This is a genomic window from Promicromonospora sp. NPDC060204, assembly GCF_042728455.1.
Classification (GTDB): domain Bacteria; phylum Actinomycetota; class Actinomycetes; order Actinomycetales; family Cellulomonadaceae; genus Promicromonospora.
In genome coordinates this window covers 1-53,053 of sequence record NZ_JBHWZO010000007.1, presented here as the reverse complement: position 1 = coordinate 53,053, position 53,053 = coordinate 1, and the positions used below count along the sequence as shown (strand labels likewise).

Genomic DNA, 53,053 nt, shown 5'->3' with positions numbered 1-53,053 from the left:
CATTGACCTGGCCCGGCGCGAACGGCTCGTTCACGCGCCAGCCCCAACCCGGCTCCTCGACCGCGACTCGCGCAGCAGGTTCCAATTCCAGGACACGACGGATCACGGCCGTCGCGTCGAACAGCTCGGTGCGCACGAACCGGTACCCGCCCGGAGCCTCCACATCGAGGCGGACCGTCATTGCACCGTTCGAGCACACGACGTACCCATCGGTCAGGCCCAGACGATCTGCGACTGGCAGCACGCCCGCGAGAGACCTTCCGGTCGCGAGAACGATCTGAGGCCCCGCCGCGCGTGCCAACGCGATCGAACGATGAACAGTGGCGGCGATGGTGCCGTCGGACGACATGATCGTCCCATCGACATCAAGCGCCACGAGCATCCCGCGCACGACGCCGCTCATGACCGGCTCCCGAGGCCAGCCAGGACGTGGCCGTGGCGGGTGGTCGGGTGCGGGTCGCCCAGCAGGACGCACCGCATCCCGTCCTGCTCCAGCTCGTACGCCAACCGGGTGTACGCCTCAGCCAGCCGCGCCTCCGCTGGGACCACCACGACGTCGGCCCCGTGGGTGCGGGCGGCGTCGGTGACCTGGCTGATCGTGAGGCCGTCACGCGTGTCGTCCAGGATCTCCACCAAGGCCAGCCCTTCCGCCGACACGTAGGCAGTCACCTCGCGGCGCTGACGTTCGACCTCTGCCGTGTCCCGTGCGGCGACGTAGCCCAGCGCGACCGGACGCGGCCCGGTCATCGGACTGCCCCCGCCAGCGAGCGGACATGGCACTCCAGCCCGGCAACCGTCCCGGACCAGTCCGCCACAGTCGGGGTCGCCAAGTGCTGGACGAGGCCCTCGGTCAGGCCGAGCTCACGAGCGATCAGCGCACCGTCGGACAACCGGGATGGTTCGATCCGCACCGATCCTTGCAGGATCGTCAGGCCGGCGACGCGCTCTTCGCCGAGCGCGTCCAGGGTCTCGATGAGGGCGACGAACATGCCGTGCAACTCGCCTGCTGGGGGTCTGCTCTGGGCCTGCATGGCTCACGCTCCGGGTCTGGTCCGAGCCCGCTGGAACACGGACTCTCCTACCTTTCCCATCGAACCCAACGCACTAACCCGTCAGTAGCGCACTAGGGACGCGGTCACGACGCACCCTTGCCGCACCAGTAGGCGCTGCGAGTTGGTGCGCGCATCTGACCTGCACTGATATGTGCGCACACCTTGGTGTGCGCACGACTTGGTGTGCGCAGAGTGCGCGCTCGTTCGTCATCCTCGACGTATGGATGTGGATCCGCGCGCAGACGGCACGCTGGAGGCCGGCGACTGGAGTCCGCTGGCCAAGCTGCGGGGCCATGCCCACGAGTTGGGGGACATGCGTTCACCCTGTTCGCCACCATGTCCCCCACGTGGAACGTGCCTGCGGGAGCTGCGTGGGGGACGTCGACGAGTACCTCGACAGGTACAGGTGACGTGCACAATCGCGAGCATGGGGCAGGTAGGTGCAGGTGTATGCGGGCTAACTCGGACATGCGCGGTGGTGGCAAATTGCCACCACCGCGCCACCTGCCCGTTCGCAACGACGTGCCGCGCGGTCAGAGCTGGGCTGCCGCCAGCCTCGGGGCTAATCCGGACATCCGCGGTGGTGCCAATTTGGCACCACCGCGTGACCTGGGGCTCTACCGAACCACCGACGCGCCACTGGGCCGTTCCGGGCCTGGAGAACGAACCGGACAACAATGGTTCTGCCAAATTGGCAGAACCATACGACCTGGGCAGACGCTCCGAGCCCCTTCGCCCTCGACTGACCCGCGAGAGACAAACCGGAAAAGTACGGTCCCGCCAAATTGGCGGGACCGTACGAACTGCGCAAACGCTCCGGCGTCAATCGCGCGTCACGCAGACGGGTCCTACACCGCCCTTGGCGCGAGCGACTCCAGGATCTCGGCTGTCGCCTCGTTCACGGCATCAGCCCGGGCGATGTAGTGCTTCTTGGTGATCACGGTCGAGGTGTGACCGAGCATCTCGGCCGCAAGCTCCGCGCCTGCTTCCTTTTCGAGCGTGGTGGCGACGGTCCGGCGGAACGCGTGAGGCGTCACCCGGTCGAGCCCTGCCTCTTTGAGCGCGGCTCGCAATGTGCGCCGCACATTGTTCGGCGACAGTGGGGTGCCGTTGCGAGAGAAAAAGATCAACTGCTCGGGGTCAGCGGGTATCTCGGCGAGCCGCTTGCGAATGACGTCCGCCGTGAAGCCCGGCACCGTCACCTTCCGGCTCGACTCCGAAGTCTTCGGATGGTCCTGCCGGAACTGCGGCCGGTTCATCGGCGTGATGATCGTCCCGTCCAGATGAACGGTCATTCGCTTGCCCGTGTCGTCGATGTCGCGCCGACGGATCGCGAGTGCTTCGCCGATGCGGCCGGACGTGCCGATCATGACCTCGATGACGGCCTCGACCTGGCCGTCAGGCTTGGGCCCCGGACGCTCGGCAGCTGACCATGCCCGGACGGCTGCTCGTACCGCCTCGAGCTCCTCGATCGTCAGTGCATCGACCGTCTTCTTGGGCTTCCGAAGCCGCTGCACACTGCGAACCGGGTTGCGCTCGATCGCCTCGTACCGGACTGCGAGTCCCAGGGCGAGGTTGAGCACGACCTTGGCGTGCTGAGCCTTGGACAGGCTCTCCTTCGCCAGCTTCTTGAGGAAGCGGTCGACCATCATGATCGAGATCTCACGCAGCGTGTAGTCCTTGAAGGCAGGCAGGACCAACGTGCGCATGTCGCGGGCGTACAGCTCACGGGTGCTGAAGGCCAGCTCCTGGAGGTCCAGGTCTTCGAGCCAGATCTCGACCAGGCGCTTGAACGTGCTGTCGCCGCTCAGATCTGTCGAGCCGGATGCGATGCGGCTGCGTCGGGCCAGTACCGCCTTGAGGTTGTGCTCGGCCTGCTTGCGGGTGCTGCCGGTGGCCTGGACCGGGCGCAACCGGCCGTCGTAGTCGCGGAACCGCGTGTGGGCGGTCACCGTCGTGGTCGTCTCGGAAGCGAAGCTGATCTGACCGAACGTGCCGATCGGGGTGCGAGGGCGGGCCATCACCGCTCACCGCCTTCGGCGGCGCCCCGGCCGGGCGCGATCTCCCGGCGTCCGGCGAGCCATGCCTGGACGTCCGAGGCGTAGAACTTCACGTGCTTGCCCAGGAGCACACCGCGAGGGCCCCTGCCCGCGGTGCGCCAGGCGTAGATCGTGCGTACCGGCAGACCGAGATAGTCCGCGAGCTCGTCGATACTCAGGAGCGGGTCCAGCCCCCGCTCGGGCGTCTGCTGTGTCTCCATGACTCTCAGGTGCGCGCGGAGCACCTGGAGAACGGGCAAGGACCGGAGGCGACCGTCACGCTCTGCGAACCGTGTCGCAGGACGGGTCTCCAGGACACCAAAGTGTCGGGTTTTTGTCGGGGAGTTCAAATCTCGGGTCCGTTCTGTCCTGGCGAACCAGAGGCTCACCAGGACAGATGTGTCGGGGTGACAGGATTTGAACCTGCGACCCTCTGCTCCCAAAGCAGATGCGCTACCAAGCTGCGCTACACCCCGTGGGTCCGCGTCGGCCCGAGGTCTCCGGGCCGGACCGGGAGACTCCCGGTAGGACGCCCCGAGTGTATCCGATCGGCACGTCCGGCGGCCTGGTGTTTCCGGGCCGCGAGCAGCGAAGTAATCCTTTGAACTTCCCTCGGCACCCCTGCCATGGTCGATACGACACCACACGTATCGGGAGGGACCGAGCATGCTCCGGCAGCGGACGGCGACGCTCACCCTCCCGCGGGTCCTCGGGCTCACGCTCGCGATCGCGGCCGCGCTCACGGTGGGCCTCGGGGCCTGCGCCGGGAACGGCGCCGTCCCGCCGCCGGAGGGCACGCCGCGCTCGATCGTCGTCGAGAGCTTTCCCGCCGAGTCGGCCGACGAGTCGCCGCCGGGGCCGCCCGTCGAGGGCATGACCAACGCGATCGTCGACGCCACGGTCCGGCCCGCGCGCCTCACCGTGACGATGTGGGGCACCCCCGGCTGCATGCCCTATCCCGTGGCGGTCGTCTGGTACGACCCCTGGACGGTGCACGTCACGACCGAGCCCAGCGACGAGACCCGGTGCACCGCCGAGCACCTGGCGGTGAGCCAGGTCGTGGTCCTGCCGGTGGACCACCCCGCCGACGAGGTGCGGGCCGTCCGGGTCGACGACGCCTCGGTCGCCTTCGCGTTCCGGCAGTAGCCGCTCCCACCAGCCGTGCCGGCACTAGCCCGCGCGCAGCGCGGGGCGCCCGTCCGTCCAGACGATCTCGACGCCCGCCAGCAGGTTGGTGCGCCCGCTGGTGTCGTTGCCCTGGAAGAACAGGTAGGTGCGGCCGTCGTCGTCGGTCAGGACCCCGGGGTGCCCGCTCTCCGACGAGTTCCAGGTGCCCGGCGCGCCGTTCGGGAGGAACGGCTCGGTGACGCCGCGCGTCCACGTGACGCCGTCCTCGCTGGTGGCCCAGCCGATCTGCTGCGGCTTGTTGTTGTACGCGCCCGCGTAGAACATGACCAGCGGGCCGCTCGGGTCGCCGCCCGCCCGGACGAAGGCCGGCGCCTCGATGCACTCGCCCTCCCAGTCGAGCTCGGGCCGCAGCGCCGGGGCGTCCAGGCTCAGGTCGCGCCAGGCGTCCTTGCCGAATCCGCTGTCGAGCGACGCCTCCGCCACCCCCACGATCTGCTCCCGCATCTCCGGGTCACGGGTGGCGTAGGCCAGCAGCAGCCGGTCGCCGTCGACGATCACGTCGGCATCGATCGCGCGGCCGCAGTTCCATTCGCCCTGCGGCCGGAACACCGGGTTGGTCGCATTGCGCTCGAACGTCACGCCGTCGGTCGACGTGGCGTGGCAGATCGAGTCCCGCGGCCCGGTGCCGTAGCTCTGGTAGAAGAGGTGCAGCACGTTCCCGATGACGACGGCGCCGGGCGCGGCCAGACCCTGGGCGTCGTAGTCGCCGCCCGGGCCCAGCCGTCCCACCAGCTCCCACGAGCGCAGGTCGTGGCTCTCGGCGATGCCGACGCACAGGTCCCGCTCCGTGCCGGGCTCCGTGGGCGGCAACGTGAAGTACATGAGGTAGCAGCCCTGGAACCGCACGACCGACGGGTCCTTGGCCCACAGGCTGCCGTCCGCGCGGGCCACGGCCCACGGTTCTCCGAGCAGTGGGGCTGACCCCACGACCGGCCCGCCCCTGGCCGCACCGGGTGAGGTCGAGGTCGACGACTGCGTCATGGCGATAGCTCTCCTGAGGCTCGGCATCCCGGACCGTCCCGGGTCCGGGCGGAATTTACAGCGCTGGAATTCTCGAGACAAGGTCGTCGAGGCGCGGCCCGCCGAGCTCAGCACTGGGGCACCTCCCGGCACCTCCCCTTTGAGGCCCGGGTTTCTTGTCTTTGCGGGTTCCGAAAAACGAGAAACCCGGGCCTCAAAGAGGAGGGGGCCGACGACGCCGCCGCCCGCCCCTACCCGTCCCCGAGCGTCGACGCGCGCGCCACCAGCCGCGGCGCCAGCCGCTCCACGCCGCGCGCCGGCTCCCCCTCGATCGCCGCGATCAGCAGTTCCGCCGCGCGCTGACCGAGCCGTTCGAGCTGCATGTCCACCGTGGTCAGGGGCGGGCGGCTGGCCAGCGACATGACCTCCCAGTCGTCGTATCCGGTCACCGCGACGTCGTCGGGCACGCGCACCCCGAGCTCCCGCAGCCGGTCGCACCCGCCCCGCGCGAGCTGGTCGGACGCGAACACGATCGCGTCCACGGGCAACCCGTCGTCCGACCCACCACGGCCCGACCCGCCGGAGCCGACCGAACGCCCCGCCCCGCCCAGGACCAGGTCGACGGCGCGCCGGCCCCACTGCTCCGACCAGTCGCCGTACAACGGCGAGCCCACCAGCTCCAGGCCGCGCGCCGTCAGCTCCGTCGCCAGCGTCTCGTACCGCACCAGCGACGCCGCCTGCTCGGCGCGCCCGCCCACGTACGCGATCCGACGCCGCCCGAGCCCGGCCAGGTGCTCGACGAGCAGCCGCATGCCGAGCGCGTCGTCGGGCACCACGGAGGCGTCCTCGGGGTCGGACGACGGCGCGAACGCGTAGACCACCGGCATCGGCACCCGGATTGGCTCGCGCGGCTCGGTGGTGCGGCCGGTCACGATGATCCCGTCGACCCGCCGGGCCACGAGCGCGCGCACGTGGTGCTGCTCGCGCACCGGGTCGTGGCGGGCCGTCGCCAGCAGCGCCGACAGCTCCCCGCCCACCAGCGCGTTCTCCGCGCCGAGCACCACCGGCAGCGAGAACCGGCCGGCCGAGTCGGTGCTCAGCAGGCCCACCGTGAAGCTGCGCCGCGCCGACAGCGAGCGCGCGGTCGCGTCGGGCACGAAGCCGAGCCGCTCGGCCGCCTCCCGCACCCGCGCGCGGGTGCTCTCCCGCAGCGAGCCGGTGTCGTTGAGCGCCTTGGACACCGTGCTCGGCGAGACGCCCGCGAGCGCCGCGACGTCCGTGATCCGTACGACCGCTCCCCGGTCCATCCGCACCGCCCCTTCTCCGAACGATTTTCCTTCCGCATTTTCCGCCGAACCCGGCGGACATCAGCGGAACGCAGCGTCATCGTACCTCCCCTCCCAGATCAGAGCCCAGTTTTCGGCGAGTTTCGCCCAGACCTTTGACGCCGCCAACGCCGGTCCCTACGATCAGGAAATCGGATTCCTAATTTCCGTCCCGGAGGAGAGCATCGATGACGACCCCGACGCCCAGCCGTACGACGAGCGGACCGGCCGCCCCCACGAGCGATGCCCGGGTGCTGCTGCGGCCCCTCGCTCCCGGACATGTCACCGTGGACGGCGGGCTGTGGCGCCGCACCGCCGACGTCAACCGTGCGGCCGCCATCCCGGGCGGGCTGGAGCAGCTCGCCAAGGCCGGCAACCTGCGCAACCTGGAGATCGCCGCGGGTGTGGCGGACGGCGAGGCGATCGGCCCGATCTTCGCCGACTCGGACGTGCACAAGTGGCTGGAGGCCGCCGCCTGGGAGTACGCCCGTGAGCCCGACGAGCAGCTCCTGGCCGACCAGCTCCACGTCACGAGCCTGCTCGCCGCGGCCCAGGCCGACGACGGCTATCTCGACTCCGTGCCGGCCCTGCGGAACGTGCCGCGCTACAGCGACCTGCCGTGGAGCCACGAGCTGTACTGCGCCGGGCACCTGTTCCAGGCCGCCGTCGCGCAGGTGCGCGGCACCGGCCACCGCGAGCTGCTCGACGTCGCGATCAAGCTCGCCGACCACCTCGTGGCCACGTTCGGCGACGGCCCGGACCAGCTCCGCGAGGTCGACGGCCACCCGGTGATCGAGATGGCCCTGGTCGAGCTCTACCGCGAGACCGGCATGCGCGCCTACCTAGACCTGGCGAGCTGGTTCGTCGAGGCCCGCGGCACCGGCATCATCGAGGCGCACGGCAAGCAGCCCACTTACTTCTCCGACCGGGTCAAGGTCCGCGAGGCCACCACGGTGGAGGGCCACGCCGTCCGCGCCGTCTACCTGGGCGCCGGCGCGGCCGACGTCGCCATCGAGACCGGCGACGCCGAGCTGCTCGCCGCCCTCGACACCCAGTACCGCGCCATGGAGCGCGGCAAGCAGTACCTGACCGGCGGCCTCGGCGCGCGCTGGGAGGGCGAGGCGTTCGGCGACCCGTACGAGCTGCCGACCGACCGCGGGTACGCCGAGACCTGCGCGGCGATCGGCGGCGTGCAGTGGGCGTGGCGCATGCTGCTCGCGACGGGCGAGGCCCGCTACGCCGACCAGATCGAGCGCATGCTGCTCAACGGTTTCCTCGCGGGCGTCTCCCTGAGCGGCACCGAGTACTTCTACGTGAACCCGCTGCAGCTCCGCAGCGACGCGCACGCCGAGGAGGACCGCAGCCCCGCGCACGGCCGCCGCGGCTGGTTCGACTGCGCGTGCTGCCCGCCCAACATCATGCGCACCGTCTCCAGCTTCACCGGTTACGTGGCGACGGCGGACGGCCCGGGCCTCCAGCTCCACCAGTACGCGCCGGGCACCGTCACCGTCCCGCTCGACGGCGGCACGCTGCGCCTGCGCGTCGAGACCCGCTACCCGGACGAGGGCAGCATCGCGCTGCACGTCGAGGAGGCGCCCGACGGCGAGGTGTCCCTCGCCCTGCGCGTCCCCGCCTGGGCCGACGGCGCCACGCTCGACGGCGCCCCCGTGACCGCCGGCACCTACGCCCGCGTGACCCGCCGGTTCGCCGCGGGCGACACGGTGCTGCTCGACCTGCCGATGACGCCCCGGCTCACCACGGCCGACCCCCGGGTGGACGCCGTGCGCGGCGCCGTCGCCATCGAGCGCGGGCCCCTGGTCTACGCCCTGGAGCAGCCCGACCAGGAGGCCGGCACCGTGGTCGACGACCTGCGGATCGACGTCGCCGGCGCGCTGTCCGACGAGTTCCGCCCGGAGCTCCTGGGCGGCGTGACGGTGGTCCGCGCGAGCGGCGCCGTCGTCCCTGGGCCGGACGTCGACGCGACGTCGCCGTACGGACCGGCTCCGGCGGCGTCGGCGACGTCGTCCGACCCCGTGCGCGACGTGACCCTGACCGCGATCCCCTACTACGCGTGGGCCAACCGCGGCCCGCAGCCGATGCGGGTCTGGGTCCCGACCCGCTGACCCCACGTCCCAGGGGGCCGGGCCGGTCCCGGCCCCCTGGGCAGACACGACCCGAGTACGTCTCACCCTGCGTAACGATGCGTAAGGAAGGAGAGCGATGGAGCTCACCAGACGCCAGCTGCTCACGCTGGCCGGTTCGGCGACGGTCGCCGCCGCGCTGGCCGGCTGCGGCGGCACGCTGCGGCCGCCGGACGTCGAGGCCGCGGGCTTCGGCGAGAACGCCACGGGCACGCTCAACCTGTGGTGCCGGTCCGACACCGTCAACGGCACCCAGGCCGTCGTCGACGCGTTCCACAAGGCCCAGAACCGGATCCGCGTGCGGGTCACGCCCATCCAGAACGGGCAGTACGTGACCAAGCTCGCCACGGCGATCCGTGGCGGACGGGTGCCCGACGTCATCGACATCGACGACATCTACTCGACCCTGTTCGCCTACCGCGGCGCGTTCACCGATCTGACGCCGCTCATCGAGGACCTGGGCATCGGCGACGCGCTGAGCCCGGGACACCTCGCCCTCAGCACCAAGGACGGGCGGAACTACGGCCTGCCGTTCATCGGCGACTTCTCGGTGCTGTTCTGCAACACCGAGCTGTTCGAGCGCGCGGGCCTGTCCGTGGAGGAGCACACCCGCGACTTCGACGGCATCCTGGAGGCCGCCCGCGCGATCACCGCGCTCGACGACGACCTCTACGGCTGGTCGTTCCCCGGCAACTCCTCGGGCGCGCTCGGCTTCACCGTCCAGCCGCACGTCTGGGCGACCGACCGCGACCTCATCACGGGCGACGTCGGCGACCAGCGCGGCGACGTCGTCGGCAACGACGCGCTGCGCCGCACGCTGGAGCTCGAACACACGCTGTGGGCGGAGCAGCTCGTGCCGCCAGGCAGCTTCTCCGACGACGCGTCGCGCTGGTCCGCCGACTACGTCGCCGGCCGGCTCGGCATGTTCCCCGCGGGGTTCGGCGTCGTGGTGCCCAACGCCGACCAGGCGCTGCTGGACCGCACCCAGGTGGTGCTGCTGCCCGGGCCCGACGGCGGCCGCGCCTTCTTCGACGGCGGGGACAACCTCTGCATGCTCAACGGCGCGAAGAACCCCTCGGCGGCCTGGGAGTTCATGAAGTTCGCCGTGGCCGTGGAGCAGCAGACCCGGATGCCGGAGGGCTTCTACTCCCCCGTGCGGTCCGACGTCGTCACGCCGGAGTTCGCGCGGGAGAACCCGTTCGTGCTGCCGCCGCTGGAGTCCCTCGACCGGGGCTACGCCCCGACCACGCTCGCCTACAACCTGATCTACAACCAGCAGGACGGACCGTGGCTGCGCATGTTCCGTTCCGCCGTCTTCGACGGGGAGGTCGATGCCGCCATGCAGGAGGCCCAGACCACGTACGACCGCATCCTGCGGCAGGCGCAGGCATGAGCGCGCGCAGGTACGGGACCCTCACGCACCCGAGCCGCACCGGGCTCGCGCTCGTCACGCCGGCGGTCGCGCTGGTGGTGGTGTTCGTGTTCGTGCCGCTGGTCGTGGCGGTCTACATCTCGCTGACCAACTTCCCGCTGATCGGGCCGTACCGGTTCACCGGGCTCGACAACTACGCCCTGGTGCTCACCGACCCGACGTTCTGGAGTGCGCTGGGCTACACGCTGATCTACACGGCGATCGTCACGCTGCCCATCTTGCTGCTCGGGTACGGACTGGCGGTGCTGGTGCGGTCCAACCGGCGGGGCGCCACGCTGCTGCGCACCATCTTCTTCGTCCCGTTCGTGATCGGGCTGACGACGCTCAGCTTCCTCATGCTGCTGGAGGCGCAGCCGAACAGCGGCCTGGTCAACGTAGTGCTCAAGGCGCTCGGGATCACGGACGGGACGACGGCGTGGCTCGTCGACGGGCCGCTCGCGACCGGGCTGCTGTGCGTCATGGTGGTCTGGGGCGTGTCCGGGCTGACGATGGTGCTGCTCATGTCCGGCATGCAGGGCATCCCGCGCGAGGTCTACGAGTCGGCGGAGATCGACGGCGCCTCGTGGTGGCAGCGGGAGCTGCAGATCACGGTGCCGATGCTGCGCCGGACCATCGCGATGACCGTGATCCTGTCGGTCATCGGCTCGTTCCTCGCGTTCACGCAGTTCTACATCCTGACCCAGGGCGGGCCGGGATCCGAGACCACGACGATCGTCATGGCCATCTACCGCCGCGCGTTCGTCCAGCTCCAGCTCGGCGCGGCGACCGCCATGTCGCTCGTGCTGGTCGTCATCACCGGTCTGGTCACCGCGGCCCAGTTCTGGCTGCTGCGGGAGAGGAGCTGACATGGCTACCGTCACTTCTGCTGCGCCCGTGGGCGCGCGTGCTGCGCGGCGTCCTTCTGGTGCTGCACCTGTCGCGCGCCCGCCCGGGCCCGAGCGGGACACCCGGGTCAAACGGACGCTCTACCTGGTGGGCGGCACGCTGGCCGCGCTGGTCTTCCTGGTGCCGCTCGTCGTCGCGTTCGTGCGGGCCGGACAGCCGGGCGACGTGATCGTGGCCGCTCCCGACGGCCGGTTCTTCGACCTGTCCTGGGTCAACTTCCAGGCCGTGATCGACCAGCCGGAGGTCTGGCGCGGCATCCTCAACTCGGCGATCGTCTCCGTGTCGACGGCGGTGCTGACCGCGGTGCTGGCGACACTCGCCGGGTACGGCTTCGCGCGGTTCCCGTTCCGGGGCCGGACGGTGCTGTTCGGGCTGGTGCTCGTCACGCTGATGATCCCGTTCCAGGCCATCCTCACCCCGCTCTACCTGCAGATGAACGTCATGGGGCTCACGGACAGCCTGTTGGGCCTGGTGCTGTTCTACACGACGGTGAACCTGCCGTTCGGCATCTTCGTCATGCGCAACACGTTCGCGGCCGTGCCGACGGAGCTGGAGGACTCGGCGCACGTCGACGGCGCTGGGACCCTGCGGATCCTCGTGTCGGTGCTGCGGCCGCTCGTGGTCCCGGGGACCGCGACCGCCGCCTTGTACGCGTTCCTCGCGTCGTGGACGGAGTTCCTCGGGGCGCTGACGTTCCTGACCGACTCCAGCCTGTACACGCTGCCCGTGTCGCTCGTGAACCTGCAGCAGGGAGCGTACGGGCAGGTCAACTTCGGTGTGCTGGCGGCGGGGTCGGTCATCGCGATGATCCCCTGCGTGATCCTGTACGTGGCGCTGCAGCGGTACTACGTGGCGGGGCTGGCGTCGGGGTCGGTCAAGGGGTGAGGACGGCGGCGCGGTGCTCAGCGGGCCTGGGTACCGCGCCGCGCGCCCGCCGCGCGTTCTTGCGCCGCGCGCCCCACAGCACGCCGGCGATCACGAGCGCCGCGCCCACCGCCGTCCACATCCCGATCTGCTCGCCGAGCAGCACCGCGGACGCGCTCAGCCCCACCACGGGCACCAGCATCGAGAACGGCGCGACGACGCCGGCGGGGTGCCGCGCCATGAGCCACGTCCAGATGCCGGAGCCGGCCAGCGTGCCGATCAGCACGGTGTAGGCGAGCCCCAGGAGCGCGGGGACCAGTGCTGGTCCGGGGACGAAGGACTGCGCGATGGCGTCGGGACCCTCGATGACCAGCGACAACGCCAGCATGGGCACGGGCGGCACCACGGACATCCACAGAGTCAGGTGCAGCGGGTTGGGCGCCTTGGCCCGCGCGCTGGACACGTTGCCGATCGCCCAGCCGAAGCCGCCGGCCAGCACCAGCAGGAACGGCGCGAACGCCGCGGCCTGCGCCTGGGACCAGCCGACGACGGCGAGCCCGAGGGTCGCGACCGAGAGCCCCACGACCTGCCGGGCGGACACGCGGTCGCGGAACACGACAGCGCCGAGCAGCACCGTGAACGGCGCCGACGACTGCAGCACCAGCGACGCGAGCCCCGTCGGCATGCCGACCGCCATGCCCCAGTAGAGGAACAGGAACTGCAGGGTGCCGAACCCGATGCCGTAGCCCAGCAGCCACCGCAGCGGCACCTTCGGGCGCGGCACCAGCAGGATGGTGGGGATGGCGATGACCGCGAACCGCAGCGCCGCGAGCAGGAACGGCGGGAACTGCTCCAGGGACGCGTGGATCGCGATGAAGTTGAGTCCCCACATGACCGCGACGGACACGGCGAGCAGGCGGTGGGAGATCGGCATGCCCCGAGCCTCGCGCCCGCGGCTCTGAAGGACAAGCGAAATGTTCTACGCGTCCTTGTAGGCTGGCTACATGAATGACCTCTCCCGCGTCGACCCGCGTCACCTCGACCTGCTGCGCGAGCTCGCCGACCGCGGGACCGTCACGGCCGTGGCCAGGGCGACCCACCGGACGCCGTCCGCGGTGTCGCAGCAGCTGCGCACAGCCCAGCGCGAGCTGCGCGGCGTCCCGCTCGTCGAGCCGCACGGTCGCGGCCTGCGCCTCACAGAGGCGGGCCGCCTCCTGGCCGACGGCGGTCGTGAGCTCTCCCGGACCGTCGCCCAGGTGCAGGCGCGGTGGGACGAGTTCGTGGGCTCGCCGTCGGGCACGGTGCGGGTGGCGACGCTGCCGAGCGCGGCGACGGTGCTGCTCCCGGGTGTGCTGGACCGGCTTGCTTCGACGGACGTCTCGCTCGAGTGCAGCGACATGGACATCGCGGAGTCGGAGTACTCGGGGATGGTCGCGGACCACGACATCGTCATCGGGCACAGCTTCACCGGCCCCGTGCCGGCGGGTGCCGAGCATCTGGTGACGGCGGCGCTGCTGCGCGAGCCTCTGGACATCGCGCTGCGTGCGGGCCACCCGCTTGCCGCGAAGTCGCGGGTGACGGCGCAGGACTTGGTGGAGTACGAGTGGTACGGCGTGCCGCTCGGGTACCCGTTCGACGGGCTGCGCATCGCCGTCGAGACGGCGGCGGGCCGGCCCGTCCGTGTGGCGCAGCGGCTGCGGGACAACCGGCTGATCGAGGCGCTGGTCGCGGCGAGCGACCGGGTGGGGGTGCTGCCTCGGTACTCGACGGCGCCCGGGGCTGGGCTGGTGCTGCGGCCGGTGCACGGGATGGACGCGGCGCGGTGGATCGTGGCGATCCTGCGGGCGGATCATGCGGAGCGGCTGGCGGTGCGGACGGTGCTGGAGGCGTTCCGGGCGGTGGGGACTGAGGTCGGTGACGTGTGACATCCTGCGTGGATGTCAGCACGAGAGGTGATGGAGCGGCTCGCGGACGTGATCGACAGGCACCGGTGGGACGACCTGCCGAGCCTGCTCGGCCCGGGCTTCACCTGTCACTACGTGCACACCGGCGAGGCGTACGGTGCCGATGCGTGGGTGCGGCTCAATGCGGAGTACCCGGGCTTCCAGAACTTCCGGCTCGAGGACTGCGTGGCCGACGGCGACCGCGCTGCCGGGCGTGCGCACGTGACCGGCCTGGCCGACGGCGTGGTGCAGCACTTCGAGGTGGCGACGTTCATCACGGTGCGCGACGGGGTCATCGTGGAGATGACGGAGGTGTGGACCGACGTCGGGCAGGAGGCGCCGGAGGGGACGCGGCCTTCTTGAGGCGCGTGGCTTCCTCGGCTTCCCTGCGGTGGGCCGGCTTCGTGGCTGTCGCTCGCTGTCCGACGGCGGCACGCCGCGCGGACGGAGCCGCTGACAGGGCGCGAGGTTTGCTAAGGTAACGCCCGCACCGTGCTTCGAGCGCGGGCTTGCGGGCGTAGCTCAATGGTAGAGCCTTAGTCTTCCAAACTAATTACGCGGGTTCGATTCCCGTCGCCCGCTCAGAGTGCGGAAGCCCAGGTCAGAGAGTGTTTCTGACCTGGGCTTCGTGCATTCTGGAGGGCTGGAAGCGGCGCCGAGTGGCCCTTATTGACTCCGCAGGAGTCTCACAACGGGAGGACGCGGCCGCTCTGCGTCGGTATGTCAGTCAGCGATTGTGATCCCGAGTTCATCGGCCAGGACGAGCGAGAGATCCGCGAGCTGATACCGGTCGATCACGACCCGCTTGAGGTTGACCGCCCCGCTGATGACAGACAAGTTGTTGCCCCGAAGATCCGCACCCCGGTACGTGCCCGCCTGGAACGACGTGGCACGCAAAACACAGTCCTCGAATGCGACGCCGGACAGGTCACACCCATCCAGCTCGGTCTCGATCAGCGAGCAGCCGACAAACACAACCGGTCCCTTGGCTGTGACACCGCTCAGTGTCGCGTAGTCGATCTTGCAGTCCTGGAACACGACGTCCTCCAGGACCAGATCGTCGAAGCGCGCGCCGAGCAGGCGGCAGTTGGTGAACCGGACTCGAGAAAGCCGGCTGTGGCTCAGCGTCAGCGTGGCCAGGTCGCACCCGACGAACTCGACGGATGACAGGCGAACCTGGTCAACGTCCATCCGTTCCGCCGTTACTTCACTGATGCGACCGTCGTAGAACTGAGCCCCGCTGAGTTCAAGAGTCCGCAGATCCTTGCCGCTGTAGTTGAAGAGCGAGAGGCGCCCGTTCTCGGGCTGGAGCATTGAGACGTCCGTGAGATCTTCCTGGTCCAGGACGGGTAGGTCTGCGGTGGTGTCGCGGATCGTCAGAGTCTCCATGGTCCCCCACAGTAGGCTCGCGGGCAGATCTGGGTGCTGGGCACGGGCTACCTCTTCTTCCAGTTATCCCAGCTCGGCCGGTTGTCCCAAGGGCCCGGCGTCTTCTTCCAGTTATCCCAGGACGGTCGGTTGTCCCACTCCGCCTCGTGGCGTCTGGCGCCCGTCAGTGCGGTGACCACCTCGTGGTTGGACTCGACGAGTTTGGCGAGCAGGCTCTTCGTTCGTTCGGTCGCACGGCTCATTTCTCGTCCTCCGTAGATCGAGTGCTGGTTGACGCAGCGGGCAGCTGGGCGATGCCGGCCAGGGCCTGCACGAGCTCCTGTTTGGATGTCCGGCAGTAGTTCGTCTCCGTCGTGTCAAAGCGGCCGTTCTCGAAGTACCGGTTCCCGGCTTGTGCGCCTCGGCAGAAATCGAAGAAACTGCAGGTCTCGCGGCAGGCCGTCAAACCGTCCAGGAACTCCGACACATAGGGCAGCCGCCATGCGCCTGCCAGGATCTCGTTCAAGGGCTCGTCGAGAATGTTGCCCGCGAGGAAGTCGCTGTAGCGCTCGTCGCGGATTCCCGCCAGCTCCGGAGACAGCAGAACGACGTCACCATTGGCGGCAACGGTTGGGAGCGGGTCGTACCGGTGTGCCTCCCACGACGCACGTCCCCCGTCACGAATGGTGCGCAAGTAGTAAGCCAGCCGGTCCAGCTCTCTGATCTCGACGTCCCGATGATCAGCCGACCATGCAAACACCGCCTCCCAGAATGCTCTGGCCCGCGCGGGGACGGGCTGGGACCGCGAAGTGTTCACGCCCTCAAGTTCTTCGATGTTGAGCCCGATCGATGTCGGGCCCAACCCAGCCAGGAAGTCCAGGAGGTCGACGGCGCGGTCGATCCCTGCACCGACCACCGCGATCAAGGAGTACCTGATCTTCCGCTCGACCAGCCTCCCGATACCGGTGACGATGCGATCGAACGCGGGCCTACCTGCCCAGTCGACGCGCTCCGCATTCAGGTCCGCAGGCCCGTCGATGCTCACGCCGATAGCAACGTCATGCTTCAGGAACAGATCGCACCAGGCATGGTCGATCAGCGTTGCGTTCGTCTGGAGACTGTGTCGTACCCGCCCGGCACGACGCAGTTCCTCGAACGGCGCCATCAGAGCCGCAAGTTTCTCTGGCCCGATCGCCAGAGGTTCGCCGCCATGCCAACAGACCTCGGTGACGTGACCAAGCTGCTGCTCGGCGAGCGACGCAGCCACAGCCTGCGCGGTCTCGACAGACATCTCCATACGCCTCCTGCGGAACGGAAGGTAGCAATAGGAGCAATCCAGATTGCACAGGGTCGTCGGCTGCAGCACGACCAGACTGGCCTGCGGCGCGATCCACGCCGCGTAAGCCTCGGCAGAGTCCGTGAGACGGGGTGTGCTCATGGACTCACCTTGGCTCTGAGACCACCTCAGTGGGGTGGGCATTCTGGACGGCATTCTGGCTGGGACGGTTGCCGTGTCAGAGTGACCATGTGACCGAAGACGAGACCGGTGTGCCGCTGACGCAGGTGTTCGGTGAGCGAGTGCTCTACGACAACCCGTGGGTTCGGCTGGTTCAGGTGGAGATCGAACCACCGGACGGCCGCCGGTTCTGGCACCACGTGGTCCGGCTCCAGACGGTCTCCACCGCGATCGTTCTGGATGACGCCGGCGACCACGTCCTGCTGATGCGCCGTCACCGCTTCGCCACTGACCAGATTGGCTGGGACGCTCCAGGCGGGATCGTCGGAAGCGGCGAGTCGCCGCGGACTGCCGCCGTCCGGGAAACCGTTGAGGAGACGGGTTGGAAGCCCAGAGGCGAGGGTCGTCCGGTCGCAGGGTTTCAACCGATGCCCGGGATGGTGGACACACCGCATGAGGTTTTCGTCTTCCACGGTGCTGAACACATCGGCGAGCCAACGGACGCAGAGGAAGCAGCCCTCATCGAGTGGGTCCCCCTGGCTCAAGTGGTGGGGCTCATTCAGGCCAGAGAAGTGCTGGGTTCTGGAACCCTCGTCGGCCTCCTTGCTGTGCTAGCCGGCCTGGACGCCCAGGCGTGACTGGAGGCTCCTGATGCGGCGGTTCTGACGCACCGAACCAGCTCGCTCAGCAAGCCCGCGAGCAGTGTCGAGCGTCTGGACTGCGTCCGACTTGTGACCAGCCGCGACAAGGGAATGGGCGAGGTCCACATTGAGCTGGGCCCCAGCGCGTAAGTGGTTGGGGTCCATGCCGCTCAGCGCGTAATGCAGGTCGGCGATTGCTTCCTCGTCCCCGAGACGGGCGAGGGCTGCTCCGCGCCAGCGGGCGAGGCTGTATTCGTCGAGCATGATGTAGGGAGCATCAGGGTCGCGGGTATCGCCGGACAAGAGCGCGACGGCCCGGTCAAAATGCTCCATGCTTGCCGCCGTCTCTCCGACGATGGCAGCGACTTCGCCCGCCACTCCGTGGAGCCAGGACCGCACTGGACCGGACAACCCCGTCGCGCCGACGGTGATCGCGTGTTCTGCAATACGCAGCGCGTAGTGCGGTTGATCCGTGTCAACAAGGACGTACGCCTGCTGCGCGGTGGCGTGAGCAAGATCAGCTCTGGCCGAGCTCTCACGACCAGCGTCCTTGGCGGCCTCGTGCAGACGCCACGCTTCCTTGATGTTCCCGCTGTCCAGGTGCACCCAGCCCGCCAAGGACGCGGTATCGCTGTAGACGCTCGCCAGTGCCTCGCGCATAGTCGGTTCCAGGCTGTAGGCCCGCAAGGACCACAGGACTTCCAGATGCTCCTTGAGTGCATTGCTCGTCGTGACGCTGGCCTGCCCACGATCACCCAGGCGAATCTCCTCGGTCCGCACAGCCAATGTCGCAATCGTCGTCTCGTTGACTGACGACGCACGCTGGAGCCAGCCCATGAGGTCGTCATCGACAGCGTCGGATTGCGCCTTTGGTCCGCGCGGGCTCGGGTAGAAACCCAGTTCGGCGTCGGTCGCCACATCAAGCACTGCACGGAACGCAGCGCGATAGGTCTTGCTCGGCCAACCGACCACCCCTCGCTCGTACCGAGCTATCGCGTCAGCTTCGAGGGCCGCACGACGACCGGTCGTGCGCCAGAGGTACAGGTTCACCAGCTCGGCGAGTTCAGCGCGACTCATGGGCCGTGCAGGGTCCGCGTGGGAAACTTTCTCGGTGCGGAGCCGCCGGAGACGCTCATTGGGGGTTGCCACCGCCGCTCCACCCCCAGTCTCACAAGCGTGCCGTGTCAATGATCGGCTCCTGCCCGATCCAGGTCCCCGCCTGCCGCCCAGTGTGCCCCTCCCACAGCACGCCGCGCCAGCATCAGCGGCCGCTAGCTACACAAGTCCCTCGGCTGGGGCAAGAAAGGACCTTGATCGGGTTGAACTCGCTCGGCACAAATACCAGCACGAACGCCGAAGGTCCCACATGTCCAATCTTCTGCCCGGTCCGTCATAGAGCCATCAGCGCCTCAACAGCTTGAACCCGAATATCTGCCCACTCGGGATCGTTTCGAAGTGCTTCGATTGACCAAAAGGAACCAGCAGCGGGCCCGCTCCTCGATTCCAGTTTCGCATCCAGGTTGCGGGCAATCTGCAGTGCCTCGGATCGGAGCCATCCTGCGGCAACGAGCTCCGGGGCAGCGAGAACCGCGTTCTCCAGTTCGAGCGCGAGCTCGTCGGTCAGTGCTGGCTCGCCAAGCCCAAGCGAAGCAAGCCAACGAAACTGCTCTTCCGCAGGAAGCGCCAGCACTGCGAGCGAGCGCACGAGGCGCACCAACTCAAGAGGATTCGCTTCCATCACATCGGGAACCTTTCCGCGCCACCAGTCGCGTCACATCGTCGACAGGATCACTCGTTGTGTGGTTCATCGCTGTCGGGCATGGACTCCGTGCTCGTGGGGAGCAGGTGCGCATTGGGTTCACGCGCAGCAGGGGCCAGCTCGGCCAGCTCCAGGACCTCACAGCCGGCAGCACGCAGCGTCTCGGCGCCGACGCAGTCGACGAACAGGTCGGGCTCACGCCATGCGAAAACGACACGCGGGATTCCGGCCTGCAAGATGTGCTGTGTGCAGGTGACGGGACGTGAGGCACGCGTGCTGCACGGTTCGAGGGACGTGTAGATCGTGGCAGTGGCAAGCAGTCCGCGATCCACCTCGGCGACATCGGCCAGCGCCGCTTCTTCGGCGTGCTCGCGAAGATCGCCACGGCGCGACCATCCCGTGCCCAGCACCGTCCCGTCGTCGGCCACGATCATCGCTCCGACCGAGAACGCCGTCTCGGACGGGGGGCATCGCCACGCCAGGCCAATAGCCTGCTTGAGGAGAGCAGTGTCTGTGGCCCCACGGAAGTCGCTCATCGCTGCGGACGATAGCGCAGCAGCACGCAGTCGCCGATGGCCTGCGTTTCGACAAGGGTCATCCGGTGCTTGCTGTCCTGCGGAAACCCGCTTGGATTGACGAAGCGCGGTGCGCTCGCATCGCCGACGAAGAACGGCGCGAATACAACGTGCAGCTCGTCCACGAGGCCTGCGGACAGGAACATCGTGTGCATCGTCCCGCCACCCTCGACCATCAGGCGCTCCACGCCTCGTGCCGCCAGATCGGCCAGCACGTCCGCCGGATCGACACGGTCACCGAGTCCTAAGACCGTGGCGGCGTGCCCGATGCGAGCTGACAAGGCCGGAACGGCGGCGGTCGTCGTGTACGCGATCTTGTCGATGTCACCGGTCGTGAAGAACTTCGCCTCAGGGTCGATCACTCCACTGGCCGTGATCGTCACCTTCACAGGTGACTCCGGCTGCCCGTCGGCAAGCCGCTTGGCCCGGCGCTCCTCTGACCGGACCATCAGTCGAGGGTTGTCAGCGCGGATCGTGCTGGCTCCCACGAGGATCGCGTCGACACCGGCCCGCACGCTGTCGACCCGGTCGAAGTCCTCGTCGTTGGACAACAGCAACCGCTCAGGCGTCGCGTCGTCGATATACCCGTCCAGACTCGCCGCCACAGAAAGCACGACATACGGTCGGCTGGTCAATTTTGGGCCTCCACCTTCATCGAGACGATGCGCTCAACGAGCATTCCGTATTTCGCCGCATTCTCACAGGCCCCGATCTCGTCGAGAGCGGACCCGCAAGGCGACCATGATGACGTGGATCCGCTCGCATCTGCCCGTGGCAGCGGCTCGCGGTACCGCCGGTGCGGGGGAACGGCACGATCGTCTTCCCAGCCTGCCGTGCGAGCGTCACCTCCGCAGCGGTCCCCGCTCCACCACCGACGACGAGGAACAAGTCCGCGCCGGGGGCCACGTTCTCGTGCTCCAACCCCGACCAGCGAACGTACCGCCGGTCTCGAAGGCAGCGTCGACCACACCCCTACTCACTGAGGTGCGAAGGGCTTACCTGCCCCGCCTGAACAACCGCCGATCCGGCTTGAGCTGGTCAGCGCTAATAAGGTCCGTTCAATCAAGACGACCGGTAAGCGCCGCGATGAACACCACGACACCAATGAGAACAAAGCCGATACCGAACACTCGCGTGAAAATGGTGATCGTTCGATGGCTCGACGGCGCTGGCGTCTTCAAGAATCGCTGAATCCGTACCTGCAATGTGGCGTGCTGCTTCGCGAACACTGCGAAGCCAGAACCCATCGCGACAGCAAGAACACCCCAACACAACGCGAAGACCTGCGGAATGGTCACGATCTCCTCCAACATTTCCGAGGCATGCCCGCCATGGGCACGGCTTTGGCAGCACTTCTCGAAACTGGCGCGATAGGGGGCCGCATCAGGACAGCCCTTCAAGGCTAATGCGTTGCCTCAGGCGGACGCGTGATCTCGTCGCCTTGCGGGTCGTAGACCACCAGTTCGTGGAACGCGGCCAGCTTGAGAATCAAACCGAACACGTCACCGGCCCGACCATGGCGAAGACACATCGACACATGGTCGATCCCCGACGTCGATCGGTGTGGACGCCCACGGCGCGTCAGCAGAGGCCGACGCCCGACCGGAGCCGGGAAAGACAGCGCGGAGATCCTCGTAGAAGGCCACGATCCGGGGATCGAGATCGCCCTCGACGTGACCGAGCTGACGACAGCGCAGCGCCTGGGCACGAACGCCCTCCCCAGAGGCGTCCGGCGCTGCCGCGAGCACCGTGAGATCAAAGCTCATCGCTGTTCAGCTGGCCACGTCGTCGTCGTGCAGGAGGAGCAGGTAGGTCCGCCCGACAGACAGCTCGACGGTGCGCGGCCAGTCCAGCATCGCCAGTGCCTGACTGGCCGGTTCGTCCACTCGTCCGTTGATCCGGACCTCGGCGCTCGTGTAGTTCTCGCTGGAGGCGATGTACAGCTTGATCCCGTTGAAGCGCTCTCGGTCCAGGCCGCGCTTGAGGTGCTCAGTGATCGGAACCCACGGCGGGTTGGCCACCATCCAGTCGCGCACAGCGAGGTCTGTCGCTCCGTAGCCCCACCCCAAGGCCTTCCCACCGATGGTGTGCCAGCCCGGGACGCCGAACGGGTCGTCGTGGGGGAAGTGGCCGGCGATCTCACCCCGCTGCTCGAACAGCTCGAACACAGCCGCCCCGGTCGTGTGCAACCACTGGAAGATCGCGTGCCGTACCGCATCGGACGGGTCCTTGGAGACTCCCGTCACGCAGTCCACGATTGCGGTCTCCTCGGGTCGGTCGACGTTCAGGATGAACGCCAGGTGCAGGTGCGACGGCGTCCCGGAATCGTCGGGCTGGATCGCCACGGCCGTCGACCCCGGACCGCGGACGAAGCCCGGCTCGGTGACCCTCCAGTCCCCCGCTCGGGCTTCGCGGAGCGCCGCGGCGAGCAGCTCGGTCTTGGCGGTCAGCGAGAGCCCTGGATCGTTGGTCACGGCGGGAACGGTAGCGCAGGCCTGCCGGTCCTCGGTTCGAGCACAGAGTGCTGGTAGCGCACAAGGCACCGGGCACCGCATCCGGGCCCCGGTGAGGAGGATCCACCACGGCTCGGCGTCGTCAGGGACGGGAATCGTCATGCAACGCAGGAAAGACGTGGTCGCGGGTCGTCGACCGGAGCGCTGCCGGCCGCTGCCCATGTGTGGGATGTGTACGGGTGGACCTGCCCCCGTGGCACTACACCACGGAACGCCCGCGAAGGGCGGCCAACCACGTCAGCGAGATCCCGAGACCGGCTGCCGGCCAGGCCTCCACGCGGCGACCGTGCCACCCGTCGCCCCGTTCACCCCGGCACCCCGACATCTCTTCTAACCATCAATGCTAGTGTCAACGGTTAGAATCGAACGCCGCGCATCGAACTGCGGGGATGAGTCCAGAGGACAGGTCATGCACACACACCACCTGCAAGGCCAATGGCATCCCGGCGAAGCGGCGATGCACTGCTTGCTCGGGGTGCCCCCTCAGGACAACCCGACGATCCCGGGCCTGCCCAGCGCCTACGCGCTCTGGATGGCACGCAGCCCGCTCCTCGCACTGGGCACCGTCGATCGGAACGACCGGATCTGGACGACCGTGCTCGGCGGGAGGTCAGGTGTGATCCGGCCTGTTGCCGAGGGCGTCATGGGGCTGAGCTCGCCCGCGCACCTCGAGCCCCGAGGCGACGCGGACGGTGCCGGCTGGACGGGGTTCGACCCCGTCCTGGAGGCGCTGCTGTCGGACACCAACGAAGACGGCGCCGCCGGCCACGGCGGAGAGAGGATGTTCGCCGCCCTGGCGATGAACCTCGAGGAGCGGACGCGAGTCAAGCTCGCGGGACGCATGCTCCGTGGGGTCGTCCTGCCCGACGCCGCGAAGACGCCCGCGCCCGACTCGGAGAGTCGGACGCGCGTGGACGTGCAGATGGCGCTGGCCGTCGACGAGACTCTCGGCAACTGCCCGAAATACCTGAACAGCAAGGTTGTCTGGCCCCACGAGGCGTCGCCTCGCCTGGTCAGCGACTCGTTGCCGCTCACCGACGAGGCCGTGGAGCTGATCGGAAGGTCGGACATCTTTTTCCTCTCCAGCCGGCACGGCACGGAGAGCATGGACACGAACAACCGAGGCGGTGCGCAGGGGTTCGTGCGGGTGTTCAGCAACTCCGTCGACGAGGGGGTGAGCCTGGTGTACCCGGAGTACTCGGGGAACCGGCTCCTCCAGACGCTGGGAAACCTGCAGTCTGATCCCGCCGTCGGAATCACGTTTCCCGACTTCGAGACGGGGAACATCCTCTACCTCACCGGGCGCGCGGACATCCTCGTCGGCGGTGCGGCGACGACGGTGCTGCCACACAGCAGGGTGGCGGTGAAGATCACCGTGGAGGCGGCTCGTTTCGTGAGCGACGGGCTGCCGTTCCGCGGACGCCCGCTGGCTCCCTCGCCATACAACCCTCCGGTCCATCGGCTGACGAGAGAGACCCACGGAACGGACGCGCTCCCCGATGCCGTCCTGGGCACCGACGGCCGGTCCGCGGGCATCGCGACCGCCACGTTGGTCCGCTCGTCCCGGATCACACCCACGGTGTCCCGGCACACCTTCCGCCTGTCCCCGGACGGCCTGTCACCGCAGGCCAAGGAGCGCTTCTCGCGCCTGACGCCGTGGCAGCCGGGGCAGCACGTCACCCTCGACTTCTCGACCCATCTCGATCGGGGGTGGTCGCACATGCGCGATCACGATCCCACCTCGCTCAACGACGACTACATCAGGTCCTTCACGATCTCGAGTGCGCCGCTGCAACCACCGGAGCACGTCGACGTGGACCGACCGGGCTCCTTGGACGGCGCCGAATTCGACATCACGGTGCGACGGCACGGGCCGGTCACGCACTTCCTGACGCGGTGGGTCCCCGGATCGGAGCTGACGGTTCCCGTCCTCGAGTTCGCGGGGGAAGAGGATCTCCGGGCACCGGAGGAGGACCCCGTCGTGGTGGCCGGCGGGATCGGGATCACGCCCTTGATGGCGCACGTGGGTCCGCGAGCCGACCACGGACGGCGCCTGTCGGTCCTGTGGAGCCTGGCAGCCGACGACCTGCCGCTCGCCATCGACCTCATCGAGCGCGCCGGAGAGACACAGCTGGACGTCACGCTGTTCGTGACCGGCGCCGCGGACGCGAGCGCTCGGAGCGAGCTCCAGAGGCTGGCTCAACTCGGCGTCGACATCCACACCCGACGGATCGGCAGGGACGACGTCCTGGGCGCCGGAACCGAGGGGCATCGCCGCTTCCACGTGTGCGCCGGGCCAGTACTGAGAAAATCCCTCCTGGGGTGGCTCGACGGCGAGAACGTGAGCGTCGTGAACTTCGACTACTAGATGAGTGGGTACTTGAGGTGCTGGAACGACTGCTGGTCGGAGAGACGATCTCTCTCGACCTCGTGAACACCGAATGGGTGGACCACGGTGGCACGGTCGACTTCCTGGCCGCCGACGGCGCGCCGGAGCTCTGGCTGCGTGAGTACGGTTTCGACCCGGCGGAGGAGGACGTCGACGCCCTGAGGTCGACGAGGACCGCGATCCGATCGCTCCTGGACTCCCCCGGCCCCGAGGCGGACGCGCGCATGAACGACGTCCTGGCCCACGGGTACGAGCGCACGAGCGTGGCGGGTGGGCGACCCGTCACGACGTCGGAGGTGGACCCGGGGTGGGGCGCCGCCTGGCAGACGGCGCGGGCCTTCACCGAGCTGGTCGCGACGCATCCGGACCGGATACGACAGTGCGCCCATCCGGACTGTGTCCTGTACTTCTACGACACCTCGCGCAACGGCAGAAGGCGCTGGCACTCGATGGAGACGTGCGGTGCGCGGACCAAGTCCGCCCGTCACTACCGCCGGCACGTGATCGACGAGAAGGCGGAGTAGCAGGCTCGACGCCTTGACACGCTCCCCCACCGCCCAACACCATGGTCAGACTGGGAGCGCTTCCACAATGTTCCAGTTCTGTGCACGTCCCATGCAGCACCGCGACGAACACGCAATGACGCGTTCGCAGAGACCTTGGGAGAACCCTCATGAAACGACCCCGCCGGCTCCTTGCCGCGCTCACCGCGTGCGCGCTCGGCACCGCCCTCCTCAGCAGCGGCGGCGCCAGCCAAGCCTGGGCAGCCAACGACGTCCTAGGCCCCGGCACCAAGCTCTACAACAACCCCCAGAGCTCCACGAAAGAAGCCGCGCACGCCCTGCGCGGGCAGGCCAAGCGGGACGCGCTCCTGCTCAGCAAGATCCCCAGCTCCACCTGGTTCACGGACGGCACACCCGCCGAGGTCAAGAAGGACGTCCGCAAGCTGGTGCAGCGCACCGGCACCAAGGTCCCCGTGCTGGTCGCGTACAACATCCCGTTCCGCGACTGCGCGCTCTACTCGGCCGGCGGCGCCCGCGACGTCACCGAGTACAAGGCGTGGATCGACGGCTTCGCTGCGGGCATCGGCCGCGAGGAGGTCGCCGTCGTCCTCGAGCCGGACGGGCTCGGCGTCATCCCCTGGTACACCACGCTGGACGGGCAGCTCGAGAACTGCCGGCCGCCCGAGTACGACCCAGAGACGACCGGCAGGGACGCCGCGGCCGAGCGGTTCGAGATGCTCAACTACGCCGTCGACCGCCTGCAGGAGCTACCGAACACCGTCGTGTACCTCGACGGCACGGGCGCGTCCTGGCTGAACGTCGGCGAGTCCGCCGACCGGCTCGTCAAGGCCGGCGTCGAGCGCGCGGACGGGTTCTTCCTGAACGTGTCCAACTACGAGTTCACCGAGAACAGCGTCGCCTACGGCACCTGGGTCTCCCAGTGCATCGCCTACGTCACGCAGGTCTCCCCCGGCGACTACGCCGGCTGCGGCAACCAGTACTGGAGCGGCGGCCCGGCGAACGACTGGACCGGCGTCACGCTGTCCAACCAAGGCGTCTGGAGCCCGACGGCGGAGGACCCAGCGCTGAACACCGCGGGCATCGACTCACGCTACGAGCTGGTGCTGGGCGACGTCGAGCCCACCACGCACTTCGTCGTCGACACCAGCCGCAACGGCCGGGGCGCCTGGGCCGCGCCCGCGGGGGTCTATCCCGACGCCGAGACCTGGTGCAACCCGCCCGACCGCGGCCTCGGCCTGCGGCCCACGACCGACACCGGCAACGAGCTCGTCGACGCTCTGCTGTGGATCAAGATCCCCGGCGAGTCCGACGGCGAGTGCTTCCGCGGCCTCGGCGGACCGGAGGACCCCGAGCGCGGCATGGTCGACCCGCCCGCCGGCCAGTGGTTCCCCGAGCAGGCACGGGAGCTCATCGAGCTCGCCCAGCCGCCGCTCGGCGCTCAGCACTGACCGCACCCACCAACCAGCCAAGAAACCAAGAAAAAACGGAGGCACGCATGCGATCAACGACGACGCAGCACGGTTCCACCGCCCGACGCCGACGCCGGCTCCTCGGCCTGGCCCCGGCCCTGGCCCTCGGCCTGCTGCTCGGCCTCTCGGCGACGCCGGGCCTGACGCCCCCGGCCGCCGCCGTCGGCGGCAGCTTCACCGACAACCTCGACTCCTACAACACCGGGCGCTGGCACAAGGCCGACGGGTGGACCAACGGCGGCATGTTCAACGCGGGCTGGCGCGCCGACCACGTCTGGCACAGCGGCGGCGTCCTGGGCCTGAACCTGGACAACGTCTCTTGCCCGGGCGGCTGTTCGGGCAGGCCGTACGCCTCCGGCGAGTACCGCAGCAACGAGCTGTACTCCTACGGGCGCTTCGAGGTCCGCATGAAGGCAGCGTCCGGCTCGGGCATCGTCACCTCGTTCTTCACCTACACCGGGCCGGGCGACGGCCAGCCGTGGGACGAGATCGACGTCGAGATCCTCGGCAAGAACACCCGGCAGATGCAGACGAACTACTTCACGAACGGCGTCGGCGGCCACGAGTCAGTCATCGACCTCGGCTTCGACGCCGCGGCCGGGTACCACGACTACGCCATCGAGTGGTGGAACGGCGGCACGATCAACTGGTTCGTCGACGGCCGCCTCGTCCACCAGGAGAACGGCTCGCGCGGCCCGCTCCCCACGCGTCCGCAGCGCATCATGATGAACCTCTGGCCGGGGACCGGCGTCGACGGCTGGCTCGGGCCGTTCAACTACACCGGCCAGCGGACGGCGACCTACGAGTGGGTCAAGTACACGCAGTACTGACCTAGCCCGGGCGCGGAGTCAGTCCGCGCCCGGCGCCGACGCCCGCACGACCAGGCGGGTCGGCAGGATGACTGGGGTCGGCGACTCCCCACCGATCAGCCGCACCAGCATCGTGGCCATCTCCTGACCGAGGCCACGGATCGGCTGGCTGACGGTGGTGAGCGCCGGCTCCGTGTGCCGCGCGATCTCCAGGTCGTCGAAGCCGACCACCGCGACGTCGTCGGGCACGCGGCGGCCCTGCGCCTTCAGGGTGCGGACGGCGCCGGCCGCCATGTTGTCCGACGCCGCGAAGACGCCGTCGAGGTCGGGGTCGACGGCGAGCAACCGCGCCATCGCCTCGGCGCCGCCCTCGAAGCTGAAGTCGGCGTGCTCGACCAGGTCCGAGCCACGTCCCGCCACCGCCATGGCGTCGACGAACCCGTCGTACCGGGCGACCGACGCTTGCAGGTCCATCGGGCCGGTGATGGTGGCGATCCGACGTCGTCCGGACCCGAGCAGGTGCTCGGTCGCGAGGCGGGCACCACCCCGGTTGTCGACGTCGACGTACCACCGGGCCTCGCCGCGCAGCGGCCGGCCGCCGACGACGACCGGCAGGTCGGTCGCCGCCACGAGCCGGTTCAGCGGGTCGTCGCCGCGCAGGGCCATGAGCATCAACCCGTCGGAGCGCCGCGAGCGCAGCAGCCGGTCGAGCCTGGCCTGGCCGCGCTCGGACGACGCGAGCATGAGCGTCAGGTCCAGCTCGGACCGGTCCAGGGCGCCCGCCACGCCGACGAGCACCTGGGAGAAGAAGGGGTCGCCGAACAGCGCGGGGTCGTCGTCGGAGACGGCGAAAACCACCGACCCGCCCGTGCTTGTCGCCAGGGCGCGGGCCGTCGCGTTGGGGACGTAACCGAGCTCGGACGCCGCCCGGGCGACCGCCTCCCGCTTGGCCGGACTGACGTTGCGGGCGTTGTTCATGGCGCGCGACGCCACCGACCGCGACACCCCTGCCCGCTGCGCGACCTCGTCGAGGGTGGGCACCTTGAACGCTCGGTCGGGCATGCGGCTCAGCCTAGTGCGGGACGTCGCGGCGTCGGCTGCCCGGGTGCCGCCCGTCGCCGCAGGGTCCGTAGTTCACGGACCGAGCAGACTCAGGTTGTGCAGCAGGACGAGCACGATGCCGACGGCGACGGGGATGGCGCTGAGCACGATCGTGAGCCACTGCAGGCGACGGTGGCCCACGCCGGAGCGCAGGCGGAGGATCGCCCACACAAGGGTGACCGGCGCCAGCGGCCAGACCACGACGGCGAGGATCGGCAGCACCACGTCCGTGGCCTCGACGTTCGCCCCGGGAGCGGGTGCCGGGGCGGCCGGCGCCGGGGCAGGCGTCGCCTCGGCCGCGATGGCGTCCACGGGGCCTAGCTCGTCGAGCACCCGACGGGCCGATGCGTCGTCCCAACCGTGCCGTGCGAGTGATTCGGCGGCGTGCTCGCGCACCGCCGCGACGGTCTCCGCGCGTTCGCGCGGATCGGCGGAGGCCAGTGCGCGGTCGAGATCGGCGAGATAGGCGTCGACGATCGGCGGAAGGTCGGGAGTTGTGGTCATCAGGACTCCAGGGTCGTGCGGACGTCTGCGGTGAAACGGGACCAGGTGGCGGTAAAGGTGTCGAGCGCCGCCCGGCCCTCGTCGGTGATCTCGTAGTACCGGCGCGGAGGGCCTACCGCGGAGGGCACCTGGGTGGTGGTGACCCAGTTCTGCTGGCGCAGGCGCGACAACAGCGGGTACAGCGTCCCCTCGCTGGTCAGCAGGGTGCTGTCGGTGCCGAGGCGTTCGGCGAGCTCGAGCCCGTACGCCGGCCCGGAGCGCAGGCACGCCAGGACGCAGTACTCCACGACTCCCTTGCGGAACTGCGTCAGGACCATGTCCGACGTCGGTATCATGCATCACACGATAGCGGTTCCTTGCGTCACAAGATAGCCCCCATGGCCTTGGTCCCTCGCGCGACGGGACTTTGGTCCCTGGCCGAGCGGCGCCGTGACGGCGACCCTGGATCAGTTGCTCACCGCGACCACGGTGAGGAAGAGACCACCGACCGACGGGACCAAGGCATGAATCGTGCGTGGAAGGCCGCGATGGAGCTGCTCGACACCAGCACCATCCGGCGCGACGACCCGGCCACCGGTTTTGACGTCGCGCACTCCGCGACGACGGGTCCATGGTCGGAGGGCCCCGGGTCCATCGTGCCCGGCGGCGACTACGCAGTCCGTCGGATCATCGAGGAGCTGGCGCGCGCGAGGGCGTTGGCCGATCAGCTGGCCAGCCGGCTGGCGCGAGCTGCCACGCCGTCGTCGCCCGCCTAGCCTCGTCGCCCGTCTAGCTCTGGAAGGCCGCCAGATTGGCGGCGAGCCAGCCGTTCGTGTTCCCGCAGTCGAAGTACCGGCCGCGAACGGGGTGGATCAGCGTGTCGTGGTCCTTCGCGTAGTCGCCGATGGCGTCGGTCGCCTGGTACTCACCGTTCTTCGCGGGCCGCAGGCTGCGGAAGTACGGCAGGACGGCGGCGGGAAGCAGGGACCGGCTGATGTTCGCGTACGCCTCCGGGGCCGTGAACTGCGCGGGCTTCTCCGCGATCGCGTCGAGGAGCGGAGAGCCGTCCCCTGACTGCCGGGTCGTCAGCACCCCGTAGCGACCGGCTTCAGCGCCAGGGACGACGGCTGCGCCAAGGGCGGCGGACACCCCCGCGCGGTCCCGCGCCTCGGCGAGGTCCGCGAGATCGGAGCCGCCGTCGGCGCGGAACAGCAGGTCATCGCCGGCGATGAGGAAGAAGTCGTCCTCCCCGACGAAGTCGGCGGCGAGCATGGCGGGCAGCGCCGTGCCGTAGCGGCCGTCGCGCGGCTGCTCGATGAAGGTGAACTCCGCCCGCAGGTGCAGGTCGGCGATCTGCTCGTACTTCTGCTCCCAGCCGCGCTCCGTGAAGTAGGCCTCGATCTCGGGGTCGTGGCTGAAGTAGTGGCGGACCTGACGGCCAGCCTCGCCCCGGGGCGACGACGAACGCGATCCGTTTCACTCCCGCCGCAAGGCAGTCCGCGACCGCGAAGTGGACCACGGGGCGATTCAGTATCGGCAGCATGCATTTGTTGATGGACTTCGCGACGGGAAAGAACCTGCTCCCGAAACCTGCTACCGCGATCACTGCCTTTTCGACCACTGCACAGTCCTGTTCTCTTCGTGGTTCTCAGACGGAACGCAGCTCGGTGACGACTTTGTCGTTGACCGCGGGGCCACGGATGGTCAGGCCTCGTGCCGGGTGCTGGACGGCGACGAGAGCATGCGAGACGCCCGCGCCGACGGTCACCGCTTCCCCTGCCAACACGGTGATCTGCGATCCATCGATCTCCAGGTCTATGGCGCCTTCCAGCACGACATAGACCTCGTCGCTCGTCCGATGGAGGTGCGTTCCGTCGTCGCCGAATGGTTCGTCAACGCGCCAGTGCAAGACCTGAAGCCGATCCGAGCAGAAACCGTCGTCGGACGGCGGCCGCGGGCCGGCGATCACCGTAAGCCGGCCCTCCAGCGAGATCTTGCTGAACGACATCGGGGCAGTCTGCCAGGTGCGGACTTGCTCGAACAGGACTGGGCCTACGGCCGAACAATCGAGCTATTGTCGCTCACCCACGCGACTGCGACCCCATGCTTTTCGGCCAGCGCCCCGAAGACTCTGCGAGCTTCCTTCGCCTGGCTCCAGGCGAATGCTACGTAGACCAATGAAGTGCCAATCGCGTAGCTGCTCGTACGGCTCTCGAGCTCGGGATCATCTCGAATCGCCTCCCCTGTTGGCGCGCCGGGGCCGTTCATGGGCGGGAAGACCTGGGCAAGGTCGCGATAGAACACCTGCAGGTCGGCCGTCGTGACACCCACGTCGGAGTAGGAGTGGTCCTCGGTCCATTCGGACTGGGCGTCCCACCACTCCGAGAAGTCCGCATCCGTGACGCAGCCCGGGTCGAAGGCGAGGATGTCGTAGCTCATGGCGTGCAACGTAGCCGATCTGCCCCTGTGGGAAACTCCCCCGTGCGCTACGCGACCATGGAGTCGTCCGACGGCGGGACGACGACTGACATTCGTCCCTACCTCGAGTGGCTCAGCAAGCACGCCGACGAGCTGCCTCCCGGCGCGCGGTCCTTCGCGCTCGACCCGGAGCACTACGACTTCTCCCACGAGTGGAGCCCGCGCAGCGCATCGTTCGATCGGATGTCTACCCGGTCCACCGACGACGGCGTCGAGGTCACCCTGGTCCTGGCGGCCTGGGGCGGCGCCCCGCCGGAGTTCGTCGTGCGGTACCACGGCGTGTCCCACGTGGAGTCGGACGGCGACCACGGCGGTCGTCCGCGATCAGGCCTGCTGGTCGACGAGCTACTGCCGCATGCCGACGGCGTGAGCCATGAGCTGGAGTTCACCGACCGCACCATCACGGTGGTCGCGCGCGACCTGACAGCGGGCTGGCGCGGCAAGGCGGGACCGGAGAGCCCTCGCGATCCCGGCGACTGGGACGGCGAGATGAACCTCGCAACGCTGGTCTGGCACCTGCAGCGTCGACCACGCATGTTCGTCATGGACGACTCGTTTGCCACGCTCGCCGCGTTCATCGGCGGTTTCGACTGGGCGCGAGAGCGACTCCTGCGCGACTTCTCGTCGTGGCTCACCGACCGGCTCGGGGTCAGCGGCGCCAATATCGTCTGGGAGCGGCACATCCTGCAGGCGGTCGTGGCGTCCGACCGGCAAGACGTCCGACGGCGTGACCTGACGGCGGCGGAAGACACCGCTGCGTGCGCGCTCGCCCTGGACCTGCTCGGCACGTATCTCGCCGAACGCGGCGACGTCGCGGAGTGACATGGGCGCGTTCAACTCGCTCGACGTGACCATCGCCTGCCCGTCCTGCCAGGTGGTCGCACCACGCGAGGTCCAGTTCCGGTACGGCGCGGTGTGGCAGTACCGCTATGAACTAGGCGACGTCCTGCGCTGGGACCGCAACGGTGTCGGCGACCCCGCCGCGTCCGACGTCGTCGTCGACGCCTGGCTGTGCGAGTGCCTGGACTGCGACCACGACGGCCGGATCGCCCTCTACGTGCGGCAGAACGTCCTGGTCGGGGTTGGTGCGGTCGACGACGTGCCACAGCTCGCGGAGCTTGAGTGGCTTTCGCTGCCGCGAGAGGCGCCACCCTCGTGACGTAATGCGGCTAGTCGTCCGAGGCGACGATCAGCTGCATGGATTCTCGTCCGCGGTCGATCGCGACGAACTCATGAAAGGGTTCGATGCTGACCCCGCTGTACGACCACATCTCCCGGTCCACGTTCGCCGGACCGGTCAGGCGATAGACCACGCCACCCTCCAGCGTCCGGTTCAGGAGTCGCTCCACTCGTTCATGGGTGCGCGCTGACATGGATGTGTCTACTTCTTCGTCCATCCAGCCGTGAATGGTGCGGCGCGCCTCGTCCGCCGTCGACAGCACGAACATCTCAGGTGTGAGTGCCTTGGCAAGCCAAGGACCGTGCACGGGAACTCCCTCGAAGCCTGCATCCCCGCCAAAACCGTACGGCGAGCCGTACCCATGGGCATAGAAGCGGGAGGACATCAACGCGGTCAGCAACGCACGATCGTCCAGTTCGGGATCCAAGGAGAACTGGATGTGGTCGACCCACATGTACGTGTTCCGATCCAGACCGACGTGCGAATACTCCTCGACGCTGAGCCACGGGATCCGGGGCCACGGAAACTCGACACGGACCGTGTTCGGTTGGACGCGAGGCTCTTTCGCCGCCGCCTCATCGGAGAGGAGCGAGAACGTCACGAACTGCTGGTCGACCTCCAGAACACGCACCCACGACCAGCGATCAAGTCCGCCCGCGACCAACAGAGCTCCCGGCCTGATGTGCGGCCGCCATCGGTTCGACTGCCCGCGCCCTTTCCCGTCGGCGCCCACTTGGGCCAGATCGGTCAGGATGTCGATCTCGATCATGAGGGGAGGCTCCTGGTCGAATGAGTCCGTCTTGACGTTCCTGGGCGGCAACCCAGTGAGCGCATCCTGCCAACATCTCCACCCAGACCAGGTACGTCGCCTAGCCGGGCAACATCACGGCCGTCCAAAGTAATGTTCCGACGTCCCGGCGAAGCACCACCGCATGGGCAGCGCTCCACCGTCCTGCGATCCCAGTACGGAAAGATGTGCGGCGTGGGCACAACCGCAGAAGGCGACAACGCGCGCTGGTTCGTCGTAACGGACGGCACCCCGCGAACGACGGTCGAGGTCGCGATCCGAAGCGCCCTGACAACACAGCGCGACCGCTTGGCTCGCCTCCAGGTCGACATCGCCTCCGACGCCGACTGGCCCGCGGACCTTCGCGCAACCGTCCAGCTCGCAGAACGCCGCCTCGCGGCGAACCCGCGCAGCGACATCTCGCTCACGCTCGACCCACGCGACGACGAGGACTTCGAGATCGCTCTGTCGCTCGCACCGTTCAGCATCGGCTGTACGGGGATCGGCACCGGCGGGAAGCCCATCTGGGACGCGAACGACACCGGCACGAGCGCGGCCTTTGCCCTCACCGCTGCCGAGGAGCACGCCGTGCGGACCGCCATCACCGATGCCGGCGGCAACCCCAATGACCTTGTCGGGCTCGTCGAATACCACCTCGGCCGACGAGCCCACAGCTACTCCGTCGCGGGTGCCACGACACCCGCCACCGAACAATGGCACCCGCCTGCCGGATGGCGGGCGTACGAGCACACCGTCCAGCTCGGCTCCGGGGACGAGCTCTGGGACGCGGCCTCGGCGGCAGTCCTCTCCTGGGGCATCAAGACCCGCAGCGGCTTCGCCGTCGACCCGCCGCTCGAAGCGGGCCGTCCGGCGCATCCGAGAGAGCGCTTCTGGCTCATCGCCCGAATCGGCGTCATCCGGGTGCGGGAGCCCGTCGAGATCGTCACGACGGTCTCGACCGGCCGCCGCGCCGCACTCGCCTACGGCACCCTCACGGGCCACCCCGTCTCGGGGGAGGAAGCGTTCATCGTCCACCGGGACGACGCCGGGAACGTGAGCCTGACGCTCCGATCCCTCACGCGCGCCGGCCAGGGTGTCTGGCGTGCTGCGTTCCCGCTGATCCTGGTCGCTCAGCGCGTCTATCGGCGGCGATACCTGCGTGCGCTGCTGCCGGGTGGGCGCTGACCGTGCTCTGGTGAACTGGGCTGGTGGTGGGCCCGGACGTCGACGCGTGCCCATGGAATCGTGGCGGGCCGCGCGGGTTCCGCATGCCGCAGCCGGACGAGTCGTGGGGCTGGCTCACGGAGACCTGGGAGTGTCACAGTCCGCCGCTATGGTGTCGGCCATGCCCGTACCGGACGTCATCCCGATCGCCTACAAGCCGGACTACCGCACCGACACGATCGGCCGGTTCGAGGGCGGCCAGTTCTTGGCGTGTGTCACGTCGGCGTTTCGCGAGGGCCGTACCCAAGCGTGGGGGCCGTGGGAAGAGCACAAGCACATCTTCGCCGTCCTGCACACGTTCGACGCCGTGGGGAGACACCTCGGCTCGGACATCTGGTGTTCGGGGACCTACAGCGAACAACGCCGGTTGCAGGAAACGTCGCCCGGCGACGACCCTGTGACCCGAGCGTATGCGCGACTCGACCAGCTTCTTGAGGCACTCCCGGGGCGTGAGTACGCCGACATCGCGATCCGCCCGTTCCTGGTCGAGTTCGACCAGGCCCGCTTCGGGCTGGTGATCGAGCAGCACGGCGAGGACGAGACCGAGGACAACTGGGCCGAGCTCTACCCGAACCAGCTCGGATTCTCCGAGCCGTGGGACGGCAACTACGACACCTGACGCCTCCAGAGCGATCCCGCGGCGCAAAATATCAACCCGGCCACGCCGCACAGCACCACCGGCCGCCGTCCCACTCGACAAGGAACGGCTCGGCATGTGCCAACGGCGCTCCCCACACCGACGATCCGAGCCCGCACAGCCGGCTCAGCGCGAGGGTGAGGCTGGCGACGTGCCCGACGACGGCGGCCGTCTCACCGGAGTGCCATTCGGCGATGCACCGGAAAGCAGTCGTCGTCCGGTCGAGGACCTCGTGGCCGCTCTCGCCGTCGGCCACCCGCTCGTCGAGGTCGCCGTCGACGACCCAGGAGCGGAGCACCTCAGCAGTGCGCGCGCGGACGGCCGGGTCGCCGCTGCCCTCCTCCCGGCCGATCCCCATCTCGACCAGCCCGGGCACGACCAAGACCGGAAGGCCGTGTGCGGCGGCCAGCGGCTCCGCCGTCTCGCACGCCCGGACGGCGGTGCTGGCATACACCGCCCGGATGGGATCGCCGGCCAGGGCCCTCGCGGCTCGGACGGACTGCTCGTGCCCGCGCTCGGTCAGTGGTGCGTCCGGCAGCGCGCCCGCGAGCGCAGCGGTGACGTTCTCTGACTCCGCGTGTCGCAGACACCACACTCTGACCTGGGCGTTCATGCTCCGGATCCTAGGATCCGGCCGGTCGGGACACCGTCGCCAGGATCTCGTCCCACGGGAAGCCGTCCGCCGCGCCGTCACCCGGTTCGTGCGGCTCGCTCGGGCCGATCACGACGTTCACGCCCCACTCCTTGAGGGTGGTCAGACTCCCCTGATAAGTCGGGTGGGCGGCGAACCTGACGTTGGCGTACGGCGCCGCGGTGATCGGGATGCCCCGGCCGACCTGTTCGGCGAGACGAGTCAGGACGTAGGTGTCTGCGATGCCGAGCGCCCACTTGGTGATCGTGTTGTAGGTCGCCGGCGCCACGATCACGGCGTCCGGATCGGGCAGCGAGTAGCCGACCGCCGTGTGGAAGTCCGTCCGCACCGGGCGTCCCGTGGCCTCCGCGATCTGCCGCATCGTCTCGGGAAAGGTGCTCTGGGCCTGCTCGGTCGCCAGGACGTAGACGTCCCAGCCCTGCTCGGCAGCGAGCGGCAGAAGCCGGGACGGCACCTGCCGGGTCGCTCCGGCAGCCGTCACCACGACGTACAGCACGCCCAGACTCATTGCGTGAGGCTACTGGTCCCGCGTTCGAGCACCCTCTCCCTGAGACCGCGCGCCTTGGCAACGACCTGCCAGCACACGACCGGACCCGCGGCCGCCATGAGCCAGGAGAACATCCAGGTCTTGTCGTCGGGGTAGGAGACGGTGTCGCCGCCAGGCGCGACGACGACGGGGTACACCGTCACCCCGGTCGCCCGCGGCGCGTCGCCGCCGCTGCCGCTGCCCAGGCTCCAGAGACTCGCGTCGGCGACCTCGTACGTTCCGTCGTAGGACCGGAACTCACCGTCGTTCCAGGAGCAGCGCCGGAAGCACTCGGGACCGGACGTGGTGAACTCCCCTCGGATCCCGCCGTGCGTCGCCCGCCAGCTGTCGATCGTGATGGAGGCGCCGGCGGCGACGAGCGCGAACGCCAGGGCGAGCCCGAGCACCCATGCCGGCCCGACGATCAGCCAGAAGGTCAGGTGTCGACGGAACCGAGACGGCGGCATGACCAGGGACCTTATCGGTACCCGGGATCAGCCGAACGTCCCCAGCGTCCCGAGATCAACCCCGTCGATCTGGTCGGCGGTAGCCCGCGCCATCCCGACCAGCTCCGACATCGGCACCACCGCCCGGCTCGTCGCCCCCAGGTCGACGTGCGCCTCCTTGGACCACAGCGGCGGGTAGAAGTTCAGTCCGCTGTCCCCGCTCAGGGCCCGGGTCTCGGCGTCCCAGCCGTCCCACCGCAGGCCCTCCGTGAAGTCGGCCAGCCCGCCGTCGAGCACCCACGCGAGCCACGCCGCGTAGCCCGCCTCCAGCGACTCCCACTGGAGCGTGTCGGGGGCCAGATAGGTCATCTCGCCCGGACTTCCCGGCCTCCCGACCGATCCGGGGTGCGGCCCGTTGAGCACGTACGTCCCGCCGAGCACGTCGTGCGCGACGACGAGCCCGTGCGCCGCGTACCAGGAGGCCTCGGGCACCAGCGGGAACTCGTTCACCCCGGCCAGCCCCGGCAGGCCACCGTCACCGCCAGGACTCCCGTACACCCGCAGCCACCCGTGGTCGATCAGCAGCCCACCGGTATGCACGACGACGGCGCCCAGATACGACGCCGTCGTCACCTGGAGCTGTTCGAGCGTGCGGCGGCTGGTCGCGTCGTCCGGGGCGAGGATCTCGACGGACACGGCCGCCTCGTCGACGAGTCTTTGCAGCTCCGGCCAGGCAGGACGCGGCGTCGCGGTCAGGTTCTCGAACAGTCGCACACTCGATCGTAGTCCGGCGCAGACCTCCCCCGAGCCCATGACAAACGGGGCCGTTGACCCTCGACCCGCTCGACCCCGCAGGCTCCCGGCCATGCCCACCACACTCCCCCGCCCCTGGCTCGCCTTCCTCGCCGCGAGCACCCTCGGCCAGCTCGGCAGCACCGTCCTCTGGTTCGCCCTCGGCTGGGCCGCGGCGTCGCACGGCGGCCAGGTCGCGGCGCTCGTCCTGACGGCGTCCGGCCTGCCTCGGCTGCTCCTGGTGCTGGTCGGCGGCTCGGTCGCGGACCGGGTCGGTGCCCGACGCCTGCTCCTGTGCACCGAGTCCACCATGGTCGCGATCTGCCTCGCCCTCGCGGTCGGACTGCACGCCTTTGGGCCGACGCCGTGGCTCCTCGTCGCCGCCGCCCTCGCCTCCGGCGTGGTCTCGGCGTTCTCCCTGCCCGCCCTCGGCTCGATGCCCCGCCGCCTCGTGGACGACGCCGCGCTCCCCCACGCGATGGCCCTCCGCCAGGGCCTGAGCCACGCGGTACTCCTCGCCGGTGCCCCGCTCGGCGGCGTCCTGGTCGCCACCGTCGGCCTGCCCGCGATCGCGGTCGCCGACGCCGCCGGCTTCGCCGTCGTCCTGATCGTCCTCGCCGTGATCCGGCCCGCGCGCAGCGTCGGCCCCTCCGCCGAGCCGTTCTGGCGCTCCCTGTCCGACGGCGCCCGCGTGGTCACCAAGACGCGCGGCCTCGCGGCGGCGCTCGTGCTGACGGGTGCCGTGGCCGCCGCCGTGCTGCCGGTGTCGTCGCTGCTCGTGCCCCTGCTCGGACAGGCGTCCGGGTGGGGTGCCGAGGCCACGGGCGTGGTCGTCGCCGCGCAGGCGGCGGGGTCGATCGGCGCCGCGCTCGTCGTCGCCCGGACCGGGACGGCACGGCGGACCGGGCGGGCCGTGGCGCTGGGTCTGGCGGCGACGTCGGCCGGCGTGGCATTGCTCGCCTGCGGGAGCGCGCCGGCCCTGTTGGCGGGCGCGGCCGTCGTCGTCGGGGCGGGGACGGGCGTCGCCGTCGCGCACCTGGCGCCGTTCGTGCTGGGCAGCGCACCCCGCACCCACCTGGCCCGGGTCCAGGCGTGGACCGCGCTGGCGCAGCTCGCGCCGGTCGTGGTCTCGAACAACCTGCTCGGCGCGCTTGCGGAGCGGGTCTCCCCCGGCGTCGCGTTGGGCTGCTGCGCCGTCGTGCTCGGGGTGTGCGCCGCGGCCGCGACCCGGCTCCGCGCGCGTCGTGAGCCGGCTGGACCCTGAAGTGGGTCGAGGGTCGATGCTGTACCCGTGCACCCCGCAACGATGCTGACCGTCGGCGCGTTCTCGCGCGCCACGGGCCTGCCCGTCAGCGCCCTCCGCTACTACGACGCCGCCGGCCTGCTCCGCCCCGCGCGCGTGGACCCGGCCACCGGCTACCGCTGGTACGCGCTCGACCAGGTCGAACGCGGCACGCTGGTCGCCCGGATGCGCCAGACGGGCATGCCGGTCGCCGACATCTGCCGCGTCATCACGAGCGACACCGTCACGGCCCGCCGGGTCGTCGACGCGCACCAGCGCCGCCTGGAGGCCGAGCTCGCCACGGCGTCCGCCCACCTCGCCGACGTGCGCGCGCTGCTGGCGGCGACCACCAGCCTCACGGTTGACGACGCCGCGCTGCGCGCCGCGCTCCGCGCCGTCCGGCACGCGGTGGGTGGAGATGCCGGGTGGCCGGCGCTGCGCGGGGTACTCTTCGACGTCGACGACGCCGGCCTCCGGCTCGTCGCCACGGACCGCCACCGCATGGCCGTTGCCGGCGTCCCGGTGGCGGGCGTGTCGGGCCCGGCGGCGCGCGTCATCGTGCCGGTCTCGGTCGTGGACGCGTTCCTGACGCGCGCGGGGACGGCGCGCATCGACGTGTCCCTGGCCGCGCACCGGATCACGCTCGGGAACCTGGACGACACGCCGATTGATGCGCTGTACCCCGACTACCAGGCTCTTCTCGCGGCGCACGGGTCGTGGCCGGGTCACGCCGGGTCGGTCGCGGTCGGCGTGGCCGTGCCTGCGCCGGACCTCCTGGAACGGGTCCTGCGGTCCGACGTCGGGAGCAAGGCGGATAGCCGACGACGGGACGACCTGGTGCTGATCAGTCTCGACCCCGCCGAGGTCCGCGTCGGCGACGCACCGGACACCGTCGCCTTCGACCGGGCGTTTCTCGCCGACGCCGTCCGCTCGTTCGGCGACGCCGACCTGCTCCTCACGGTCGGCGAGCGCGACGCCATGCGCCTCGCTGCGGTGCACGGTCCGGACGCCGTCGTCCTCCTCATGCCGGTACGGCGAGACGCTGCGGCTGCCTGAACGGACGCCTCGACTTCGCAACGATCACCAGAACTCGATGCCGCCGACCCCGTCAACCAGATCGGACCAGAACTCGACACGGCGGTGATGAGTACGGCCCGTCGCCTCGCCCAGGAACTCGTGGGCGCAGTAGTCGGCCAGATCCGTCCCGTAGTAGATGACGTCCGCCTGATGGGCGGAGAACACCGGCGCACGACTCGGCTCCGGTGCCGCCGGGATGTAGCGGTGACCGAAGACCGGCACGAGCTGCGGCGCAGCGTTCAGGTGGTGTCGCGCGACGTCGACCGCAGCAGCCTTGGTCGTCGGCCGCTCGCCCCAGGCCGGCGTCCAGAGCGCATTCTCGACGTCGAACAACAGACCCTCGATCGGCTAGGCGAGGCTGTCCCGAACGGCTTGCTCGTCGCCGAACCAGTCGACCCAGCCCACGGGCGTCACCTGCCGCAGGACATCAGCGTGATCGCGGTTGAACGTGAAGCCGTAGGCGGCCTGGATCTCTACGATCTGGGCGTCGGTCAGACCCCGGCCGAGGTGAAGACGCGACCGGCGCAGGATCCGGATGGCAAGGTCGGCGACGGGACTCACGGCGTTGATGATGCCAGGCCGGTCAGCGATGCACGGTCCCCACACTGCAGGAATGGCGGTCGGCCTGGCACTCGGGGCCGACATCCCGACCCTCGCTAGTCTGCGCAGATGGCAGACCTCGGACCCATCACCTGGCCGCCCGCCCCGATCAAGACCGAGCGGCTCCTGCTCCGTCAGCCCACCGCCGCGGACCGCGCCGCCGTCATCGAGCTGAGCGCCTCCCCCGAGGTGGGCGCGTACATCGGCGGGGCGCAACCGCGTGACGAGCTCGAACGCACCGTCTCCGCGGTGCCGAAGGCGCACCCGGGCCAGTTCATCGTCGACCTCGACGGAGCGATGATCGGGCTGGTTCAGCTCGACCGGCGTGGCGGGGACTACCTGATCGGTCCCGCGGTCGGGAAGGTAGAGCTGGGCTACCTGTTCCTCCCCGAGTCGTGGGGGCAGGGGTACGCCGCCGAGGCCTGCGCGGCGGCGCTCGACTGGTTCGCCGGCGAGATCCCGGACGAACCGGTTGTGCTGACCACACAGTCCGCCAACGAACGATCGATGCGTCTGGCGGCGCGGCTCGGGTTCACCGAGGTGGAGCGGTTCGAGGCGTGGGGCGCGGAGCAGTGGTTCGGCGTGCGGCCGGCGGCGGCGTCGTCCGGACGAGCCTGAGGTTCACCAGGAACGGGTGAGGTCACCGGCCCGCCGCGGCGCTGAGATGAGGAGACTCACCGCAGCGGCCCTCAGCAAGGAGCCCACATGTCCGGCACGCACGCCCCCGGAGCCGATCCGTATCCCGGCCTGACCCCGGTCGCCAGCTACGGCCCGCCGACGTCGGTGTCGTTCACCTCGTCGGGCTTCGCCGGGACCGTGCTCGTCCTGGCGGCGCTGTTCCAGATCTTCCAGGGGATCTCGGCCCTGGTGGCGGACAGGTCGACCATGATCAGCGTCGAGTACATCTACGAGCTCAACGTGACCACGTGGGGATGGATCCACATCGGCGTGGGCGCCTCCGCGTTCGTCGCGGGCCTCGGCGTCCTCGCCGGGCGGACCTGGGCGTACCTCGCGGGGCTCGCCCTCGCCGTCGTGGCGAGCATCGTGAACTTCGCGTTCCTGCCCTACTACCCGCTCTGGAGCGCGATCATCATCGCCCTCACCCTGGCGGTCATCTGGGCACTGATCTTCCTTCTCGCCCAGCGGGAATGAGCAGCCGGAACGACGGCACCACGAACGGCGTCAGCGTCAGCACCACGTACGCCACCCCGACGGCCCAGAGCGTGGGCACCAGCCCGACCCCGTCGACGAGCACACCCGCCACCAGCGGCCCGAGCGGCAGGCCCAGCCACGCCAGCGACTTCACCGCACCCAACACCCGCGGCAGCATCTCCGTCGGGATGCGCTCGTACTGGACCGCGCCCAGCACGGGGTTGATGCCGCCCATCGCGAGCCCGCAGCACACCACCACCGCGAGGACAGGCACCACGTCGTCGCTCACCGCGAGCGCGAAGAACCACGGCGCGCCGCCGAGCAGGAAGCCGAACGAGTACAGCGCCCAGCGGTTCACCCGCGGCACCACCCATGCCCCGACCAGGCTCCCCGCCAGGGCGCCCACGGAGAACCCGCCGGCCACGATGCCGACGGCGGCCACCGGCAGGTCGTGCTCCCGCACCCAGGACGGGAGGTAGACGCTGCCGAGTCCCGCGTTCAGCAGGTTGCCGACGGCGACCATCACGACCACCCCGCGCAGCACCCGGTCGCGCGTGAGGAAGGCGAGGCCGGCGCCGAGCCGGCGCAGGTAGGGGTCGACGACGTCGTCCCGCACCGCGGGTGCGCCCACGGTGCGCGGGACGCAAAGGGCGACGAGCAGCGACGCGACGAAGAACGCTCCCCCGCTCACGATCAGGACGGTCGGCGGGGAGATCACGGTCAGGAGGACGGCGGCGAGCGGCGCGCCGACGAGCTGGCCGCCCTGGCTGGCCGAGGCGTGCAGCCCGGCCGCCCGTTCGAGCGGCACGCCGGCCAGGCGGGCGACGGCGGGGACGAGCGGGGCGCTGCCGCAGTCGGCCACGCCGCGGAACGCGCCGGCGCAGGCGATGACCGCGAGCAGGGCCCCGAACCCGAGGTGCCCGTTGACGTAGAGCACGGGGACCACGAGCAGCGCCACACCGGCGGCCAGGTTGGCCGTCCAGCTCGACCGCCGCGGGCCGAACCGCTCCACCGCCGGGCCTGCCGTGGCCTGCATCAGCACGTAGGGCGCCATCTCGGCCGCCACGACGAGCCCCGTCTGCGCCGCGCTCCCCGTGGTGGTCAGCACGAACCACGGGATCGCGAGGGCCGACACCGCCGTGCAGGTCACGGAGACGACGTAGGCCGCCAGCATCGCGGCCAAGGGGAGCCGACGGCGCGGCGTCGCGACCTCGGCCGTCGTCGGCCCGGCGGCGGTCACGCGGTCGCCCCCGCGCCGCCCGCGACCCCTGCGCCGCCGTCGTCGTCGTCCGGCAGGAGCTGGTACTGGAACACCGCCCGGTGCCGCTCCGGCCCGTCCGCGTCCGGGCCGCCCGGGCCGCGGGCGCGGCCCGTCTGGTCCCGCCGGAACGCGGAGACCGCCTCGACCACGCGCGCCGAGAGCTCGCGGGCCTCGGCGTACGTGAGCGACAGGTCGATGTAGCCGAGCTGCCAGGGCAGCTCCGCGACCTCCGCGCCCCGCTCGGGCAGGCCGTTCACGTAGCCCAGCACCCGCTCGTGCCCCACCTGGGCGACCATGCGCAGGTAGCGCGCCGCCGTCTCGAGCTGCTCGGCGTCACCCTGCTGGTCGGGCACGCGCAGCATGAAGGTGACGTTCTCGTGCGCCGCCTTCCACCAGCGGTCGCGCCGGTTGCCGAGCTCCTCGTCCTCGACCACGAGCCCGGCGTCCGCGAGCGTGCGCAGGTGGTAGCTCGTCACGCCGCTGGAGTGCCCCACCCGCTGCGCCAGGCCCGACGCCGTCGCCGGCCCGTCCTCGCGCAGCAGCCGGAGCAGGGCGAACCGGATCGGGTGCGCCAGCGCCTGCACGTTGTGCGGGGTCAGCGTCGCGTAGCGCTCCGGGTCGAACCAGGACGGCGGCCAGCCCTCTTGCTCGGTCATGCGGACACGCTACGACCGCAAAGGCATTTTGCAAAGCACTTTTGCAATCGCCCCGCGCCTGCGGAGCGGCCCACTACCCTGAGGCGACCAAGGAGGCGAAGATGCTCGTGGAATATGACCCGCGGTGGCCGGAGAGCTTCACGCTGGCGGCGGCCGAGCTGTCCGAGATCGAACCGTCCTGGATCGTCGAGCACATCGGTTCCACGGCCATCCCCGGCATGGCGGCCAAGCCCGCGATCGACCTCGCCGTCCGGGTCGGGTCGTTCACCGAGGTCGAGGACCGGTTCGAGAGCCTCGCGTCGCTGGGGTGGCTCCGCATCGCCCGGGGTCCGAAGGCACACCGGGTCCTGGTCAGGCAGGAGGGCCCACGACGCACCGACATCGCGCACTTCTTCACCACCGAGCAGTGGGAGACGTGCAACCAGCGGATCTTCCGTGACTGGCTGCTGGCACATCCGCAGGACGCCGCACGCTACCTCGACGTCAAGAGGACCGCCGCAGAAGCCGCGACCAGCATGCCCGACTACACCGCCCGCAAGACCGCGGTGGTGCAGGACATCGTCGACCGGGCCCGCGCCGCCCGCGGGCTCCCGCTGGTCGACGTCTGGGAGACGTAGCCGCGTCGCCCGGCCGATGAGTCCGCCCGCTCGCCCAGGTCTACCCGACGAGGCACAGACCACTCATCAGGGAGCACACCATGGGCATCATCCAGATCGAGCTGTTCGCCACCCTCGACCTCGTCGCGCAGGCGCCGGGCGGCCCCGAGGAGGACCCCGAGGGCTTCCCGTTCGGCGGCTGGCAGGCACCCCTGATCGACGACGTCGCCGGCGCCCAGATCGACGCGGCCTACGAGGGCACCGACGCCCTGCTGCTGGGCCGGCGCACCTACGACATCTTCGCCGCCTACTGGCCGCAGTACGAGGGCGACGAGGACTTCAAGATCGCCGAGCTCTTCAACCGGGTGCCCAAGTACGTGGCCTCCCGCGGCACGCCCGACCTCTCCTGGGTCGGCTCCACGCAGCTCGGCCCCGACCTGCCCGCCGCCGTCCGCGAGATCCGCGACCGCCAGGAGAGCATCCGGGTGGTCGGCAGCGTGAACCTGGTGCAGACCCTCCTGCGCGAGAAGCTCTTCGACCGCCTCGACCTGTGGGTGCACCCCATCATGCTCGGCGTGGGCAAGAAGGTGTTCGACGACGGCGCGGTGCCCTCCAACCTGTCGCTGCTAGCAGCGCCGGTCGGCACCCCGAACGGCACCGTGTACCTGCGCTACGGCCTGGAGGACGGCGTCCCGGCCACGGGCGACATGGGCGCCCCGGACCGCGGTGTGTGAGCAGCCGGGTCACGTGCGGCGGGGTCACCCGCAGCGCCCGGCGGCGTGAACGTAGAGTTGGTCGCACTCTGAGCGCCCAGAGTGCGACCAACTCTACGTTCGACTGCACCGGCCCTCGCGAGCGGGCGTGCGCCGGGCGGCAGCCGGCGTCACCGACCGTCGCGGCCCGCCAGCGCTTCCCGCAGCTCCGCGCGGAACCGCTCGTCGGCCTCGATGACTGACCCCTGGATACCTCCACGGACCAGCCGTCGGTCCTGGTCGATCACCTCCTGCCAGCGCCGCACGCTCGCCTCGGACAGCAACGGGGCAAGCGTGGCCAGCGCCGTCACCGTATCGGCCTCGCTGTACTCGCCCGCCTGGCCGGCGAGGCGTTGCGCGACCTCGTCGACGGCGACGTCGCAACCGGCCTGGACCAGGGCTGTCGCCGCGGCCGCGAGCGCGATCGGATCGGCCAGGAAGCTCCGCAGGCCGGCCTCCACGGGTGCCGCTGCCGGGCCGAGCAGCACCGCGGTGCGTGCTGCCGCCGCACACTGGTAGCCCCACCAGCTGTAACGGTCCCGGCCCGACAGCCGGTCAGCGACCTCCGTCACCGCCCCGAGCACGAGCGAGGGGTCGTTCGTGCGCTCCCATACGGCCTGTGCCGCGACCAGCTTCCGGTCGATGTCCCGAGTGGTGAGCTGGCCGTAGGGCGGTAGCGGCGCCGCCGCGAGCTCGCGCAACTCCTCGATGCCGGGCTCCTCCGTCATGCGGAGCGCCTGGGCGATCGTCGGCTCACCGAGCTGGAACGCAGGCGTCCGGCTCGGGCGCAGGCCCATGGCCTCCGCCAGGCGGCGCCCGTCGTCGTCGTCCGCGTGCTTCGCGGCGAGGGAGCGCAGCAGTTCGGTCGCGGCACGGGACGCCTCGACGGCTCGGCGTGCGGCCCAGAGCACCGCGCGCAGGTCGGCGGTGTCACGCTCGGCGGCGTCGAGCAGGAGCCTGGCCGCCTGTTCACCCTGCTCGCCGTCACACAGTTGACCAACCACCCAGGACAGTGGTTCGGCTCGGCCGACGTCGAGCATGCGCACGCCGATGCCTGTGTAGTTCCTGACGGACAGGAGCGCCTCCCGCGCGCGGTCGCTCCACGGCAGCCCGGCGTCCAGCGCGGCGAAGACGCTCGCCAGGCGCACCGCGTCGGCGCCGTCCCCCTGGGCTGCCGTGATGAGCGCCTCACGGTCCGGCGCACCGCAGCGCACCAGGGCGATCAGCGCCTCGGCACGTACGAGCTCAGCCGAGTCGCGCTCCAGCACCGTTCGCAGGGTGGGCAGCACGTCGGGGGTGCGGGCCTGGCCGATGGCGTGCACGGTGGCCTGCCGCACGTCCACGTCCGGGTGGGACGCGAAGGGTAGGAGGCGGCCGACCTCGGCGCGGACGGCGTCGCGCACGTCCTCCTCCGCGCCGGGGGCTGTGTCATCGCTCGCCGCCATCGCGCCGAGCAGCCAGATGCACTGCTTGGATGCCGCACCCGCGGCCGCGAGACGAGCGAGGAACGGGACCACCGCGGCCGAGGCCGAGTACACGGTGCCCTGATGACAGATCGAGCCCCACAGGTCACCAGCGGCGTTGTCGGTCCCGGTGTCGTCGTCGAGAGCGAGCGCCCGGAGCATCTCCGGAAGGTCGGTGGCCTCCCCGTAGGCGTGCGAGACGGTGGTCCAGTCGAAGGCTTCGACGGCGGCCAGGACGGCGGCCACCTCGGCGCTCGGGGATGTGATCTGCTGCGACATGGCGGACACCATGCCACCCGCCACTGACACCCTTGAGAGCCCGGCCCACGGCGCCCGACGAACGTAGGCCTCGTCGCTCTCTGAGCACTCAGAGAGCGACCAACCCTACGTTCGTCGCCCCGCCCCGCCGGTGGGGCGGGGCGACGGGGCTAGACGGCGTAGGACTGGGCGTACTCCGGGCTCGGCGGGATCGGCTGGATGACGTCGAGCAGCACGCCGTCGGGCGCCGGCACGATGAAGTGCCGCTGCCCGAAGTCCTCGTCCCGGAGCGTCAGGACCGGGGTCAGGCCGAGGTGGTCGGTCAGGCGCGCGTGCACGGTGTCGACGTCGTCGACCTCGACGTTGACGAGCACGCCGCGCGGGAGCGCACGGTAGCCCTCGGGGACCGTCGGGTGGTCGTGGGCGACCACGGCGAGCTCGAACGCGCCGAGGCGCAGGCTGACGTACCAGTCGGACTCATAGGTGGTCTCGAACCCGAGCGCGTCGCGGTAGAAAGCCGCTGCGGCGGCGACGTCCTGCGCCATGAGGACCGGGTAGAGGCTGGTGACGGACATCGGACGCTCCTTTACGTACACTGTGTATGTAACGAGAACCACGATACATACACACTGTACGTAAAGGAAGAGCCCGTGCCCCGTGCCTCCGCGGCAGCCGCCGCCCACACCGCCCGCCAGGTGCTCGACTCGGCGACCGACCTGTTCGCCGCGCGCGGCTTCGCCGCGGTCTCGCTCGACGACGTCGCCCAGGCCGCCGAGGTGACCCGCGGCGCGGTCTACCACCACTACGGGAACAAGCAGGGGCTGTTCCTGGCGGTCGCGGCCCGCCTCCAGGCGCAGGTCGCCGACGCCGTGGTCGCGGCCGCCGACGGCGCAGGCAAGGACGCGCGCGAGCAGCTCCGCGCGGGGTCGCACGCCTTTCTCGACGCCATCACCGCAGGTCCGGCCCTGCGGGTGCTGCTCGTGGACGCCCCGGCCGTCGTCGGCTGGGCGGAGTGGCGGCGCCTCGACGAGGCGAACTCGGCGGCGCACCTGCGCGAGGCGCTCCGCGACGTCGGCATCGCCGACGACCTGCTCGACGCGCTGTCCGCGCAGCTCTCCGGCGCCATGAACGAGGCCGCGCTCTGGGTCGCGCAGCAGCCGAACCGGGCGGCGTCGGCGCGGCGGGCGCACGCGGCGCTGGACCGCCTGCTCGCGGCGGCCCTCCCCTGAACCGGGGCCAGGCCACCCACTGCTGAGGAAGGTTCAGCAGGCTCCGGGCGACCGCTTCCGCAGCGGTAACGGCCCCCTGGGGCCTGCTGAACCCAGCTCAGTCCAGGCCGGCGGCGCGCGGCTCAGCCCGAGCGGCCCGTGCGCATCGCGCCGACGATCAGCACGATCCCCACGACGGCGAGGATCGGCCCGACGATCGCCCACAGCGCCACGCCCGTCATCGGGCTGCCGGCGAGGTAGCCGAGCCCCTGCACGGTGAACACGCAGCCGATGGCGACGAGCACCAGGCCGGCCACGATCAGGCCAGATCTCATCGTTGCCTCCGAGGACGAGGACCAGTCATCTCGACCGTACCGTCAGTACTTGTGGGTGCCCAGGGTGGTCGACGAGATCATCGCGTCGTCGCTGTAGCAGTAGCCCCAGCCCTCGCCCGGCTCGACGGAGCGCATGAGCGGGTGCCCCGAGTCCTTGAAGTGGGCCGTGGCGTGCTTGGCCGGGGAGGAGTCGCAGCAGCCCACCTGCCCGCACACCAGACAGCTGCGCAGGTGCACCCAGGTGCCGCCGAGGGCGAGGCACTCGGGGCAGCCCTCCCGGTTCTCGGGTTCGAGGACCGCGACCTGGTCCAGATGCGTGCACTCGTCGGTCATCGTTCGATCCTCACGTCGCTCCGGTGGGTCTCCCGCCGCGTCCGGTACCACCCGCTGCGGATGGCACAGAGTCTAGGCCGGGGACGACGCCGGCGGGCCGCCGCGGGTGCTCTCGCGCGCCGTGATCCGGTGGGGCACCACCACGTGCTCCGCCGGCGCGTCCGGCTCGGCGATGCGCCGCATCACGAGGCGCACCGCCTCCGCGGCGAGCCGGGGCAGGTCAGGGGTCACGGTGGTCAGCGACGGCACGGAGAACTCCCCGTCCTCGATGCCGTCGAAGCCGGCCACCGCCACGTCGTCGGGCACCCGCAGCCCGCCGTCGTGCAGGGCGCGCAGCGCGCCCAGGGCCATCAGGTCGTTGAAGCAGAACACCGCGTCGAAGTCGACGCCGCGGGCCAGGAGCTGAGCCACGGCGTCGGCGCCGCTGGCGCGGTGGTAGTCGGTGCACTCGACCACGAGGTCCGGGTCCACGGCCACGCCGGCCTCGGCGAGCGCCGCCAGGTAGCCCTCGCCCCGCAGCCGCCCGGTCCCGGCGCCGCTCTGCAGGCCGATCCCCGCGATCCGACGTCGGCCCAGGTCCAGGAGGTGCCGCGTCACGTCGCGGGCCGCCGCCACGTTGTCCACGCCCACGTGGTCGACGCCCGCCGGCTCCCCGTACTCCCCCAGCAGCACCAGCGGCGTCCCGTCCCGCCGCTCCGCGACCTCCGCCACCGACGTGACCAGCGGGCTGAAGACGACGCCGTCGACCAGGTGGCTCGGCAGGCCGTCGAGCACCGCGCGCTCGCCCGCCAGGTCGCCCGACGTCTCCTCGATCAGCACCGACTGTCCCACCGCCCGCGCCGCCGCCGCGAGCTCCGAGGCCAGGCCCGCGAAGTAGGGCGACGTCAGCTCGGGCAGGGCGATCGCCAGGAACCCGGCCCGCCCGTGCCGCAGGCTGCGCGCCGACGTGTTGGGGCGGTAACGCAGCTCCGCGATGGCGGACTGGACCCGCTCCCGGGTCTCCGGCCGCACGTTCGGGTGCCCGTTGATCACGTTCGACACCGTCTTGAACGAGACCCCGGCGCGTTCCGCCACGTCGCGCAACGTCACCCTCACAGATAGCCCCTGACCTGGCCGCGAACTCGATCCGCCCGCGCCCCGCGGCCCGGCGGAGCAGCGCTCCGTGCGGGTCGGGACACTGCTCCGACAAGGCTAGACCACCGCCAGGTCATGCCGGGCGGACGGCCAGGCGGACGGCCTGGCCGACGGCGGACGGCGGCCGGGCGGGCGGCCGCGCGGGGTTAGCCTCGCACCGGCACGCCCGCACGGGCCGCGCCGGCGTGGCAGCCCGGAGAGGAACAGCAGTGGAACGCAACCAGGTCCGCGAGACGACCGACCAGGACGAGGCGGTCGTGCTCCAGCTCATGACCGAGTACATGACGTGGGCGCTCGCGACCTTCGAGGAGACCTACGGCTTCGCGATGGGCCTCGACGCGCGGCACACCAGCGCCGACCTGGACAAGTTCCGCCGGCCGACCGGCCTGATGGGACTCGCCGAGGTCGACGGTTCGCCCGCCGGCGTCGCCGCGCTGCGCGCGCAGGACGACGGCGTGGTCGAGATCAAGCGGATGTTCGTGCGCCCCGAGCACCGCGGGGAGCATGTGGGCTCGGCGATGCTGGACTGGCTGCTGGAGCGCTCGCGCGCGGACTTCGGGGCGCGGATCGTCCGGCTGGACAGCAACCGCTTCATGACCGGGGCGCACCGCCTCTACGAGTCGCGCGGGTTCGTCGAGCGCACGCCGTACCCGGGCTCCGAGATCCCCGGCGAGCTCCAGCACCTGTGGCGGTTCTACGAGCTGTCGCTGGACTGACCGCGCCCGGCCGGCGCCCCCGCCGAACCCTTCACCGCCCCTTGCCGACCGCAGGTTATCCGTTGTAACTTCGCGCGTGGTTATCCGTTGTAAAGGAGCGACGGCCACGTCATCGAGGACGTGGCGCGCGGCCGCCCGAAGGGACGATCACCCATGGAGATACGGTTCGTAGCCGCCCTCGCCACGCTCGCGCTGGTCGCCGGCACCGTGGCCCTGCCCGGCACGGGAGGCGCCCCGCCCGCGGCGGCGGCCAGCGACCGGACGGCCGCCGGAAGCACGGCCGCCGACCAGGCCACGCCACCGCCGTCGGGCACCACCTACACCAACCCGGTCACCGACCCGTTCTCGGACACCTACGCCGACCCGGCCGTGATCCGCGGCAAGGACGGCTGGTGGTACCTGTACGCGACCAGCGACCCGCTGGTGTCGGGCGGCCCGTTCGGCAACATGCACGTGGCGAAGTCACGTGACCTGGCCACGTGGGAGTACGTCGGCACCATCTTCGACGGCGAGAACCGGCCCGCGTGGGCGGCGGAGGCGTCCTACTTCTGGGCGCCCGACATCCGGTACGTGAACGGCCAGTACGTCATGTACTACACGGTCACGGACACGGCGGCGAACCCCGACGCGTGGGACTACACGATCGGCGTCGCGACGGCGCCCACCCCAACCGGCCCCTGGACGGACTCCGGCGGTCCCGTCCTGGACCCGCGTCCGGCGCCTGGCGGCGGTTACCTCAATACGATCGACCCGGCCCTGTTCGCCGACGACGACGGCTCGCGCTACCTCTACTTCGGCGGCTTCAACGGCGGCATCTGGGTCACGGAGCTCGACGAGACCGGCACCCGCGCCGTGGGCGAGCCCACGCGCGTGACCGTCGCGGACCGCTACGAGGGCGCGTTCGTGGTCAAGCGGGACGGCTGGTACTACCTCATGGGGTCGTCGGCCAACTGCTGCTCCGGGCCCGTGACCGGGTACAGCGTCTACACGGGCCGGTCGCGCTCGCCGCTCGGCCCGTTCACCGACCACGAGGGCGTGGGCATGAACGAGTCCCGCGTGGGCGGCACCCTCGTCGTCGCGCAGAACGGCAACAGGTGGATCGGCGTCGGGCACCACGCGGTGTTCTCCGACGTGTCCGGGCAGGACTGGATGCTCTACCACGGCATCGACCGCGACAACGCGTGGCTGAACCAGCCCGGCGGCGTGAACCGGCGTCCGACCCTGCTGGACCGGCTCGACTGGATCGACGGCTGGCCCGTGGTCAACGCGGGCGCCGGTCCGAGCGAGGGGGCGCAGACGGCGCCGGTTGCCGCGAGCGAGCTGGGCATCGTCAGTGCCGATCCGACCTCGGGGCACGCGCTGCGGCGCGTCACGGGCACGCTGGCCCGGGGTGCGGACGACGCCGGCGACGCCGGGGCGATCGCGCGGCTGGTCCCGGACCGGCGGCACGCCGCCGTCGTCCAGACGACGCCCGCCCCGCGGGACGTGCGGGTCGAGACCGACGTGCGCCTGCCCGACGCCGAGGGGTCGTTCACAGTGACGGTCGGCAGTCCCGGCTCGGCCGGGGTGTCGGTGCGGCTGGACGCGCGGGAGCGCGAGCTCGTCGTCGGACAGGGGCGGCAGCAGGTGCGGACGACGGTTCCCGCGAACACGGACCTGACCTCGTGGCACGTGCTGAGCGTCGAGGCGCGCGACGGCGTGGTCGCCGCGCGGCTGTCGTCGAGCGGCCTGGGCGACGTGGACGCCGAGGCGCGGTTCGAGCCGCGGACGCCGCTGCCCCGCAAGGCGCCGGTGCGCCTGACGGCCGACGGCGCCGAGGCGCAGCTCGACAACCTGACCGTCGTGACTGCGCACGATCCGGTGACCGAGCGGGTCGCCGAGCCGCAGGCGGGCGCCGTCACGTTCGCCGAGGAGTTCGACGGCGCACTGGACGAGGGCTGGCGCTGGCAGCACCCCCCCGCCGCCGTCGACGTCGCGAACGGCGCCCTGACCTGGCCGCTGACCGGACACGACCTGGTGGGCACCCGGAACGACGCGCCGGTGCTGCTGCGCGACGCGCCCGACGGCGACTACGTGCTGGAGGCCACCGTGCGCCTGCCGCTGGGCGAGGCCACGGTGCGCAACTTCCAGCAGGCGGGCCTGCTGGTGCACGCGGGCGACGACGACTTCCTGCGGCTCGGCTCGGTGGCGATCGGCCGGACCCGCCAGGTCGAGTTCGGCAAGGAGCTCACGGCCGACGGTGCCGTCCGGTTCGGCGGCTTCGTCTCCGGCCCGGTGGCCGACACCATGCACCTGCGGCTGTTCCACACCACGGACCCGGCCACGGGCGAGCACCGGTACCGGTCTGCCACGTCGCGCGACGGCGACACCTGGCGGTTCGGCGCGACCTGGACGCTGCCCGCCGACACCGACCCGGCCATCGGGATCTACGCGGGCGGCGGCGCGTCGCCGGCGGTCAGCGCGGTGTTCGAGAACGTGCTGATCCGGGACCTGGGCTAGCCGGCGCAGCCGGGCCCGCTGGGCCAGAGCCGGGGCACTCCCTGGTCGGCCCTCCCCTTTGAGGCCCGGGTTTCTTCGCTTTGAGCCAGCGGC

At 70.3% G+C, this 53,053-nt stretch carries 63 protein-coding genes, 2 tRNA genes and 1 pseudogene (1 of these 66 cut by a window edge); 27 read left to right on the top strand and 39 right to left on the bottom strand.

What is annotated here, in order from left to right; all coding sequences use genetic code 11:
- From ACFWEJ_RS02055 to ACFWEJ_RS02030, 6 genes are all read right to left on the bottom strand, one after another.
- A protein-coding gene (locus ACFWEJ_RS02055; protein WP_377227536.1) for an HAD family hydrolase crosses the window boundary here: on the bottom strand, positions 1-403 show its start. The gene continues 713 nt to the left of window position 1, outside the view; only the first 403 of its 1,116 coding nucleotides appear in the window; the start codon lies at positions 401-403; the stop codon falls past the left edge of the window.
- Complete coding sequence (locus ACFWEJ_RS02050; protein ID WP_377227535.1) at positions 400-747, bottom strand: hypothetical protein; 348 nt, start codon at positions 745-747, stop codon at positions 400-402. The genes ACFWEJ_RS02055 and ACFWEJ_RS02050 overlap by 4 nt, the downstream gene beginning before the upstream one ends.
- Entirely contained in the window at positions 744-989 is a 246-nt protein-coding gene (locus tag ACFWEJ_RS02045) for a hypothetical protein (RefSeq protein ID WP_377227534.1), read from the bottom strand. The genes ACFWEJ_RS02050 and ACFWEJ_RS02045 overlap by 4 nt, the downstream gene beginning before the upstream one ends.
- A gap of 911 nt (positions 990-1,900) precedes the next feature.
- Entirely contained in the window at positions 1,901-3,073 is a 1,173-nt protein-coding gene (locus ACFWEJ_RS02040) for a tyrosine-type recombinase/integrase (protein ID WP_377227533.1), read from the bottom strand.
- Positions 3,073-3,312, bottom strand: a complete 240-nt coding sequence (locus ACFWEJ_RS02035; protein WP_377227532.1) for a helix-turn-helix transcriptional regulator — start codon at positions 3,310-3,312, stop codon at positions 3,073-3,075. The genes ACFWEJ_RS02040 and ACFWEJ_RS02035 overlap by 1 nt, the downstream gene beginning before the upstream one ends.
- A 181-nt stretch (positions 3,313-3,493) precedes the next feature.
- Positions 3,494-3,567, bottom strand: a tRNA-Pro gene (locus ACFWEJ_RS02030).
- 190 nt (positions 3,568-3,757) lie between these two features.
- Here ACFWEJ_RS02030 and ACFWEJ_RS02025 point away from each other — a divergent pair.
- The gene (locus ACFWEJ_RS02025; RefSeq protein ID WP_377227531.1) at positions 3,758-4,237 is read left to right on the top strand and encodes a hypothetical protein; all 480 of its coding nucleotides are present in this window, start codon (positions 3,758-3,760) and stop codon (positions 4,235-4,237) included.
- A 24-nt stretch (positions 4,238-4,261) separates the two neighbouring features.
- On the opposite strand, the gene ACFWEJ_RS02020 is transcribed toward ACFWEJ_RS02025, so the two are convergent.
- Both ACFWEJ_RS02020 and ACFWEJ_RS02015 read right to left on the bottom strand, forming a co-directional pair.
- A complete protein-coding gene (locus ACFWEJ_RS02020; RefSeq protein WP_377227530.1) occupies positions 4,262-5,170 on the bottom strand; it encodes a glycoside hydrolase in 909 nt (302 codons plus the stop codon).
- 320 nt (positions 5,171-5,490) lie between these two features.
- Positions 5,491-6,546 carry a LacI family DNA-binding transcriptional regulator gene (locus tag ACFWEJ_RS02015; protein WP_377227529.1) on the bottom strand — a complete coding sequence of 352 codons (1,056 nt, stop codon included), beginning with the start codon at positions 6,544-6,546 and terminating at the stop codon, positions 5,491-5,493.
- Between the two features lie 206 nt (positions 6,547-6,752).
- Between ACFWEJ_RS02015 and ACFWEJ_RS02010 the strand changes: the two genes are divergently transcribed.
- The 4 genes from ACFWEJ_RS02010 to ACFWEJ_RS01995 all read left to right on the top strand — a co-directional run bounded on the left by ACFWEJ_RS02010 (position 6,753) and on the right by ACFWEJ_RS01995 (position 11,907).
- Positions 6,753-8,687 carry a glycoside hydrolase family 127 protein gene (locus tag ACFWEJ_RS02010; protein ID WP_377227528.1) on the top strand — a complete coding sequence of 645 codons (1,935 nt, stop codon included), beginning with the start codon at positions 6,753-6,755 and terminating at the stop codon, positions 8,685-8,687.
- 97 nt (positions 8,688-8,784) lie between these two features.
- The gene (locus ACFWEJ_RS02005; RefSeq protein WP_377227527.1) at positions 8,785-10,098 is read left to right on the top strand and encodes an extracellular solute-binding protein; all 1,314 of its coding nucleotides are present in this window, start codon (positions 8,785-8,787) and stop codon (positions 10,096-10,098) included.
- Positions 10,095-10,982, top strand: coding sequence for a carbohydrate ABC transporter permease (locus tag ACFWEJ_RS02000; protein WP_377227526.1), 888 nt, complete (start codon positions 10,095-10,097; stop codon positions 10,980-10,982). The genes ACFWEJ_RS02005 and ACFWEJ_RS02000 overlap by 4 nt, the downstream gene beginning before the upstream one ends.
- Position 10,983: 1 nt before the next feature.
- Positions 10,984-11,907, top strand: a complete 924-nt coding sequence (locus tag ACFWEJ_RS01995) for a carbohydrate ABC transporter permease (RefSeq protein WP_377227525.1) — start codon at positions 10,984-10,986, stop codon at positions 11,905-11,907.
- Here ACFWEJ_RS01995 and ACFWEJ_RS01990 read toward each other — a convergent pair.
- Positions 11,897-12,820 carry an EamA family transporter gene (locus ACFWEJ_RS01990; protein WP_377227524.1) on the bottom strand — a complete coding sequence of 308 codons (924 nt, stop codon included), beginning with the start codon at positions 12,818-12,820 and terminating at the stop codon, positions 11,897-11,899. The genes ACFWEJ_RS01995 and ACFWEJ_RS01990 overlap by 11 nt on opposite strands.
- Before the next feature lie 70 nt (positions 12,821-12,890).
- Here ACFWEJ_RS01990 and ACFWEJ_RS01985 point away from each other — a divergent pair, with 70 nt between their 5' ends.
- The 3 genes from ACFWEJ_RS01985 (at position 12,891) to ACFWEJ_RS01975 (ending at position 14,411) form a co-directional block, all read left to right on the top strand.
- Complete coding sequence (locus tag ACFWEJ_RS01985) at positions 12,891-13,811, top strand: LysR family transcriptional regulator (RefSeq protein ID WP_377227523.1); 921 nt, start codon at positions 12,891-12,893, stop codon at positions 13,809-13,811.
- 12 nt (positions 13,812-13,823) lie between these two features.
- Positions 13,824-14,192 (top strand): nuclear transport factor 2 family protein, encoded by a 369-nt coding sequence (locus tag ACFWEJ_RS01980; protein ID WP_377227522.1) that lies wholly within the window; start codon positions 13,824-13,826, stop codon positions 14,190-14,192.
- Positions 14,193-14,340: 148 nt separating this feature from the next.
- Positions 14,341-14,411, top strand: a tRNA-Gly gene (locus ACFWEJ_RS01975).
- Positions 14,412-14,552: 141 nt separating this feature from the next.
- Here the strand turns inward: ACFWEJ_RS01975 and ACFWEJ_RS01970 are convergent.
- The 3 genes from ACFWEJ_RS01970 to amcB are packed head-to-tail and all read right to left on the bottom strand — an operon-like array spanning position 14,553 to position 16,635.
- Positions 14,553-15,218 carry a pentapeptide repeat-containing protein gene (locus ACFWEJ_RS01970; RefSeq protein WP_377227521.1) on the bottom strand — a complete coding sequence of 222 codons (666 nt, stop codon included), beginning with the start codon at positions 15,216-15,218 and terminating at the stop codon, positions 14,553-14,555.
- A 47-nt stretch (positions 15,219-15,265) separates the two neighbouring features.
- Complete coding sequence (amcA, locus tag ACFWEJ_RS01965) at positions 15,266-15,460, bottom strand: multiple cyclophane-containing RiPP AmcA (RefSeq protein WP_377227520.1); 195 nt, start codon at positions 15,458-15,460, stop codon at positions 15,266-15,268.
- A complete protein-coding gene (amcB, locus tag ACFWEJ_RS01960; protein ID WP_377227519.1) occupies positions 15,457-16,635 on the bottom strand; it encodes a cyclophane-forming radical SAM peptide maturase AmcB in 1,179 nt (392 codons plus the stop codon). Before amcB ends, amcA begins: the two co-directional genes overlap by 4 nt.
- 89 nt (positions 16,636-16,724) lie before the next feature.
- Here amcB and ACFWEJ_RS01955 point away from each other — a divergent pair, with 89 nt between their 5' ends.
- Entirely contained in the window at positions 16,725-17,291 is a 567-nt protein-coding gene (locus tag ACFWEJ_RS01955; protein WP_377227518.1) for an NUDIX hydrolase, read from the top strand.
- Here the strand turns inward: ACFWEJ_RS01955 and ACFWEJ_RS01950 are convergent.
- From ACFWEJ_RS01950 to ACFWEJ_RS01925, 6 genes are all read right to left on the bottom strand, one after another.
- Complete coding sequence (locus ACFWEJ_RS01950; protein WP_377227517.1) at positions 17,265-18,371, bottom strand: hypothetical protein; 1,107 nt, start codon at positions 18,369-18,371, stop codon at positions 17,265-17,267. The two genes, ACFWEJ_RS01955 and ACFWEJ_RS01950, sit on opposite strands and share 27 nt — an antisense overlap.
- Positions 18,372-18,684: 313 nt before the next feature.
- Positions 18,685-19,032, bottom strand: a complete 348-nt coding sequence (locus tag ACFWEJ_RS01945) for a hypothetical protein (protein WP_377227516.1) — start codon at positions 19,030-19,032, stop codon at positions 18,685-18,687.
- Positions 19,033-19,082: 50 nt separating this feature from the next.
- Positions 19,083-19,589, bottom strand: coding sequence for a deaminase (locus ACFWEJ_RS01940; protein ID WP_377227515.1), 507 nt, complete (start codon positions 19,587-19,589; stop codon positions 19,083-19,085).
- Positions 19,586-20,242, bottom strand: a complete 657-nt coding sequence (locus ACFWEJ_RS01935; RefSeq protein WP_377227514.1) for a RibD family protein — start codon at positions 20,240-20,242, stop codon at positions 19,586-19,588. Before ACFWEJ_RS01935 ends, ACFWEJ_RS01940 begins: the two co-directional genes overlap by 4 nt.
- Positions 20,243-20,686: 444 nt before the next feature.
- Positions 20,687-20,926 carry a hypothetical protein gene (locus ACFWEJ_RS01930; RefSeq protein ID WP_377227513.1) on the bottom strand — a complete coding sequence of 80 codons (240 nt, stop codon included), beginning with the start codon at positions 20,924-20,926 and terminating at the stop codon, positions 20,687-20,689.
- Positions 20,927-21,400: 474 nt separating this feature from the next.
- A complete protein-coding gene (locus ACFWEJ_RS01925; RefSeq protein WP_377227512.1) occupies positions 21,401-22,243 on the bottom strand; it encodes a DUF6348 family protein in 843 nt (280 codons plus the stop codon).
- 244 nt (positions 22,244-22,487) lie between these two features.
- Between ACFWEJ_RS01925 and ACFWEJ_RS01920 the strand changes: the two genes are divergently transcribed.
- From ACFWEJ_RS01920 to ACFWEJ_RS01905, 4 genes are all read left to right on the top strand, one after another.
- Entirely contained in the window at positions 22,488-24,509 is a 2,022-nt protein-coding gene (locus ACFWEJ_RS01920; protein ID WP_377227511.1) for a pyridoxamine 5'-phosphate oxidase family protein, read from the top strand.
- A complete protein-coding gene (locus tag ACFWEJ_RS01915; protein ID WP_377227510.1) occupies positions 24,428-25,054 on the top strand; it encodes a CGNR zinc finger domain-containing protein in 627 nt (208 codons plus the stop codon). Before ACFWEJ_RS01920 ends, ACFWEJ_RS01915 begins: the two co-directional genes overlap by 82 nt.
- Before the next feature lie 149 nt (positions 25,055-25,203).
- Entirely contained in the window at positions 25,204-26,502 is a 1,299-nt protein-coding gene (locus tag ACFWEJ_RS01910; RefSeq protein ID WP_377227509.1) for a glycoside hydrolase family 6 protein, read from the top strand.
- Positions 26,503-26,549: 47 nt separating this feature from the next.
- The gene (locus tag ACFWEJ_RS01905; RefSeq protein ID WP_377227508.1) at positions 26,550-27,353 is read left to right on the top strand and encodes a glycoside hydrolase family 16 protein; all 804 of its coding nucleotides are present in this window, start codon (positions 26,550-26,552) and stop codon (positions 27,351-27,353) included.
- 18 nt (positions 27,354-27,371) lie between these two features.
- Here the strand turns inward: ACFWEJ_RS01905 and ACFWEJ_RS01900 are convergent, their stop codons facing one another.
- The 3 genes from ACFWEJ_RS01900 to ACFWEJ_RS01890 form a co-directional block, all read right to left on the bottom strand.
- Complete coding sequence (locus tag ACFWEJ_RS01900; RefSeq protein WP_377227507.1) at positions 27,372-28,394, bottom strand: LacI family DNA-binding transcriptional regulator; 1,023 nt, start codon at positions 28,392-28,394, stop codon at positions 27,372-27,374.
- 72 nt (positions 28,395-28,466) lie between these two features.
- A complete protein-coding gene (locus tag ACFWEJ_RS01895) occupies positions 28,467-28,937 on the bottom strand; it encodes an HAAS signaling domain-containing protein (protein WP_377227506.1) in 471 nt (156 codons plus the stop codon).
- Entirely contained in the window at positions 28,937-29,272 is a 336-nt protein-coding gene (locus ACFWEJ_RS01890; RefSeq protein WP_246402166.1) for a PadR family transcriptional regulator, read from the bottom strand. Before ACFWEJ_RS01890 ends, ACFWEJ_RS01895 begins: the two co-directional genes overlap by 1 nt.
- A gap of 168 nt (positions 29,273-29,440) precedes the next feature.
- On the opposite strand from ACFWEJ_RS01890, the gene ACFWEJ_RS01885 reads away from it, so the two are divergent.
- On the top strand, positions 29,441-29,692 hold the full coding sequence (locus ACFWEJ_RS01885; RefSeq protein ID WP_377227505.1) for a hypothetical protein: 252 nt from the start codon (positions 29,441-29,443) through the stop codon (positions 29,690-29,692).
- 13 nt (positions 29,693-29,705) lie between these two features.
- On the opposite strand, the gene ACFWEJ_RS01880 is transcribed toward ACFWEJ_RS01885, so the two are convergent.
- The 4 genes and pseudogenes from ACFWEJ_RS01880 to ACFWEJ_RS01865 all read right to left on the bottom strand — a co-directional run bounded on the left by ACFWEJ_RS01880 (position 29,706) and on the right by ACFWEJ_RS01865 (position 31,355).
- The gene (locus tag ACFWEJ_RS01880; protein WP_377227540.1) at positions 29,706-30,269 is read right to left on the bottom strand and encodes a sugar phosphate nucleotidyltransferase; all 564 of its coding nucleotides are present in this window, start codon (positions 30,267-30,269) and stop codon (positions 29,706-29,708) included.
- Between the two features lie 109 nt (positions 30,270-30,378).
- A pseudogene (locus tag ACFWEJ_RS01875) lies at positions 30,379-30,522 on the bottom strand (sugar phosphate nucleotidyltransferase); the annotation flags it as partial.
- A 42-nt stretch (positions 30,523-30,564) separates the two neighbouring features.
- Entirely contained in the window at positions 30,565-30,924 is a 360-nt protein-coding gene (locus ACFWEJ_RS01870; protein ID WP_377227504.1) for a cupin domain-containing protein, read from the bottom strand.
- A 44-nt stretch (positions 30,925-30,968) separates the two neighbouring features.
- Entirely contained in the window at positions 30,969-31,355 is a 387-nt protein-coding gene (locus ACFWEJ_RS01865) for a hypothetical protein (protein ID WP_377227503.1), read from the bottom strand.
- A gap of 27 nt (positions 31,356-31,382) precedes the next feature.
- Between ACFWEJ_RS01865 and ACFWEJ_RS01860 the strand changes: the two genes are divergently transcribed.
- Entirely contained in the window at positions 31,383-32,216 is an 834-nt protein-coding gene (locus ACFWEJ_RS01860; RefSeq protein WP_377227502.1) for a hypothetical protein, read from the top strand.
- Position 32,217: 1 nt separating this feature from the next.
- Positions 32,218-32,553 carry a hypothetical protein gene (locus tag ACFWEJ_RS01855; protein WP_377227501.1) on the top strand — a complete coding sequence of 112 codons (336 nt, stop codon included), beginning with the start codon at positions 32,218-32,220 and terminating at the stop codon, positions 32,551-32,553.
- 10 nt (positions 32,554-32,563) lie between these two features.
- Here the strand turns inward: ACFWEJ_RS01855 and ACFWEJ_RS01850 are convergent, their stop codons facing one another.
- Positions 32,564-33,343: a hypothetical protein gene (locus ACFWEJ_RS01850; RefSeq protein WP_377227500.1), complete on the bottom strand. Its 780-nt coding sequence runs from the start codon at positions 33,341-33,343 to the stop codon at positions 32,564-32,566.
- A gap of 204 nt (positions 33,344-33,547) precedes the next feature.
- On the opposite strand from ACFWEJ_RS01850, the gene ACFWEJ_RS01845 reads away from it, so the two are divergent.
- Positions 33,548-34,546, top strand: a complete 999-nt coding sequence (locus ACFWEJ_RS01845; RefSeq protein WP_377227499.1) for a DUF1990 family protein — start codon at positions 33,548-33,550, stop codon at positions 34,544-34,546.
- A 160-nt stretch (positions 34,547-34,706) separates the two neighbouring features.
- Positions 34,707-35,204: a hypothetical protein gene (locus tag ACFWEJ_RS01840; protein ID WP_377227498.1), complete on the top strand. Its 498-nt coding sequence runs from the start codon at positions 34,707-34,709 to the stop codon at positions 35,202-35,204.
- 31 nt (positions 35,205-35,235) lie between these two features.
- Here the strand turns inward: ACFWEJ_RS01840 and ACFWEJ_RS01835 are convergent, their stop codons facing one another.
- From ACFWEJ_RS01835 to ACFWEJ_RS01820, 4 genes are read right to left on the bottom strand one after another with little or no spacing between them, the layout of a single operon-like run.
- Complete coding sequence (locus ACFWEJ_RS01835; RefSeq protein ID WP_377227497.1) at positions 35,236-35,835, bottom strand: histidine phosphatase family protein; 600 nt, start codon at positions 35,833-35,835, stop codon at positions 35,236-35,238.
- A gap of 10 nt (positions 35,836-35,845) precedes the next feature.
- On the bottom strand, positions 35,846-36,382 hold the full coding sequence (locus ACFWEJ_RS01830) for a flavoprotein (RefSeq protein WP_377227496.1): 537 nt from the start codon (positions 36,380-36,382) through the stop codon (positions 35,846-35,848).
- The gene (locus ACFWEJ_RS01825; RefSeq protein ID WP_377227495.1) at positions 36,379-36,867 is read right to left on the bottom strand and encodes a hypothetical protein; all 489 of its coding nucleotides are present in this window, start codon (positions 36,865-36,867) and stop codon (positions 36,379-36,381) included. Before ACFWEJ_RS01825 ends, ACFWEJ_RS01830 begins: the two co-directional genes overlap by 4 nt.
- Positions 36,868-36,894: 27 nt before the next feature.
- Complete coding sequence (locus ACFWEJ_RS01820) at positions 36,895-37,620, bottom strand: DUF2625 family protein (RefSeq protein WP_377227494.1); 726 nt, start codon at positions 37,618-37,620, stop codon at positions 36,895-36,897.
- 91 nt (positions 37,621-37,711) lie between these two features.
- Here ACFWEJ_RS01820 and ACFWEJ_RS01815 point away from each other — a divergent pair, with 91 nt between their 5' ends.
- Both ACFWEJ_RS01815 and ACFWEJ_RS01810 read left to right on the top strand, forming a co-directional pair.
- The gene (locus ACFWEJ_RS01815; RefSeq protein ID WP_377227493.1) at positions 37,712-38,902 is read left to right on the top strand and encodes an MFS transporter; all 1,191 of its coding nucleotides are present in this window, start codon (positions 37,712-37,714) and stop codon (positions 38,900-38,902) included.
- Between the two features lie 27 nt (positions 38,903-38,929).
- On the top strand, positions 38,930-39,976 hold the full coding sequence (locus tag ACFWEJ_RS01810) for a MerR family transcriptional regulator (RefSeq protein ID WP_377227492.1): 1,047 nt from the start codon (positions 38,930-38,932) through the stop codon (positions 39,974-39,976).
- 24 nt (positions 39,977-40,000) lie between these two features.
- Here ACFWEJ_RS01810 and ACFWEJ_RS01805 read toward each other — a convergent pair whose 3' ends face one another.
- Positions 40,001-40,330 (bottom strand): hypothetical protein, encoded by a 330-nt coding sequence (locus tag ACFWEJ_RS01805; protein WP_377227491.1) that lies wholly within the window; start codon positions 40,328-40,330, stop codon positions 40,001-40,003.
- A gap of 15 nt (positions 40,331-40,345) precedes the next feature.
- Positions 40,346-40,558: a hypothetical protein gene (locus ACFWEJ_RS01800; RefSeq protein WP_377227490.1), complete on the bottom strand. Its 213-nt coding sequence runs from the start codon at positions 40,556-40,558 to the stop codon at positions 40,346-40,348.
- A gap of 108 nt (positions 40,559-40,666) precedes the next feature.
- Here ACFWEJ_RS01800 and ACFWEJ_RS01795 point away from each other — a divergent pair, with 108 nt between their 5' ends.
- Positions 40,667-41,215 (top strand): GNAT family N-acetyltransferase, encoded by a 549-nt coding sequence (locus ACFWEJ_RS01795; RefSeq protein WP_377227489.1) that lies wholly within the window; start codon positions 40,667-40,669, stop codon positions 41,213-41,215.
- Between the two features lie 87 nt (positions 41,216-41,302).
- Positions 41,303-41,749: a hypothetical protein gene (locus ACFWEJ_RS01790; protein ID WP_377227488.1), complete on the top strand. Its 447-nt coding sequence runs from the start codon at positions 41,303-41,305 to the stop codon at positions 41,747-41,749.
- Here the strand turns inward: ACFWEJ_RS01790 and ACFWEJ_RS01785 are convergent.
- On the bottom strand, positions 41,709-42,989 hold the full coding sequence (locus ACFWEJ_RS01785; RefSeq protein WP_377227487.1) for an MFS transporter: 1,281 nt from the start codon (positions 42,987-42,989) through the stop codon (positions 41,709-41,711). The genes ACFWEJ_RS01790 and ACFWEJ_RS01785 overlap by 41 nt on opposite strands.
- Complete coding sequence (locus tag ACFWEJ_RS01780; protein WP_377227486.1) at positions 42,986-43,666, bottom strand: ArsR/SmtB family transcription factor; 681 nt, start codon at positions 43,664-43,666, stop codon at positions 42,986-42,988. Before ACFWEJ_RS01780 ends, ACFWEJ_RS01785 begins: the two co-directional genes overlap by 4 nt.
- A gap of 101 nt (positions 43,667-43,767) precedes the next feature.
- Here ACFWEJ_RS01780 and ACFWEJ_RS01775 point away from each other — a divergent pair, with 101 nt between their 5' ends.
- Positions 43,768-44,283 carry a GrpB family protein gene (locus tag ACFWEJ_RS01775; protein ID WP_377227485.1) on the top strand — a complete coding sequence of 172 codons (516 nt, stop codon included), beginning with the start codon at positions 43,768-43,770 and terminating at the stop codon, positions 44,281-44,283.
- A gap of 80 nt (positions 44,284-44,363) precedes the next feature.
- A complete protein-coding gene (locus ACFWEJ_RS01770; protein ID WP_377227484.1) occupies positions 44,364-44,996 on the top strand; it encodes a dihydrofolate reductase family protein in 633 nt (210 codons plus the stop codon).
- 149 nt (positions 44,997-45,145) lie between these two features.
- Here ACFWEJ_RS01770 and ACFWEJ_RS01765 read toward each other — a convergent pair whose 3' ends face one another.
- On the bottom strand, positions 45,146-46,756 hold the full coding sequence (locus ACFWEJ_RS01765) for a HEAT repeat domain-containing protein (RefSeq protein WP_377227483.1): 1,611 nt from the start codon (positions 46,754-46,756) through the stop codon (positions 45,146-45,148).
- 149 nt (positions 46,757-46,905) lie between these two features.
- Positions 46,906-47,310: a VOC family protein gene (locus ACFWEJ_RS01760; protein WP_377227482.1), complete on the bottom strand. Its 405-nt coding sequence runs from the start codon at positions 47,308-47,310 to the stop codon at positions 46,906-46,908.
- 75 nt (positions 47,311-47,385) lie between these two features.
- Here ACFWEJ_RS01760 and ACFWEJ_RS01755 point away from each other — a divergent pair, with 75 nt between their 5' ends.
- The gene (locus tag ACFWEJ_RS01755; RefSeq protein WP_377227481.1) at positions 47,386-47,964 is read left to right on the top strand and encodes a TetR/AcrR family transcriptional regulator; all 579 of its coding nucleotides are present in this window, start codon (positions 47,386-47,388) and stop codon (positions 47,962-47,964) included.
- Positions 47,965-48,086: 122 nt separating this feature from the next.
- Here ACFWEJ_RS01755 and ACFWEJ_RS01750 read toward each other — a convergent pair whose 3' ends face one another.
- The 3 genes from ACFWEJ_RS01750 to ACFWEJ_RS01740 all read right to left on the bottom strand — a co-directional run bounded on the left by ACFWEJ_RS01750 (position 48,087) and on the right by ACFWEJ_RS01740 (position 49,685).
- Entirely contained in the window at positions 48,087-48,278 is a 192-nt protein-coding gene (locus ACFWEJ_RS01750) for a hypothetical protein (RefSeq protein WP_377227480.1), read from the bottom strand.
- Between the two features lie 42 nt (positions 48,279-48,320).
- Positions 48,321-48,611: a UBP-type zinc finger domain-containing protein gene (locus ACFWEJ_RS01745; RefSeq protein ID WP_377227479.1), complete on the bottom strand. Its 291-nt coding sequence runs from the start codon at positions 48,609-48,611 to the stop codon at positions 48,321-48,323.
- Positions 48,612-48,683: 72 nt separating this feature from the next.
- A complete protein-coding gene (locus ACFWEJ_RS01740; protein WP_377227478.1) occupies positions 48,684-49,685 on the bottom strand; it encodes a LacI family DNA-binding transcriptional regulator in 1,002 nt (333 codons plus the stop codon).
- 269 nt (positions 49,686-49,954) lie between these two features.
- Between ACFWEJ_RS01740 and ACFWEJ_RS01735 the strand changes: the two genes are divergently transcribed.
- Positions 49,955-50,461 (top strand): GNAT family N-acetyltransferase, encoded by a 507-nt coding sequence (locus ACFWEJ_RS01735; protein WP_377227477.1) that lies wholly within the window; start codon positions 49,955-49,957, stop codon positions 50,459-50,461.
- Between the two features lie 153 nt (positions 50,462-50,614).
- On the top strand, positions 50,615-52,960 hold the full coding sequence (locus tag ACFWEJ_RS01730; protein ID WP_377227476.1) for a family 43 glycosylhydrolase: 2,346 nt from the start codon (positions 50,615-50,617) through the stop codon (positions 52,958-52,960).
- The last annotated feature ends 93 nt before the right edge of the window (positions 52,961-53,053 follow it).

Excerpts from the sequence above, each read along its gene's own strand:
- ACFWEJ_RS02050 (WP_377227535.1), bottom strand. The coding sequence starts at position 747 with ATGACCGGGCCGCGTCCGGTCGCGCTGGGCTACGTCGCCGCACGGGAC.
- ACFWEJ_RS02045 (WP_377227534.1), bottom strand. The coding sequence starts at position 989 with ATGTTCGTCGCCCTCATCGAGACCCTGGACGCGCTCGGCGAAGAGCGC.
- ACFWEJ_RS02040 (WP_377227533.1), bottom strand. The coding sequence starts at position 3,073 with ATGGCCCGCCCTCGCACCCCGATCGGCACGTTCGGTCAGATCAGCTTC.
- ACFWEJ_RS02035 (WP_377227532.1), bottom strand. The coding sequence starts at position 3,312 with ATGGAGACACAGCAGACGCCCGAGCGGGGGCTGGACCCGCTCCTGAGT.
- ACFWEJ_RS02025 (WP_377227531.1), top strand. The coding sequence starts at position 3,758 with ATGCTCCGGCAGCGGACGGCGACGCTCACCCTCCCGCGGGTCCTCGGG.
- ACFWEJ_RS02015 (WP_377227529.1), bottom strand. The coding sequence starts at position 6,546 with ATGGACCGGGGAGCGGTCGTACGGATCACGGACGTCGCGGCGCTCGCG.
- ACFWEJ_RS02010 (WP_377227528.1), top strand. The coding sequence starts at position 6,753 with ATGACGACCCCGACGCCCAGCCGTACGACGAGCGGACCGGCCGCCCCC.
- ACFWEJ_RS02005 (WP_377227527.1), top strand. The coding sequence starts at position 8,785 with ATGGAGCTCACCAGACGCCAGCTGCTCACGCTGGCCGGTTCGGCGACG.
- ACFWEJ_RS02000 (WP_377227526.1), top strand. The coding sequence starts at position 10,095 with ATGAGCGCGCGCAGGTACGGGACCCTCACGCACCCGAGCCGCACCGGG.
- ACFWEJ_RS01995 (WP_377227525.1), top strand. The coding sequence starts at position 10,984 with ATGGCTACCGTCACTTCTGCTGCGCCCGTGGGCGCGCGTGCTGCGCGG.
- ACFWEJ_RS01990 (WP_377227524.1), bottom strand. The coding sequence starts at position 12,820 with ATGCCGATCTCCCACCGCCTGCTCGCCGTGTCCGTCGCGGTCATGTGG.
- ACFWEJ_RS01985 (WP_377227523.1), top strand. The coding sequence starts at position 12,891 with ATGAATGACCTCTCCCGCGTCGACCCGCGTCACCTCGACCTGCTGCGC.
- ACFWEJ_RS01980 (WP_377227522.1), top strand. The coding sequence starts at position 13,824 with ATGTCAGCACGAGAGGTGATGGAGCGGCTCGCGGACGTGATCGACAGG.
- ACFWEJ_RS01970 (WP_377227521.1), bottom strand. The coding sequence starts at position 15,218 with ATGGAGACTCTGACGATCCGCGACACCACCGCAGACCTACCCGTCCTG.
- amcA (WP_377227520.1), bottom strand. The coding sequence starts at position 15,460 with ATGAGCCGTGCGACCGAACGAACGAAGAGCCTGCTCGCCAAACTCGTC.
- amcB (WP_377227519.1), bottom strand. The coding sequence starts at position 16,635 with ATGAGCACACCCCGTCTCACGGACTCTGCCGAGGCTTACGCGGCGTGG.
- ACFWEJ_RS01950 (WP_377227517.1), bottom strand. The coding sequence starts at position 18,371 with ATGAGTCGCGCTGAACTCGCCGAGCTGGTGAACCTGTACCTCTGGCGC.
- ACFWEJ_RS01945 (WP_377227516.1), bottom strand. The coding sequence starts at position 19,032 with ATGGAAGCGAATCCTCTTGAGTTGGTGCGCCTCGTGCGCTCGCTCGCA.
- ACFWEJ_RS01940 (WP_377227515.1), bottom strand. The coding sequence starts at position 19,589 with ATGAGCGACTTCCGTGGGGCCACAGACACTGCTCTCCTCAAGCAGGCT.
- ACFWEJ_RS01925 (WP_377227512.1), bottom strand. The coding sequence starts at position 22,243 with ATGACGATTCCCGTCCCTGACGACGCCGAGCCGTGGTGGATCCTCCTC.
- ACFWEJ_RS01910 (WP_377227509.1), top strand. The coding sequence starts at position 25,204 with ATGAAACGACCCCGCCGGCTCCTTGCCGCGCTCACCGCGTGCGCGCTC.
- ACFWEJ_RS01905 (WP_377227508.1), top strand. The coding sequence starts at position 26,550 with ATGCGATCAACGACGACGCAGCACGGTTCCACCGCCCGACGCCGACGC.
- ACFWEJ_RS01900 (WP_377227507.1), bottom strand. The coding sequence starts at position 28,394 with ATGCCCGACCGAGCGTTCAAGGTGCCCACCCTCGACGAGGTCGCGCAG.
- ACFWEJ_RS01895 (WP_377227506.1), bottom strand. The coding sequence starts at position 28,937 with ATGACCACAACTCCCGACCTTCCGCCGATCGTCGACGCCTATCTCGCC.
- ACFWEJ_RS01890 (WP_246402166.1), bottom strand. The coding sequence starts at position 29,272 with ATGATACCGACGTCGGACATGGTCCTGACGCAGTTCCGCAAGGGAGTC.
- ACFWEJ_RS01885 (WP_377227505.1), top strand. The coding sequence starts at position 29,441 with ATGAATCGTGCGTGGAAGGCCGCGATGGAGCTGCTCGACACCAGCACC.
- ACFWEJ_RS01870 (WP_377227504.1), bottom strand. The coding sequence starts at position 30,924 with ATGTCGTTCAGCAAGATCTCGCTGGAGGGCCGGCTTACGGTGATCGCC.
- ACFWEJ_RS01865 (WP_377227503.1), bottom strand. The coding sequence starts at position 31,355 with ATGAGCTACGACATCCTCGCCTTCGACCCGGGCTGCGTCACGGATGCG.
- ACFWEJ_RS01855 (WP_377227501.1), top strand. The coding sequence starts at position 32,218 with ATGGGCGCGTTCAACTCGCTCGACGTGACCATCGCCTGCCCGTCCTGC.
- ACFWEJ_RS01850 (WP_377227500.1), bottom strand. The coding sequence starts at position 33,343 with ATGATCGAGATCGACATCCTGACCGATCTGGCCCAAGTGGGCGCCGAC.
- ACFWEJ_RS01845 (WP_377227499.1), top strand. The coding sequence starts at position 33,548 with ATGTGCGGCGTGGGCACAACCGCAGAAGGCGACAACGCGCGCTGGTTC.
- ACFWEJ_RS01840 (WP_377227498.1), top strand. The coding sequence starts at position 34,707 with ATGCCCGTACCGGACGTCATCCCGATCGCCTACAAGCCGGACTACCGC.
- ACFWEJ_RS01835 (WP_377227497.1), bottom strand. The coding sequence starts at position 35,835 with ATGAACGCCCAGGTCAGAGTGTGGTGTCTGCGACACGCGGAGTCAGAG.
- ACFWEJ_RS01830 (WP_377227496.1), bottom strand. The coding sequence starts at position 36,382 with ATGAGTCTGGGCGTGCTGTACGTCGTGGTGACGGCTGCCGGAGCGACC.
- ACFWEJ_RS01825 (WP_377227495.1), bottom strand. The coding sequence starts at position 36,867 with ATGCCGCCGTCTCGGTTCCGTCGACACCTGACCTTCTGGCTGATCGTC.
- ACFWEJ_RS01815 (WP_377227493.1), top strand. The coding sequence starts at position 37,712 with ATGCCCACCACACTCCCCCGCCCCTGGCTCGCCTTCCTCGCCGCGAGC.
- ACFWEJ_RS01795 (WP_377227489.1), top strand. The coding sequence starts at position 40,667 with ATGGCAGACCTCGGACCCATCACCTGGCCGCCCGCCCCGATCAAGACC.
- ACFWEJ_RS01790 (WP_377227488.1), top strand. The coding sequence starts at position 41,303 with ATGTCCGGCACGCACGCCCCCGGAGCCGATCCGTATCCCGGCCTGACC.
- ACFWEJ_RS01780 (WP_377227486.1), bottom strand. The coding sequence starts at position 43,666 with ATGACCGAGCAAGAGGGCTGGCCGCCGTCCTGGTTCGACCCGGAGCGC.
- ACFWEJ_RS01775 (WP_377227485.1), top strand. The coding sequence starts at position 43,768 with ATGCTCGTGGAATATGACCCGCGGTGGCCGGAGAGCTTCACGCTGGCG.
- ACFWEJ_RS01770 (WP_377227484.1), top strand. The coding sequence starts at position 44,364 with ATGGGCATCATCCAGATCGAGCTGTTCGCCACCCTCGACCTCGTCGCG.
- ACFWEJ_RS01765 (WP_377227483.1), bottom strand. The coding sequence starts at position 46,756 with ATGTCGCAGCAGATCACATCCCCGAGCGCCGAGGTGGCCGCCGTCCTG.
- ACFWEJ_RS01760 (WP_377227482.1), bottom strand. The coding sequence starts at position 47,310 with ATGTCCGTCACCAGCCTCTACCCGGTCCTCATGGCGCAGGACGTCGCC.
- ACFWEJ_RS01750 (WP_377227480.1), bottom strand. The coding sequence starts at position 48,278 with ATGAGATCTGGCCTGATCGTGGCCGGCCTGGTGCTCGTCGCCATCGGC.
- ACFWEJ_RS01745 (WP_377227479.1), bottom strand. The coding sequence starts at position 48,611 with ATGACCGACGAGTGCACGCATCTGGACCAGGTCGCGGTCCTCGAACCC.
- ACFWEJ_RS01730 (WP_377227476.1), top strand. The coding sequence starts at position 50,615 with ATGGAGATACGGTTCGTAGCCGCCCTCGCCACGCTCGCGCTGGTCGCC.